This is a genomic window from Enterobacter cloacae complex sp. 2021EL-01169, from assembly GCF_020733125.1.
Classification (GTDB): Bacteria; Pseudomonadota; Gammaproteobacteria; order Enterobacterales; family Enterobacteriaceae; genus Enterobacter; species Enterobacter roggenkampii.
The window spans coordinates 1-57,671 of sequence record NZ_JAJFTC010000010.1; the positions used below are offsets into that span (position 1 = coordinate 1).

Sequence of the window (57,671 nt, forward strand, 5' to 3'; positions counted from 1 at the left end):
ATGCCGAACTCAGAAGTGAAACGCCGTAGCGCCGATGGTAGTGTGGGGTCTCCCCATGTGAGAGTAGGGAACTGCCAGGCATCAATTAGAAGAACCCCGTACCGAAAGGTGCGGGGTTTTTTGCTTTTGTATTTCTTCCTCTCCCTGAAACTTTCTCACCTTCGCCTTGCAGACTCGACATTCCGATCATTTCTGGGTATCGTTAGCTGTCTGGATGTCTAAACGTTTATACGTATGCTGTGAGGATATAAAGCTATGCCGATTCGGGTGCAGGACGAGCTACCAGCCGTCAATTTCTTGCGTGAAGAAAATGTCTTTGTGATGACGACTTCACGTGCGACAGGTCAGGAAATTCGCCCGCTGAAGGTGCTTATTCTCAATCTGATGCCAAAAAAGATCGAAACAGAAAACCAGTTCCTGCGTCTGCTGTCGAACTCCCCCCTGCAGGTTGATATTCAACTGCTTCGGATCGACGCTCGTGAGTCACGCAATACGCCTTCTGAGCACCTGAACAACTTCTACTGCAACTTTGATGACATTCAGGGTGAAAACTTCGACGGACTGATTGTGACCGGCGCGCCGCTGGGCCTGGTGGAATTTAACGATGTCGCTTACTGGCCGCAGATCAAACAGGTGCTGGAATGGGCAAAAGATCACGTCACGTCCACGCTGTTTGTCTGTTGGGCGGTACAAGCCGCACTGAATATTCTGTATGGCATCCCCAAGCAAACCCGCACTGAAAAGCTCTCCGGCGTATACGAACACCATATTCTCCATCCCCATGCGTTGCTGACGCGCGGGTTTGATGATTCTTTCCTGGCTCCGCATTCTCGCTACGCCGATTTCCCGGCCCAGCTGATTCGTGATTACACCGATCTGGAGATCCTGGCCGAAACGGAAGATGGGGACGCTTACCTGTTTGCCAGTAAAGATAAGCGCATTGCATTCGTAACCGGGCATCCTGAGTACGATCCGCACACCCTGGCGTCAGAATATTTCCGTGATGTTGAAGCGGGTCTTAACCCGGATGTCCCGTACAACTATTTCCCGAAAGACGATCCGCAAAACAAACCGAGAGCAACCTGGCGCAGCCACGGGAATTTGCTTTTTACTAACTGGCTCAACTATTACGTCTACCAGATAACACCATACGATCTGCGCCACATGAATCCAACGCTGGAGTAATCGTCTGCACTAAACGATCCTAAAGCGTTTCAGCTATTCAAATCAGGCACCTTCGGGTGCCTTTTTTATTTCCGAAATGTCACTCAACATTCTTTAAAACTTTAATTTTAATAAAATCAATCAATTAATAGCAATTTATAATTAAAATGGAAATTGTTTTTGATTTTAGAAAAAATAGAGATAGTCTTAATTCTGCTGAGCGAAAACTACCCAACGATCTTTCGTTCGCATCGGGGGCGTGATTTTGGATCTTTGATGAGGAGCAGAGTAATGACTCAACAGGCAACGACGGTCGATGAACTGGCCTTTACCCAGCCGTATGGCGAGCAAGAACAGCAAGTATTAACGGCAGAAGCGGTAGAATTTCTGACTGAACTGGTGACACGCTTTACGCCGCAGCGCAATAAGCTGCTCGCGGCACGCATTCATCAGCAGCAGGAAATTGATAACGGCAAGTTGCCTGGTTTTATTTCGGAAACTGCTTCCATTCGTCGTAGCGAGTGGAAAATCCGCGGCATCCCTGAAGATTTACAGGATCGTCGCGTTGAGATCACCGGTCCGGTAGAACGCAAAATGGTGATCAACGCCATGAACGCCAACGTTAAAGTCTTTATGGCCGATTTTGAAGACTCGCTGGCACCGGACTGGCGTAAGGTCATCGAGGGACAGATCAACCTGCGCGACGCCGTAAACGGCACCATCAGCTATACCAATGAAGCCGGCAAAATATACCAGCTCAAACCGAACCCGGCGGTGCTGATCTGTCGCGTGCGCGGCCTGCACCTGCCCGAAAAACATGTCACCTGGCGTGGAGAAGCCATTCCAGGAAGCCTGTTTGATTTTGCACTCTATTTCTTCCACAACTACAAAGCCCTGCTGGCGAAAGGCAGCGGCCCGTATTTCTACCTGCCTAAAACGCAGGCCTGGCAGGAAGCAGCCTGGTGGAGCGAGGTCTTCAGCTATGCGGAAGATCGTTTCAACCTGCCGCGCGGCACCATCAAAGCCACCCTGCTGATTGAAACGCTGCCCGCCGTGTTCCAGATGCATGAAATCCTGCACGCCCTGCGCGATCACATTGTGGGTCTGAACTGCGGACGCTGGGACTATATTTTCAGCTACATCAAAACCCTGAAAAATTATCCCGATCGCGTGCTCCCCGATCGTCAGGTTGTCACCATGGACAAACCGTTCCTGAGCGCCTATTCGCGTCTGCTGATCAAAACCTGCCACAAGCGCGGCGCCTTTGCGATGGGCGGCATGGCGGCTTTTATCCCAAGCAAAGACGCAGAGCGCAACAATCAGGTGCTCAACAAGGTGAAAGCCGATAAAGAGCTTGAAGCCCGTAACGGTCACGACGGGACATGGATCGCCCATCCGGGTTTGGCCGATACGGCGATGGAGGTCTTTAACCGCGTGCTCGGCGACAACAAAAACCAGCTGTTTGTCACCCGTGAAGACGATGCACCAATCGCAGAAGAACAGCTGCTGGCGCCGTGCGCGGGAGAACGTACGGAAGAGGGCATGCGTGCCAACATTCGCGTCGCGGTGCAGTACATCGAAGCGTGGATCTCCGGCAACGGCTGCGTGCCGATCTACGGCCTGATGGAAGATGCTGCGACGGCGGAGATCTCACGTACCTCTATCTGGCAGTGGATCCACCATCAAAAAACGCTTAGCAACGGCAAACCGGTGACCAAGACCCTGTTCCGCCAGATGCTGGCCGAAGAGATGCGGGTGATCCAGGACGAGCTGGGCGAACACCGCTTCAGCAGTGGGCGTTTTGACGACGCTGCGCGCCTGATGGAGCAAATCACCACATCAGATGACTTAATCGACTTCCTGACCCTGCCGGGCTACCGCTTCCTGGCGTAACTCACCACATAACAATATGGAGCATCTGCACATGAAAACCCGTACCCAACAAATCGAAGAATTAAAGAAAGAGTGGACACAACCTCGCTGGGAAGGCATCCGCCGTCCGTACAGCGCGGAAGACGTGGTGAAATTACGCGGCTTGGTCAATCCGGAATGTACGCTGGCGCAAAATGGCGCCGCGAAAATGTGGAAGCTGCTGCACGGTGGCTCTAAAAAGGGCTACATCAACAGCCTCGGTGCGCTGACCGGCGGTCAGGCGCTGCAGCAGGCGAAGGCCGGTATTGAGGCTATCTACCTCTCCGGCTGGCAGGTCGCGGCGGACGCCAACCTGGCCTCCAGCATGTACCCGGATCAGTCGCTCTATCCGGCTAACTCCGTGCCGTCGGTCGTGGATCGGATCAACAACACCTTCCGCCGTGCGGATCAGATCCAGTGGGCGGCGGGCATCGAACCCAACGATCCGCGCTTTATTGACTACTTCCTGCCGATCGTCGCGGATGCGGAAGCGGGCTTCGGCGGCGTGCTGAACGCCTTTGAGCTGATGAAATCGATGATTGAAGCCGGTGCAGCGGCCGTTCACTTCGAAGACCAGCTGGCGTCAGTGAAGAAGTGCGGACATATGGGCGGTAAGGTGCTGGTTCCTACACAGGAAGCGGTTCAGAAGCTGGTTGCCGCGCGTCTGGCTGCTGACGTGCTCGGCGTGCCGACGCTGGTCATTGCCCGTACCGATGCGGACGCGGCTGACCTGATCACCTCTGACTGCGATCCGTACGACAGCGAGTTCATCACCGGCGAGCGCACCAGCGAAGGGTTCTATCGCACCCATGCGGGCATTGAGCAGGCGATCAGCCGCGGTCTGGCGTACGCGCCGTACGCGGACCTGGTCTGGTGTGAAACCTCCACGCCGGATCTGGCGCTGGCAAAACGCTTTGCCGACGCCATTCATGCGAAGTACCCGGGCAAACTGCTGGCCTACAACTGCTCGCCGTCCTTTAACTGGCAGAAAAAGCTGGATGACAAAACCATCGCCAGCTTCCAGCAGCAGCTGTCCGACATGGGCTACAAATACCAGTTCATTACGCTGGCAGGCATCCACAGCATGTGGTTCAACATGTTCGACCTGGCGCACGCCTATGCGCAGGGTGAGGGCATGAAGCACTACGTTGAGAAGGTGCAGCAGCCGGAATTTGCGGCGGGCAAAGACGGTTACACCTTCGTGTCTCACCAGCAGGAGGTGGGCACCGGCTACTTTGATAATGTGACCACGATTATTCAGGGCGGCACCTCCTCCGTCACCGCCTTAACGGGTTCAACGGAAGAAGCACAGTTCTAATCTTTTCCCCCTCTCCCCCCTGGGGAGAGGGTTGGTGGTGAGGGGGAATATATGTCGCGTGGCCTGGAATTACTGATTGCCCAAACTATTTTGCAGGGCTTCGATGCCCAGTATGGTCGTTTTCTGGAAGTAACCTCCGGCGCCCAGCAGCGCTTCGAACACGCAGACTGGCATGCGGTTCAGCAGGCCATGAAGCAGCGTATCCATCTTTATGACCACCACGTGGGTCTGGTGGTGGAGCAGCTGCGCTGTATTACCGACGGTAAAAGTCCGGACGCGGAATTTTTACTGCGCGTAAAAGAGCATTACACCCATTTGTTACCCGACTACCCGCGCTTCGAGATTGCGGAGAGTTTTTTCAACTCCGTCTATTGCCGGTTATTTGACCACCGCTCATTATCTCCTGAGCGGTTATTTATCTTCAGCTCCCAGCCCGAGCGGCGCTTTCGTACCATTCCGCGTCCGCTGGCGAAAGATTTCTTTCCCGAGCACGGATGGGAAAAGCTCCTGCACCGCGTGCTGACGGATTTGCCGCTGCGTCTGCCCTGGGAGAATAAAGCCCGGGATATCGGGTATATCCACGCCCATCTCAAAGAAGCATTCGGCGCGGAGGTGCTCAGCCACAGCCATTTGCAGGTGGCCAACGAGCTTTTCTACCGCAATAAAGCCGCCTGGCTGGTGGGCAAACTGGTTACACCGACGGCCATTGTGCCGTTTCTGCTGCCCATTCATCGTACCGACGACGGGGAACTGTTTGTCGATACCTGCCTGACTACCAGCGCCGAGGCCAGCATCGTGTTTGGCTTCGCCCGTTCCTATTTTATGGTGTACGCTCCGCTGCCCGCCGCGCTGGTGGAGTGGCTGCGCGAGATCCTGCCGGGTAAAACCACCGCCGAGCTGTATATGGCCATTGGTTGCCAGAAGCACGCCAAAACGGAAAGCTACCGGGAGTACCTGCGCTATGTCACCACGGCCGATGAGCAGTTCATCGAAGCGCCTGGCATTCGTGGCATGGTGATGCTGGTGTTTACGCTGCCGGGCTTCGACCGGGTCTTTAAGGTGATTAAGGACAGATTCGCGCCGCAGAAAGAGATGACCGCCGCGCACGTCCGCGCCTGCTACCAGCTGGTTAAGGAGCACGACCGCGTCGGGCGCATGGCGGATACTCAGGAATTCGAAAACTTTGTGCTGGATAAGCAGCAGATCGATCCGGCACTCATGGCACTTTTACTGCAGGAAGCGCCCGCCAAAATCACCGATCTTGGTGACAAGATCGTCATTAGCCATCTCTACATTGAACGACGCATGGTGCCGCTGAATATCTGGCTGGAGCAGTCCGACGGTCAGGCTTTAAGAGATGCGATTGAAGAGTACGGCAACGCGATTCGCCAGCTTGCCGCCGCCAATATCTTCCCGGGCGATATGCTATTCAAAAACTTCGGCGTCACCCGTCACGGTCGGGTGGTGTTCTACGATTACGACGAAATTTGCTACATGACCGAGGTGAACTTCCGCGATATCCCACCGCCCCGCTACCCGGAAGATGAGCTTTCCAGCGAGCCGTGGTACAGCGTTTCGCCGGGCGATGTGTTTCCCGAAGAGTTTCGCCACTGGCTCTGCGCCGATCCGCGCATCGGGCCGCTATTCGAAGAGATGCATGCCGATCTGTTCCGCGCCAGCTACTGGCGGGGACTGCAAACGCGGATCAAAAACGGGCACGTGGAAGATGTGTACGCTTACCGCCGCAAGCAGCGGTTTTGCATCCGGTTTTCAGAGGGCATCATGTAGGCCGGGTAAGGCGAAGCCGCCACCCGGCAATGCATGCTTAACGAATCCCACCGTACGCCAGCGTGACCTCTTTCGCCGCCTTAATCACCAGCGCACCCAACTCAGTGACCCGATCGTCGGTCATACGTGAAATCGGCCCGGAGATAGAGATGGCGGCAAACGGCTCGCGGTGCTCGTCAAAAATGCAGGCTGCGATACAGCGCAGGCCGAGGGCGTGCTCCTCGTCGTCAAACGAATAGCCGCGCTTGCGGGTCAGGGCCAGGTCTTCTTTCAGATGCACCGGCGAAACCAGCGTGGCGTGGGTATAGGCATGCAGTCCTTTACGGTGCAGCAGCCCCGTCACCTGCTCCTCGGTCAGCTGCGAGAGGAACGCTTTACCCGCCCCTGAGGCATGCATCGGCAGCTTGCCGCCAATCGGCGCGGACATGCGCATCAGCTGCGTGCACTGTACCTGGTCGATGATAATCGCCTGATGGTCGCTCTGGTCGAGCACGGCCAGATTCACGGTCTCGCCCGACTCTTCCATCAATTTGCGCAGAATCGGGTGCACAATCGCCAGCAGGTTACGGCTCTGCAGGAAGCTGCTGCCCACGATAAACGCATGCGCGCCCACCGCCCAGTGCCCCAGCTCGCCTACCTGGCGGACAAAGCCCAGCTGCTGCATGGTGGTCAGCAGGCGGTGCGTCGTGGAGTTCGGCAGGCCAGCCTGCTGGGCCAGCTCCGTCAGGGCCACGCTGCTGTGCGACTCGGCTATCCACTCCAGCAGCTTCAGACCGCGCGTGAGCGATTGAACCTGTCCACCCTGTTGTGCGGCAGCGGTGGTGGCAGCAGGTTTTCTGCCGCGTTTAGCGGGAACGGTCGCGACCATGACGATCTCCTTTTTCTGTATCGTGGAAATCATTTTCGTTTTATTTGGTGAATTTGCAACCGTTATCCTGACTGATCGGAGGAGTGATAGTGAACATGTCTCATGTTACCGCTGAGCGACTTTTCCACCCTGCGAGATTGTGCCAGTATGGAACGCAGCCTTTTGGCCTTGTTGAGCGTTGTCGGGAGCAAGTGTGAGCAGCAAAGTAGAGCAACTGCGTGCGCAGTTAAATGAACGAATTCTGGTGCTGGACGGCGGCATGGGCACCATGATCCAGGGCTATCGTCTGAGTGAAGGCGATTTCCGCGGCGAACGCTTCGCCGACTGGCCCTGCGACCTGAAAGGGAACAACGACCTGCTGGTGCTCAGCAAGCCGTCCGTGATCAAGGATATCCACAACGCCTACTTCGAAGCGGGTGCGGATATCGTTGAAACCAACACCTTTAACTCGACAACCATCGCCATGGCGGATTACCAGATGGAATCCCTGTCGGCGGAGATCAACTTTGAAGCCGCAAAGCTTGCGCGCGCCTGCGCCGACGAGTGGACGGCCCGCACGCCGGACAAGCCGCGCTACGTTGCCGGGGTGCTTGGCCCAACCAACCGCACTGCGTCGATTTCACCGGACGTCAACGACCCGGCGTTTCGTAATATCACCTTTGACCAGCTGGTTGTTGCCTACCGTGAATCGACCAGAGCGCTGGTGGAAGGCGGTTCCGATCTGATCCTGATTGAAACGGTATTCGACACCCTCAACGCCAAGGCCGCGATTTACGCGGTGAAAGAGGAGTTCGAGGCGCTGGGCGTTGACCTGCCGATTATGATTTCCGGCACCATCACCGATGCCTCCGGCCGTACCCTGTCCGGCCAGACCACCGAAGCGTTTTATAACTCCCTGCGCCACGCCGACGCGCTCTCCTTCGGCCTGAACTGCGCGCTGGGTCCAGATGAACTGCGCCAGTACGTGCAGGAGCTGTCGCGCATTGCGGAATGCTACGTTACCGCGCACCCGAACGCCGGTCTGCCGAACGCCTTCGGTGAATACGATCTGGATGCCGACACCATGGCGGCACAAATCCGCGAGTGGGCCGAGTCTGGATTTCTGAACATCGTCGGCGGCTGCTGCGGCACCACGCCGGAGCACATCGCCGCCATGAGCAACGCCGTGGCCGGACTGCCGCCGCGCAAGCTGCCCGAACTGCCGGTTGCCTGTCGCCTCTCCGGCCTTGAGCCGTTAACCATCGGCGAAGACAGCCTGTTTGTGAACGTGGGTGAGCGTACAAACGTCACCGGCTCCGCGAAGTTCAAGCGTCTGATCAAAGAGGAGAAGTACAGCGAAGCGCTGGACGTTGCCCGCCAGCAGGTGGAAAGCGGCGCGCAGATTATCGATATCAACATGGATGAGGGGATGCTCGACGCCGAGGCGGCGATGGTGCGTTTCCTCAACCTGATCGCCGGTGAGCCGGACATCGCCCGCGTGCCGATCATGATCGACTCCTCCAAATGGGAGGTGATCGAGAAGGGGCTGAAATGCATTCAGGGTAAAGGCATCGTCAACTCCATCTCCATGAAAGAGGGCGTTGATACCTTTATTCATCACGCGAAGCAGGTCCGCCGCTACGGTGCTGCCGTGGTGGTCATGGCCTTTGACGAAGTGGGCCAGGCCGACACTCGCGCGCGTAAAATTGAGATTTGCCGCCGCGCGTACAAAATACTGACCGAAGAGGTAGGCTTCCCGCCGGAAGACATCATCTTTGACCCGAACATCTTCGCCGTGGCGACCGGCATCGAAGAGCACAACAACTACGCCCAGGACTTTATCGGCGCGTGCGAGGACATCAAGCGCGAGCTGCCGCATGCCCTCATCTCCGGCGGCGTATCGAACGTCTCGTTCTCGTTCCGCGGCAACGACCCGGTGCGTGAAGCGATTCACGCCGTGTTCCTCTACTACGCTATCCGCAACGGGATGGACATGGGGATCGTTAACGCCGGCCAGCTGGCGATTTACGACGACCTGCCCGCCGAGCTGCGCGACGCGGTGGAAGACGTGATCCTCAACCGCCGCGACGACGCCACGGAGCGGCTGCTTGACCTGGCAGAAAAATACCGCGGCAGCAAGTCGGATGACGCAGCCAACGTTCAGCAGGCCGAGTGGCGCGCCTGGGACGTGAAAAAACGTCTGGAATATTCGCTGGTAAAAGGCATCACCGAGTTTATCGAGCAGGACACCGAAGAGGCGCGTCAGCAGTCAGCCCGCCCGATTGAAGTGATCGAAGGGCCGCTGATGGACGGCATGAACGTGGTGGGCGATCTGTTCGGCGAGGGCAAAATGTTCCTGCCGCAGGTGGTGAAATCCGCGCGCGTGATGAAGCAGGCCGTGGCGTACCTGGAGCCGTTTATCGAAGCCAGCAAAGAGAAAGGCTCCAGCAACGGCAAAATGGTCATCGCCACCGTGAAGGGCGACGTGCACGACATCGGCAAGAACATCGTCGGCGTGGTGCTGCAGTGCAATAACTACGAGATTATCGACCTTGGCGTGATGGTCCCGGCGGATAAAATCCTCAAGACCGCGCGCGAAGTGAATGCCGACCTGATTGGCCTCTCCGGGCTGATCACCCCGTCGCTGGACGAGATGGTTAACGTGGCGAAGGAGATGGAGCGTCAGGGCTTCACCATTCCGCTGCTGATTGGCGGCGCGACCACCTCCAAGGCGCACACGGCGGTGAAAATCGAGCAGAACTACAGCGGGCCGACGGTCTACGTGCAGAACGCCTCGCGCACGGTGGGCGTGGTCTCCGCGCTGCTCTCTGACACCCAGCGCGACGAGTTTGTTGAGCGCACCCGCAAAGAGTACGAAACCGTTCGCATCCAGCACGGGCGCAAGAAACCGCGCACCCCGCCAGTTTCACTCCAGGCGGCGCGCGATAACGATCTGGCGTTTGACTGGTCGAGCTATACGCCGCCGGTCGCGCATCGCCTGGGCGTTCAGGAGGTCAGTGCCAGCATCGAAACGCTGCGTAACTACATCGACTGGACGCCGTTCTTTATGACCTGGTCGCTCGCGGGCAAATATCCGCGCATCCTGGAAGATGAGGTGGTGGGCGAGGAGGCGAAACGCCTGTTTAACGATGCCAACGACATGCTCGACAGGCTGAGCGCGGAGAAAACCCTCAACCCACGCGGCGTGGTGGGGCTGTTCCCGGCCAACCGCGTGGGTGACGACATCGAAATTTACCGCGATGAAACCCGCACTCACGTGCTGGCAGTCAGCCGCCATCTGCGCCAGCAAACCGAGAAAGTGGGCTTTGCCAACTACTGCCTGGCCGATTTTGTCGCGCCGAAGCTGAGCGGTAAAGCCGACTATATTGGCGCCTTTGCGGTAACCGGCGGTCTGGAAGAAGATGCGCTGGCGGACGCGTTCGAAGCGCAGCACGATGATTACAATAAAATCATGGTGAAAGCGATCGCCGACCGCCTGGCGGAAGCCTTCGCCGAGTACCTGCACGAGCGCGTGCGTAAGGTGCACTGGGGCTACGCGGCGAACGAAAACCTCAGCAACGAGGAGCTGATCCGCGAAAACTACCAGGGGATTCGTCCGGCGCCGGGCTACCCGGCCTGTCCGGAACACACCGAAAAGGGCACGATCTGGCAACTGCTGGACGTCGAAGCCCATACCGGGATGAAGCTCACCGAGTCGTACGCCATGTGGCCGGGCGCATCCGTCTCCGGCTGGTACTTCAGCCACCCGGACAGCAAGTACTTTGCCGTGGCACAGCTTCAGCGCGATCAGATTGAAGATTACGCCCTGCGCAAAGGCATGAGCGTGTCAGAAGTAGAGCGCTGGCTGGCACCGAACTTAGGCTACGACGCAGACTAACGTCACTTTTCCTTACAACAAACAGGGCACCTCATGGGTGCCTTGTCTCTTTCTTACGCTTAACCCCTTATACTGAAATAAGGTTCTATCCCTGGCACCCGGTGGCGGTGCGCTTACCGGGCCTGTGCGTAGGTCGGATAAGGCGTCGCCGTCATCCGACATGGCAACGCGCAGGGAACCTCAGGAAAACCGATAAAGATAAGGAGGAAAACCATCCGTGCTGACCCTGTTACATCTGCTCTCTGCAGTCGCACTGCTCGTATGGGGCACCCATATCGTCCGTACCGGCGTGATGCGCGTATTTGGTGCCCGTTTACGTACCGTTCTCAGCAGCAGCGTTGAGAAGAAGCCGCTCGCCTTCTGCGCGGGCATTGGCGTAACGGCACTCGTTCAGAGCAGCAACGCCACAACCCTGCTTGTCACCTCTTTTGTAGCGCAGGATCTGGTGGCGCTGGCCCCGGCGCTGGTGATTGTGCTGGGGGCTGATGTGGGTACCGCGCTGATGGCGCGTATCCTGACCTTCGATCTCTCCTGGCTGTCGCCGCTGCTGATTTTTGTCGGCGTTATCTTCTTCCTCGGCCGCAAACAGACGCGGGCCGGGCAGCTTGGTCGCGTGGGGATTGGCCTGGGGCTGATTCTGCTGGCGCTGGAGCTGATTGTGCAGGCGGTCACCCCGATTACCGAGGCCAACGGCGTGCAGGTCATCTTCGCCTCCCTGACCGGTGACATCATGCTGGACGCGCTGATTGGCGCGGTGTTTGCCATCGTCAGCTACTCCAGCCTGGCCGCCGTGCTGCTGACGGCCACGCTCACCGCCGCCGGGGCGATCTCCTTCCCGGTCGCGCTGTGCCTGGTGATCGGTGCCAACCTCGGCTCTGGCCTGCTGGCGATGCTCAATAACAGCGCCGCCAACGCCGCCGCCCGCCGCGTGGCGCTCGGCAGCCTGCTGTTTAAGCTGGTGGGCAGCCTGATTATTCTGCCCTTTATTCATCCGCTGGCGAACCTGATGGATAACCTCCCGCTGCCGAAGGCGGAGCTGGTGATCTACTTCCACGTGTTCTATAACCTGGTGCGCTGCCTGGCAATGGTCCCTTTTGCCGGGTCGATGGCTCGCTTCTGCGAGCGACTCATTCAGGACGAACCGGAGCTGGACGCCCGCCTGAAGCCAAAGCATCTGGATACCTCCGCGCTGGACACCCCGGCGCTGGCGCTGGCGAATGCCGCGCGCGAGACGCTGCGCATGGGCGACGCCATGGAAACCATGCTCGAAGGGCTGCAAAAGGTGATGCACGGCGAGCCGCGAGAGGAGAAAGAGCTGCGCAGACTGGCGGACGATATCAACGTGCTCTATACCGCCATTAAGCTTTACCTGGCCCGCATGCCGCAGGACGAGCTGGCGGAGGAGGAGTCCCGCCGCTGGGCGGAAATCATTGAGATGTCGCTCAATCTTGAGCAGGCCTCCGATATCGTTGAGCGCATGGGCAGCGAGATAGCCGATAAGTCGCTGGCCGCACGCCGGGCGTTCTCCGTTGAAGGCTTAAAAGAGCTTGAAGCGCTGCACGAACAGCTGGTCAGCAACCTCAAGCTGGCGATGCTGGTCTTCTTCTCCAGCGACGTACCGAGCGCTCGCCGCCTGCGCCGCAACAAGCATCGCTTCCGCATTCTTAACCGCCGCTACTCGCACGCCCACGTTGAGCGCCTGCATCAGCAGAACGTGCAGAGTATCGAGACCAGCTCACTCCACCTGGGGCTGCTGGGCGATATGAAGCGCCTCAACTCGTTATTCTGCGCGGTGGCCTACAGCGTGATGGAACAGCCGGATGAAGATGACCAGCGGGATGAGTATTAATCCCCGGCGTGTTTGAGTGTTAGCCCAAAACCCAATGCTTTCATGACCGCGAGCGTGGTTTTGAGCGTTGGGTTTCCTTTATCACTGAATGACCGATAAAGCTGCTCACGTGATAAACCGGTTTGCTGTGAAATGTTCGACATGCCTTTGGCTCGCGCGACAACACCAAGGGCTTTAGCGATATATGTCGAGTCGCCTGTTTCTAGTGCATCAGCGATAAACACGGCGATTTCCTCGTCATCCACCAACGCGTTGGCGGGATCGTAAGGTGTTAATTTATGCATGCTCATTCACTCCTGCCATTGGGATACATTGCTCAGCATTTTTGCCATCAGTATGTCTCTGGCCTGGCTGCTTTTGTCACCACCACATAACAGCACGATGATGTAATTGCCCTGGTCTTTAAAATAGATCCTGTAGCCCGGACCAAAGTGGATCCTTAGCTCACTTATACCTTCTCCCACGGGTTTAACGTCGCCCGCTAAGCCATTTGCCAACCGAAAGAGGCGGGAAGCGATAATGGTCTTCGCTCGTCGATCTTTTAAGTTTTGCTCCCAGCGTCGGAAGGATTCTGTCTGAACAATCTCCTTCATATTACTCCCTGTGATTTATAAACTACAAACACTTCTCCATGGAGAGTAAAACTAAAAGGCTTGAACACATGGGTAAATGACAGGATGCAAAATCCTGAAAGCGTCTCGCAAACTAAAAAACCCGTCTCAGTTACCGTCGGCTAATCTTTTTTTCCAGCCCATACCTAAGGTATATTTCGCCCTTCACAGGAGAAACTATGCTGCCAACTCAATCAACCCGATTAAACAAATACATTAGCGAGAGCGGGATCTGCTCACGTCGCGAGGCGGACCGTTACATTGAACAAGGTAATGTGTTCCTCAACGGCAAGCGCGCCACGATTGGTGACCAGGTCATGCCTGGCGACGTGGTTAAAGTGAATGGTCAGCTCATCGAACCGCGTGATGCCGAAGACCTGGTGTTTATCGCGTTGAACAAACCGGTTGGAATTGTCAGCACCACGGAAGACGGTGAGCGGGACAACATCGTTGATTTCGTGAACCACAGCAGCCGTATCTTTCCGATTGGCCGTCTGGATAAAGACTCTCAGGGGCTGATTTTCCTCACCAACCACGGCGATCTGGTCAACAAGATCCTGCGTGCCGGTAACGATCACGAGAAAGAGTACATTGTGACGGTGAATAAGCCGGTCACGGACGACTTTATTCGCGGTATGGGCGCCGGTGTGCCGATCCTCGGTACCGTTACGAAAAAGTGTAAGGTGAAGAAAGAAGCGCCGTTTGCGTTCCGTATTACCCTTGTGCAGGGCTTAAACCGCCAGATCCGCCGCATGTGCGAGTACTTCGGTTATGAAGTGACGAAGCTTGAGCGCACGCGCATCATGAACGTCAGCCTGACTGGCATTCCGCTGGGCGAATGGCGCGACTTAACGGACGACGAACTGATTGAGCTGTTCAAGCTTATCGAGAATTCCTCGTCCGAAGCGAAGCCGAAGGCCAAAGCAAAACCGAAAACCCAGGCGATTAAACGTCCGGTCGTGAAGGCGCCGCAGGCGGAAGAGAAAGGACGCGGCAAACCGGGTAACGGGAAGCGATTTACCCAGCCTGGCCGTAAAAAGAAAGGGCGCTAGCTAGCGCCTTCCACGGGTAGAGGTATTGGCCGACCAGGAAAAGGTCGTTTCAGTATCCGGCTTATAAGCCTGCTGCTTTTTCAGCTTGCGGGCTTTTTTCGCCTCGGCGTCACGCTGCGCCATCAGTTTATCGATGTACTCTTTTTTCACCTGATTGGTTTCGGCGTTGGTCAGCGTACGGCCATGCGCGATGCGGGCGCGGTCGAGAAGCGTTTTCAGTTCGCGCTGCTCGGCTTCCGTCATGTCTTTCTGGGTCAAACGTGGTGTCGCCATTGCTGAAGCCTCCTGAGAGAGAGGCTTCAGTGTAAAGCAAGCTGAGTCAATTAACCCTGTTTCACCGCATCTTTTTTCGTTTGTTCCTCAATCGGTTTGCCGGACCAGTAGCCCGCCAGCAGCGAGCCGGAGAGGTTGTGCCAGACGGAGAACAGCGCACCCGGCAGGGCCGCCAGCGGCGAGAAGTAGATTTTGCCGAGCGCCGCCGCCAGGCCGGAGTTCTGCATCCCTACCTCGATTGCCAGCGTGCGGCAGGTCGATTCGTCGAAGCCAAACAGTTTCCCGCCCCAGTAGCCGCCCAGCAGGCCAATGGTGTTATGCAGCACTACCGCAACGATCACCACAAAGCCCACGGAAGCTATGTGCGAGGCGGAACCCGCCACCACGGCGCTGATGATCGCCAGAATACAGACCATCGAAAACGCGGGCAGGTACGGCTCAACGGCCTTCACCACGCGCGGGAACAGGTGGTGAATGACCAGCCCCAGCGCAATCGGGATTACTACAATCTGCAGAATGCTCAGCAGCATCCCCATCACGTCCACCTGAATATGCGCATCCACGTACAGGCGGGTTAACAGTGGCGTGGCAATCACGCCAACCAGCGTGGAGACGGACGAGATAGTGACGGAGAGCGCCACGTCGCCTTTCGCCAGATAGATCATGACGTTGGATGCCGTGCCGCTGGCGACGCTGCCCACCAGCACCATCCCGGCGGAGAGGTCGGGCGGCATCTTAAAGACCATCGCCAGCAGCCACGCCGCGAGCGGCATCACCAGGTAGTGGAGGAATATTCCTGCCGCGACGGGCGCAGGGCGAGACAGCACGCGCTTAAAATCGTCTACTTTCAGATGCACACCCATACCGAACATGATCAGCATCAGCAGCGTGGCGACCCACGGACCAATACCGGTGAACGTGGTGGGCGTGTAATACGCGAGTACGGAGAGCAGCAGCGCCCATAACGGGAACAGCCGCGTAATAGCGGATAACATAATGATTTCCTTGCGATGAATGTTGCGTGTGTTTGTTATAAAAAGCCGGGATCGAGCCCGGCTATAGTTATTGTTTATCGCGTAAGGAAGTAATATTCAAATGAATTATGACCGGATGCTTTCCCAGCTCAGACTAAAGCGAGCCAGATATTTGCGCAGTCGGTCGGCGTCGTTAGGATTGGCTTTTTTGAGCCGTGAAACGGCAAACAGCTCACGTCCGGCTTCAGACAACGATGCGCTGCGGCGACAAACCTCCAGCACCGTTTCCAGTTGCCGCTGGTCAAAGAGGTCAATCTCCATGTCAGTTGCAGGCTGCGTCACGTCAGTTTGCCAGTCGGTCTGAAGACGTGAGATCTCCTCCAGCACCAGATCCTGAGTAATACGCCCTCGTTCCGCCAGCGTCGCCATGCGTGCGACGCTGGCGCTCAGTTCGCGAAAGTTGCCCCGCCACAGCGCTCTGCTGGAACAGGCAAAGGCCAGATAGCCTTCGCGTGCCTCTTTATCGAAGCGGATTTGCGTCTGGCTTTCGCGAGAGAAACGTTGAAGTTCGTAGTCGACATTCGGCGTAATGTCCTCTTTCCGTTGGGCAAGGCCGGGTAAGGCAAAGCTCCACATATTAATACGGGCATAGAGATCTTCACGAAATCGTCCTTCTGCCACCCACTGGCGCATATCACGGTGGGTTCCGGCGATAAGTTGAAAATCGCTGTGAACTTCTTTATCGGAGCCAAACGGGAAAAAAGTTTTCTCTTCAATGGCTTTGAGCAGCATCGCCTGTTCATCCAGGCCTAGTTCGGCAATCTCGTCGAGGAAAAGGACGCCGCCATCGGCTTCACGCAGCAGGCCGCTGCGCGCCGACAGTGCGCCGGTAAAGGCTCCTTTCACATGGCCGAACAGCGTGGACATGGCGTTATCACCGCGCAGGGTCGCGCAGTTGACGGAAACCAGTTTGCCGGAAACCTGATGGCGTGACTGCTTAAGCTGATAAATGCGGTTCGCGAGGAACGACTTGCCCGCGCCGGTGGGGCCGGTCAGCAGGATCGGGGCTGTTGAACGTAGCGCCACGCGTTCAATCTTGTCGATCAGACTGTTAAAGGTGGCATTTCGCGTCTCAATGCCCGCTTTCAGAAATGAGATTGACTGCTGCTGCTCGCGCTGAAAACGGTTGGTAAGGGTCGTGTAGCGGCTTAAATCCAGGTCGATAATTGAGTAAGTTCCGGCTGCAGTCTCCTCAGCAGAGGCTTCTTTTCTGGCAGGGCCAGTCTGCAAAAGACTGGCGGGAAGATAGCGGGCTTCCGTCAGCAGGAACCAGCAGATCTGCGCCACATGCGTGCCGGTGGTGATGTGGACGAAATACTCTTCGCGATCGGTATCAAAAGTGTACTGGGTGGCGAAATCGAGAAACGCGGCATAAACCTCTTCGAAATCCCATGGGTCTTCAATGATTACCGTGCTGGGACGCACCTCGGTGTGGGGGGAAACCAGCACAATATCTTCCGCCAGTTGCTGAGCCATGCCGAGATCTCGCGGTTGATGTAGCAGTTCCAGCCTGTCGACCGGGAAATCCGGCTGTTGGCACAGCCCGACGGTCGGTCGCCATTTGCGAAAGCGATTAGCCCGCTTTCCCCGTTTATCCATCACGGTGCCAAGCACCCCGATCACCACCTTCCGCTTCTTCATGTTTATCCATAAAGATAATTGTCGATATAGCAGGATAAGAAATGTTGAGCCGAACGGCAATGCATGAAAAGCGTGATAAATAAAAATCATTAATTATCAATAAAATAAAAAAATAAAACGGCGATTTTTTTTTTGGCACGCTTCTGGCAATACAGATAACGTCACGACGTTGAGCACACTGGGGGTTAAGGCCCCGTCGGCGCACCAGGAACGGCAAGGCTGTTTTCCGGGGGCGTTCCGTCAACCAATGACAGACAGAAGGGTTCGATTCCCGATTCATTCTCCCAATGAAAACTGGTTGTAAACATCAAAGTAAAAACGGGGATTGCGCAGTCAGCAATCCCAATGAAGGTCGCCGGTAATGGCGCCGGATCGCAGGCGAAAAGGCATTCCCCTGTGATTTCGTGCCTGCACCCGCGCCTGACTTTAAGGAATATAAAATGGCTAAAAAAATCACGATAAAAAAAGGTCAGTTAGGACTGGTAGCAAAAGCTGGCGATTATTACCGGGTACTGGAGGCGGGTGAACACCGTCTGGGTTGGTTCAATACTGACGACGTGCTGGTGGTGAGCCAGGATGGCAGCGAGGTGCCGGGTGCGCTGGCGGATTATCTGCGCCGCTTTCAGCCTGACTGGGTGGTACGTTACTGCCTGGCGGTTGACCTTACTGCGGATGAAATCGGGGTGTTATCGAACAACGGCGTATTGCAGGAAATTGTGCCGCCTTCGACTCGTCGTCTGTACTGGCAGCAGGATGCGGCGTTGACCCTGCAAAGAATCGATACCCGCGACGTGCGGGTGCCGGTGGACGTGATGAATGCTGCTCTGCAACCGCGTCGCAATGGCGCGCTAAAGGGGCGCGACGCGATGCTGGTCGTACAGGTACCTGCCTGGCACGTCGGGGTGGTGAAAATCGACGGAGAAATTCAGGCACTGTTACCGCCGGGACTGTCGGCTTACTGGAAAATTAACCATCTGGTTGAGGCAGAGATAGTGGATACGCGCCTTCAGGTGGTGGAAGTGAGCGGGCAGGAGATCCTGACGAAGGACAAAGTTAACCTGCGCCTGAACCTGGCGGCTAACTGGCGTTACAGCGACGTGCTGCAGGCCTGCGGACAGCTTACGAAACCGCTGGAACATTTGTACCGCGAACTCCAGTTCGCACTGCGTGAGGCGGTCGGCACCCGCACGCTCGATGAGTTACTGGAAGATAAGCAGATCATTGATGAGGTGGTCAGCAAACAGGTGCAAGGCCGCCTGTCATCCTTTGGAATGGAAATTGCGTCGCTTGGGGTAAAAGATATTGTTTTACCTGGTGATATGAAAACGATTTTATCCCGTCTGGTAGAGGCCGAAAAATCGGCCCAGGCGAATGTTATTCGCCGACGTGAAGAAACGGCGGCGACACGATCGCTGTTAAACACCGCAAAGGTGATGGAGAACAACCCGGTGGCGCTGCGTTTAAAAGAGCTGGAAACCCTGGAAAGGGTCGCGGAGCGTATCGACAAAATTTCAGTATTTGGTGGCCTGGACCAGGTATTACACGGCCTTGTTAACCTGAAAGGATAACGCAATGCAACAGAATGATTTTGAATTACTGACGGCGTCAAACGGCGCCCCGATCAAAATGTGGACTCACGGTGTGCCCGTGGAGCCAGAGGCACAGGCGCAGTTACTGAATACTGCAAAGATGCCGTTTATTTTCAAACACCTTGCGGTGATGCCCGACGTTCATCTCGGTAAAGGCTCAACCATCGGCAGCGTGATCCCGACCAAAGGGGCAATTATTCCTGCGGCGGTTGGCGTGGATATTGGCTGCGGGATGATTGCCGTTCGCACGTCGCTGGTGGCCGGTGATTTGCCGGATAATCTCAGCGGTTTACGTAGCGCCATTGAACAGGCAGTACCGCATGGGAGAACTAATACCCGTTCTCGACGGGATAAAGGCGCGTGGGAAACGCCACCGAAAGAAGTGGACGATCGCTGGTGGGTGCTGGCCCCACGTTTTAAACAACTCACGGATAAATACCCGCAGTTGCTGAAAACCAACAACTACCAGCATCTGGGCACGCTGGGTACCGGAAACCACTTTATTGAAATTTGCCTCGATGAGCAGCAGCGCGTCTGGGTGATGTTGCACAGCGGCTCGCGCGGCGTAGGAAACGCCATCGGTAATGTGTTTATCGCCCTGGCACAGCAGGATATGCAGCATCACCTGGGACATCTGCCGGATAAAAATCTGGCCTATTTTCAGGAGGGGAGTCGTCACTATGAGGACTACATCGAGGCGGTGGAGTGGGCGCAGGATTTTGCCCGCCACAATCGGGAAGTGATGATGTCGCGCGTGCTGGCGGCGCTCTCTCGCGAAGTGACAAAGCCCTTTATTACGCAGCAGGAGGCGGTTAACTGCCATCACAACTATGTGCAGAAAGAGCATCACTTTGGGGAAGAGGTACTGATCACGCGCAAAGGTGCGGTGTCGGCGCAGAAAGGGCAGATGGGGATTATTCCGGGCTCAATGGGCGCAAAGAGCTTCATCGTGCGTGGCCTCGGCAACGAGCAAAGCTTCTGTTCCTGCAGCCACGGCGCCGGGCGAGTGATGAGCCGAACGGCGGCAAAAAAACGCTATACCCTTAGCGACCATATTCAGGCGACCTCTCACGTAGAGTGTCGCAAAGACAATGAGGTGATCGATGAAACGCCGATGGCCTATAAAGACATTGATGCCGTGATGGCCGCGCAATCGTCGCTGGTGGAGATCGTTCACACCCTGCGTCAGGTAGTGTGTGTAAAAGGATAAAAAAATGAGCAACAACGATGTTGATAGCGCGATGCGCGCACGTGTCTGCGCGCAACTTCGCGATATAGAGCAGCGCTATAACGTGCGCGTGCTCTACGCCTGTGAATCGGGCAGCCGGGGATGGGGATTTGCCTCACCGGATAGCGATTATGATGTGCGGTTTTTGTACGTTCACCGCCCAGAATGGTATCTGCGCGTCGAAGCCCAGCGGGATGTGATCGAGCTGCCGATAGATGATGAACTGGACGTTTGTGGCTGGGAATGGCGCAAGGTACTGGGCCTGCTGAAGGGGGCAAACCCGACGCTTATCGAGTGGCTGGATTCCCCTGTTGTTTATCAGGAGGATGAGACGGTAGTGGCCGAGTTGCGCGCGCTAATACCTGCGTGGTTTTCGCCATTGCGTGCCCGCTGGCATTACTACTCGATGGCCCGAAAAAACTTCCGTGGATATTTACAGGGGGAAACGGTTCGGCTGAAAAAGTACTTTTATGTTCTGCGACCTTTGCTGGCGGCGCGGTGGGTAGAAGCGGGGAAAGGCGTTCCACCGATGCGTTTTGACGAACTGCTTGCCGGGAGCGAACTGTGTGCGCCGTTACGTGCGGAAATCGATGCATTGCTGGAAATAAAACAGCGCGCAGGTGAAGCGGAATATGGTCCTAAACGGCCCTTACTCCACGCTTTTTTGCAAAGTGAGCTGGTGAGAGGAGAAGTGCCGCCGGTACTACCCGACAGCAGAGAAGGAAATTTAAAAGATCTGGATTCGCTGCTGATGAGAACAGTAATGAAAAGCTAAAGAATGGCCCGGTAGTGAAAACGCCCGGGCCATTCTTGCGCTTATTCAAACAAATTCTGATGAAGTTTCTGCACCACCTGCTCGGCCTGATCGGCTGGCACCAGGAAGCAGAGGTTATAGCTGGACGCACCGTAGCAAATCATGCGGATGTTGAACGGGTCGAGCACGCCAAACACCTCTTTGCCCACGCCGCAGGCGCGTGACAGCTTGTTACCGATGATGGCAACCAGCGCCAGGTCTTCTTCCACTTCCACACGGCACAGCTCGGACAGCTCAATCAGCAGCGACTGCGTCAGCAGGGTATCGCCGGTTGATGTGGAACCGGTGGTGTCCAGCGTCAGCGCAATGCTCACTTCAGAGGTGGTGATCAGATCCACGGAGATGTTGTGGCGCGCCAGAATACCAAACACTTCCGCCAGGAAACCGCGGGAGTGCAGCATATTGTGGCTGTGGAGCGTCACCAGCGTCTGGCGACGGCGCAGGGCCAGGGCGCGGAACAGCGGCGGGTTTTCCGTTTTCTTGCAGACCAGCGTGCCGCCCGCTTTTGGATCTTTACTGGAGCCGACGAAGACCGGAATATCGCTGCGTACGGCAGGCAGCAGCGTGGCCGGGTGCAGCACTTTCGCGCCGAAGGTGGCCATTTCCGCCGCTTCTTCAAACGCGATCACATCAATACGTTTCGCCGCGGAAACAACGCGCGGGTCGGTGGTGTAAATGCCCGGAACGTCAGTCCAGATATCGACGCGCGTAGCATGCAGGGCCTCGCCCAGCAGCGCGGCGGTATAGTCGCTGCCGCCACGGCCAAGCGTGGTCGTGCGGCCTTTCGCTTCACTGCCGATAAAGCCCTGAGTGATCACGATGCCGTCTGCCAGGCGCGGGGCCAGCTGCTGATTGGTCAGCTCGGCCAGCGCTTCAACGTCCGGCTCGGCGCGGCCAAAGCGGTCGCTGGTACGCATGATTTTGCGTACGTCAAACCACTGCGCCTGAACGTTACGCTCGCGCATGATTTCCACAAACAGCAGGGTGGACATCAGCTCACCGTGGCTGACCAGCTCATCGGTCAGGGCGGTGGAGGTGGCCAGAGAGGCCGCTTCTGCCAGCGTGGTGATGTTTTCCAGCAGGCGTTCCACTTCCTCGCGGATGACGTTCGGGTTCTGCAGACGCTCAAGGATGTCGAACTGAATTTTGCGCAGTGCATCCAGCTTCACGAAACGTTCTGTCGCTTCCAGTCCTTCAGACAGAGAAACCAGCAGGTTCGTCACGCCGGCGGATGCAGACAGCACCACCAGGCGGGTATTCGGATCGGCCAGCACCACATCGGCGCTGCGGTTCATGGCATCGTAATCGGCCACACTGGTGCCGCCAAACTTGGCGACCACAAAACTCGTCATAACAACCTCGTGTCAGGGAATGAATAAGCGACCATGGCACAAGAATGAAACGAAAACAGGTGCAGGCGCAAAATACGGCCCTATAAATAAAATGTGGGGGAGGTCCTGTCAATGCTGGGATTATGCGGATTTTTTATGGGGGGGTACCCCTGAGAAACAGGACTTATAACAGGGCCAGATTTTATGCTTCGTTTTAGGGCATTTTGACCGACATTTCTCCGCTCCAGGAGGGCGCTTCAGCAGCTATACTTTTCGGGTCTTTTCACCTGTGTTTGATGCAGGCCAGGGCAATGGCATAAAAACCATCACAATTTTTATTTGCAGGCGCTACAATCGACCGCAGTCACAATTCTCAAATCAGAAGAGTATTGCTAATGAAAAACATCAACCCAACGCAGACCGCTGCCTGGCAGGCACTCCAGAAACATTTTGATGAAATGAAAGACGTCACCATCGCGGACCTGTTCGCGAAAGATGCCGATCGTTTCAGCAAGTTCTCCGCGACCTTCGACGACCTGATGCTGGTGGATTTCTCTAAAAACCGCATTACCGAAGAGACGCTGGCAAAACTGCAGGATCTGGCGAAAGAGACCGAACTGGCGGACGCCATCAAATCCATGTTCTCCGGTGAGAAGATCAACCGCACCGAAGACCGTGCCGTGCTGCACGTAGCCCTGCGTAACCGTAGCAATACCCCAATCATCGTTGACGGCAAAGACGTCATGCCGGAAGTGAACGCGGTGCTGGAAAAGATGAAAACCTTCTCCGAAGCGATCATCTCCGGAAGCTGGAAAGGCTACACCGGCAAAGCGATCACCGACGTGGTTAACATCGGTATCGGCGGTTCTGACCTCGGCCCGTTCATGGTGACCGAAGCGCTGCGCCCGTACAAAAACCACCTCAATATGCACTTTGTGTCTAACGTCGATGGTACCCACATCGCCGAAGTGCTGAAGAACGTGAACCCGGAAACCACCCTGTTCCTGGTTGCGTCTAAAACCTTTACCACCCAAGAAACCATGACCAACGCCCACAGCGCGCGCGACTGGTTCCTGAAAACCGCGGGCGACAACAAGCACGTGGCGAAACACTTCGCTGCGCTGTCCACCAACGGTAAAGCCGTCAGCGAGTTCGGTATCGACACCGCGAACATGTTCGAATTCTGGGACTGGGTCGGTGGCCGCTACTCTCTGTGGTCTGCAATCGGTCTGTCTATCATCCTGTCCGTGGGCTTCGACAACTTCGTTGAGCTGCTCTCCGGCGCGCACGCGATGGACAAACACTTCTCCACCACCGCACCAGAGAAAAACCTGCCGGTGCTGCTGGCGCTGATCGGTATCTGGTACAACAACTTCTTTGGCGCTGAAACCGAAGCGATCCTGCCGTATGACCAGTACATGCACCGCTTTGCGGCTTACTTCCAGCAGGGCAACATGGAATCCAACGGTAAATACGTGGACCGTAACGGCAACGCGGTGGATTACCAGACTGGCCCAATCATCTGGGGCGAGCCGGGCACTAACGGTCAGCACGCGTTCTATCAGCTGATTCACCAGGGCACCAAAATGGTACCGTGCGATTTCATCGCCCCGGCTATCACCCATAATCCGCTGTCCGACCACCATCCGAAGCTGCTGTCCAACTTCTTCGCCCAGACCGAAGCGCTGGCGTTCGGTAAATCCCGCGAGGTGGTTGAGCAGGAATACCGCGACCAGGGTAAAGATCCGGCAACGCTGGAGCACGTGGTGCCGTTCAAAGTGTTCGAAGGTAACCGTCCAACCAACTCCATCCTGCTGCGCGAAATCACGCCGTTCAGCCTTGGCGCGCTGATTGCCCTGTACGAGCACAAAATCTTCACGCAGGGCGCGATCCTGAACATCTTCACCTTTGACCAGTGGGGCGTTGAGCTGGGTAAACAGCTGGCAAACCGTATTCTGCCAGAGCTGGGTGACGATAACGCGATTACCAGCCATGACAGCTCGACCAATGGGTTGATCAACCGTTATAAAGCATGGCGTGCGTAATGAAAACGCCATGAAAACGTGCCGGCTTAATGCCGGCATTTTTTTATCAGATAATTCCTGATGTCTGTTAGTTAACGCAAATTCTGGTTCTGAGTTTAATCTGAAAAAGACGTTTAACCCGTTAATTGCTGCGGTTTATTTTAAGAAAATACGCAGAAGGAACTTAATATATAAATATTATAACTTATTGTTTTATAGTTATTTAATATTTTTTCTCTTTGTCTTTCATTTCGATTTTATCCATTAGTCTGAAAACCCACCCTCTATTTCCCCTTACGGCAAACCCACGGCATGAGTTGTGTATACTCGATTCCGCCTGAAATTCTTTTCGGGCAAATCTCCATTCATTCATTGAAGGGAAATTGTTATGAAGAAAGTACTGTATGGCATTTTTGCCATATCTGCGCTTGCGGCGGCATCTGTCTATGCAGCTCCGGTTCAGGTCGGGGAAGCGGCAGGTTCGGCTGCGACGTCTGCGTCTGCGGGGAGTTCTACCGCAGCCAGCGCCAGCACCGTAAGTTCAGCCGTGGGTGTCGCGCTGGCGGCAACCGGTGGCGGTGATGGCTCCAACACCGGAACCACGACCACCACGACAACCAGCACCCAGTAATAGCGGGTGTTTTAATCATAACCACACTTCGGTGTGGTTATTTCGCCCCTTCGGAGAAGAGTCGTGAAGCGACCAGCAATCATTCTGATTTGCCTGCTGCTGCAGGCATGCTCGGCCACCACTAAAGGGCTGGGAAACTCACTGTGGGAAAGCCTGTTCGGCACACCGGGCGTGCATCTGACCGATGACGAGCTTCAGAACATGCCTTATGCCAGTCAGTACATGCAGCTTAACGATGGCCCGCAACTGTTTGTGGTGCTCGCTTTCGATGAAAACGGGCAGCAGAAATGGGTGACGCAGGATCAGGCCACCATCGTGACGCAGCATGGTCGTATCGTGAAAACCCTCTTGGGCGGCGATAACCTGCTGGAGGTGAATAATCTCGCTGACGATCCGCTGATCAAGCCGAACCAGATCGCCGACGGCACAGGCTGGACGCGCACGATGGGCTGGACCGAACACAAGCAGGTGCGTTACGCCACGGCACGCTCGACCTTCCGCTGGGACGGCACCGACAGCGTGAAGGTCGGCAGCGACGAAACGCAGGTTCGCGTGCTGGATGAAGAGGTCACCACCGACCAGGCCACCTGGCATAACCGCTTCTGGATCGACGAGGAAGGGCAGATCCGCCAGTCCTTACAGTATCTCGGTGCCGGATTCTTCCCGGTCAAAACCACCCTGATCAAGGCGGCGAAATCATGAAAACGCTCATTCACGCTGCGCTTATCGCCAGTTTTGCCGCGCCGCTGGCATGGTCCGCGGGAACGGTAAAGGTCTACACGCCGGACAGTGAAAAACCTAAAACCTTAACCCACGCCGAACGTCTGCTCGATCTCGTCGGACAGCCAAGGCTTGCCAACAGCTGGTGGCCAGGCGCGGTCATCGCTGAACGGCAGAAGACCGTGGAAGCGGAACAGCAGCACAAGGTGCTTCTTGCCAGGCTAACGGGACTCGCGGAACAGGAAGACGGCGACGACGCGGCGGCCATTAACAGCGTCCGTCAGCAGCTGCAGGCGCTGAAGGTGACGGGCCGACAGAACGTCAATCTTGACCCGGATGAGGTGCGCGTCACGGAAAACGGCAACCCGACGCTGGAAGGGGACTATACGCTCTGGCTTCCGGCGAAGCCGACGACGGTGACCGTGATGGGGCTGATCGGCAGCCCGGGTAAGAAGCCCTTTACCCCCGGCCGCGACGTGGCGAGCTATCTCGACGAGCAGAGTCTGCTGAGCGGTGCGGATAACAGCTACGCCTGGGTGGTTTACCCTGACGGCCACACGCAAAAAGCCCCCGTCGCTTACTGGAATAAACGACATATCGAACCCATGCCGGGCAGCATTATTTTTGTCGGTTTTGCCGACCATTTCTGGACGAAGGCGTATGACGGGCTTAACGCCGATATCCTTCACTCCCTGATTCAGCGGATACCGGAATAATGAAAAGAACCTATCTCTACAGCATGCTGGCGCTCTGCGTGAGTGCCGCCTGCCATGCAGAAACGTATCCGGCACCCATTGGCCTGTCTCAGTCAGACTTCGGCGGCGTCGGTTTACTGCAAACGCCCACCGCGCGTATGGCGCGCGAAGGGGAAATTAGCCTTAACTACCGTGATAACGACCAGTATCGTTACTACTCGGCGTCGGTGCAGTTGTTCCCGTGGCTTGAAACCACGCTGCGCTATACCGACGTCCGTACGAAACAATACAGCAGCGTCGAGGCGTTCTCAGGCGATCAGACCTACAAAGATAAAGCCTTCGACGTCAAGCTGCGCCTGTGGGAAGAGAGCTACTGGATGCCGCAGGTTTCCGTGGGCGCCAAAGATATCGGCGGTACCGGCCTGTTTGATGCGGAATACATCGTGGCCAGCAAGGCCTGGGGGCCGTTCGACTTCTCGCTCGGTCTGGGATGGGGCTATCTCGGCACCAGCGGCAACGTGAAAAACCCGTTTTGCTCCTACAGCGATAAATACTGCTACCGCGATAACAGCTATCAGAAAGCGGGCTCCATCAACGGCGACCAGATGTTCCACGGCCCGGCCTCGCTGTTTGGCGGCGTGGAGTATCAGACGCCCTGGCAGCCATTGCGTCTGAAGCTGGAGTACGAGGGGAATGACTACTCGCAGGACTTCGCCGGGAAGATTGAGCAGAAGAGCAAGTTTAACGTCGGCGCCATTTATCGCGTCACCGATTGGGCCGACGTTAACCTCAGCTACGAGCGCGGCAATACGGTGATGTTTGGCTTTACGCTGCGCACCAACTTCAACGACATGCGGCCGCACTACAACGACAACGCGCGGCCTGCATACCAGCCGGAGCCGCAGGATGCGATTCTGCAGCACTCCGTGGTGGCAAACCAGCTGACGCTGCTGAAATATAATGCCGGTCTGGCGGATCCAAAAATTCAGGTGAAAGGCGATACGCTTTACGTCACCGGCGAGCAGGTGAAATACCGCGACTCGCGGGAAGGGATCGAGCGCGCCAACCGGATCATCATGAACGATCTCCCGGACGGGATCCGTACGATCCGCGTGACGGAGAACCGTCTCAACCTGCCGCAGGTGACGACGGAAACGGACGTTGCCAGCCTGAAGCGCCATCTGGAAGGCGAACCGCTCGGACATGAAACCGAGCTGGTGCAAAAACGCGTTGAGCCGATCGTGCCGGAGACCACCGAGCAGGGCTGGTATATCGACAAGTCGCGCTTCGATTTCCATATCGATCCGGTGCTAAACCAGTCCGTCGGCGGGCCGGAAAACTTCTACATGTATCAGCTGGGCGTCATGGCGACGGCGGATCTGTGGCTGACCGACCACCTGCTGACCACCGGCAGCCTGTTCGGCAACATCGCCAACAACTACGACAAGTTCAACTACACCAACCCGCCAAAAGACTCGACGCTGCCGCGCGTGCGTACCCGCGTGCGTGAGTACGTACAGAACGATGCCTATGTGAATAACCTGCAGGCCAATTACTTCCAGTACTTCGGTAACGGCTTCTACGGGCAGGTGTACGGCGGGTATCTGGAAACTATGTACGGCGGCGCCGGGGCAGAAGTGCTTTATCGTCCTGTCGACAGCAACTGGGCGTTCGGGATTGATGCCAACTACGTCAAACAGCGTGACTGGCGCAGCGCGCAGGACATGATGAAGTTCACCGACTACAACGTCAAAACCGGTCACCTGACCGCCTACTGGACGCCGTCATTCGCGCCTGACGTGCTGGTGAAAGCCAGCGTCGGCCAGTACCTGGCGGGCGATAAGGGCGGCACGCTGGATATCTCCAAACACTTCGACAGCGGCGTCGTGGTGGGCGGCTACGCCACCATTACCAACGTCTCGCCGGACGAATATGGGGAAGGGGACTTCACCAAAGGAGTTTACGTGTCGATTCCGCTGGATCTGTTCTCATCCGGTCCAACCCGTAGCCGCGCGGCCATCGGCTGGACGCCGCTGACGCGTGACGGCGGTCAGCAGCTTGGACGTAAGTTCCAGCTGTACGACATGACCAGCGATAAGAACATTAACTTCCGCTGATGCTTCACGCCGGGCGGCACTGCGTTTGCCCGGCCTACGGTTTTTGTAGACCCGGTAAGCGCAGCGCCACCGGGCGAATGCGCCAAACATAAACAAAAAATATAGATCCCCGTCACATTTTTGCGTTATACAGAAACCTCGCCCTGGAGAATGAGGTGCTGTATGACATCCCTGACTCGCCCGCGCGTTGAGTTTATCTCAACTGTCCTCCAGACCGTGCTGAACCTCGGTCTGCTGAGCCTTGGCCTGATCCTGGTCGTCTTTTTGGGTAAGGAGACGGTGCATCTGGCGGATGTGCTGTTCGCCCCTGAACAAACCAGCAAATATGCGCTGGTGGAAGGCCTGGTGGTCTACTTTCTCTACTTTGAATTTATCGCCCTGATTGTGAAGTATTTTCAGTCCGGCTTTCACTTCCCGCTGCGTTATTTTGTCTACATCGGGATCACCGCGATTGTGCGGCTGATCATCGTCGATCATAAATCCCCGCTCGATGTGCTGATCTACTCGGCGGCGATCCTGCTGCTGGTGATCACCCTCTGGCTGTGTAACTCGAAGCGGCTGAAGCGAGAATAAAAAAATGGCGCTCCGAAGAGCGCCTAACAACAGTCACAAGTTGGGTCAATACAATACGTCTAAAGTTGAGGGTTGCAGTGGCATAACAAAATGAAACTTAACCTTTCACACCGCCCGCCGTCAGGCCGTTCACCAGCCAGCGCTGTGCCAGCAGGAACACCACGGTAATCGGGATGGCAGAGAGTACGGCCGCCGCGGCAAAGTCGCCCCACAGGTAGTTTTGCGGGTTGAGGTATTGCTGCATCCCTACGGCCAGGGTGTAGCTGTTCACATCACGCAGTAACAGTGAGGCAACCGGTACTTCGGTGATCGCAGCGATAAACGACAGGATAAACACTACCGCCAGAATCGGCACCGACAGCGGCAACAGCACCAGGCGGAACGCCTGCCACGGGGTCGCGCCATCCAGCGCAGCCGCTTCTTCCAGCGAACCGTCGATGGTTTCGAAATAGCCTTTAATGGTCCACACATGCAGTGCGATACCGCCAAGGTAGGCGAAGATCACGCCGCCGTGGGTGTTCAGACCGATAAACGGAATGTACTGGCCCAGGCGGTCAAACAGGGCATATAACGCCACCAGCGACAGCACCGCCGGGAACATCTGGAAAATTAGCATCCCTTTCAGCAGCGTCGCTTTGCCCGGGAAACGCATGCGGGCAAAGGCGTAAGCGCAGGTGGTGGACAGCGCCACGATACCAATGGCGGTAATACCTGCGATTTTCACCGAGTTCCACAGCCACAGCAGCACCGGGAACGGCGGCGGCGTGACGCGGCCATCCGCGTGTTCCACGCTGAAGCCCAGCGCGAGCTTCCAGTGCTCCCAGGAGATTTCGTCCGGGATCAGGCTCCCGGTGGCGAAGTTACCCGAACGCAGGGAGATGGCGATAACCATCAGCAGCGGGAACATGATCGCCGCGATAAAAATCAGCAGGCCCAGGTGCGTCGCCAGGAGGCGCAGTTTCTGAGATTTGGGTTGTACCATAGCCATGTTCAGTGCCCTCCTTAGTCAAATTTCATACGTGTGGCTTTCAGGTTCACAATCGCCAGGGCGCCCACCAGCAGGAAGATCAGGGTGGCAATCGCTGCCGCCAGACCGAAGTCCTGACCGCCGCCGCCTTCGAAGGCGATACGGTAGGTGTAGCTCACGAGCAGATCGGTATAGCCTGCCGGCGTGGTGGTGCCAAGACGGTCCGGGCCGCCGTTGGTCAACAGCTGAATCAGCACGAAGTTGTTAAAGTTAAAGGCGAAGCTGGCAATCATCAGCGGGGTGAGCGGCTTGATGAGCAGCGGCAGCGTAATCTTAAAGAAGTTCTGGAACGGACCCGCGCCGTCCATCGCCGAAGCTTCGTACAGGTCATCCGGGATGGCCTTCAGCAGCCCCATGCACAGGATCATCATGTACGGATAGCCCAGCCAGGTGTTCACGATGATGATCATCGAGCGGGCGGTGGTCGGGTCGCTGAACCAGGCCGGTTTGATGCCAAACAGCGCGCTCAGCATCATGTTGATTTCACCGAAGCTCTGGTTAAACAGCCCTTTGAAAATCAGAATCGAGATAAACGACGGTACGGCATACGGCAGAATCAGCAGCACGCGGTAAATCGCTTTGCCCTTCAGGGATTCCCACTGGACCAGACAGGCCAGCACCATACCCACGGCCACGGTCAGGATCACGGTCAGTACGGAGAAGACCACCGTCCAGACGAAGATGGCGAAGAACGGTTTCTGAATGCCTTCATCGGTAAACACGCGGGTAAAGTTGTCCCAGCCGATGGTGACGGTGTAGCCCGGGCTGAGCTTGTCATCACCCCATTTGCCGTCGGCAGTAATGGACTGATAGAAACCAATGTCGTTATTCGGACGATATTTCACGCCGCTCTGGTTATTGGTCAGCGTGCCGTCATCCGCCAGGGTATAGAGCGGTTGGGTGCCGGAGAACTGGCGCAGCGAGCTCATGATCACTTTGCTGTCGTCTGGCAGCACGGCGGTGAGCTGGGTCAGCGCCTGACGGTTCTGGGTAATGACGCGCAGGTTGGCACGTTCACCTTCCGGCAGGGCCTGGGCCTCTTTTAAGGCCAGCTTCTGCTCGCCGCCAAATTTGAAGGCGTCAGAGACATAGTATTTCCCGCTTGCTTCGTCAGTAAGCGCTAACTTCCATTCGTTGCCTGCGGGATACAGGCCGAAGTTAAAGGTCTTGCCTGCCTGGTATGAGCGGTCCAGCAGGACCTGCTGCGCGCGTTCCTGCGCAAGCTGGTTGGTGCTGCTGTAGTTGGTAAACGCAATGGCGACGGTACAAATCAACGGGAACAGGACAAACAGCCCCATCCCGGCCACGCCCGGGTAGACATAGCGCCAGGCATAGGCTTTACGGTTGGCGAAAATATACAGGCCAGCAGAGCTTAAAATCAGCGTCATGATGGCGAACAGATATTCCCCTTGTAAGTACATTAAAACAACAAGGTAACCCACCAGCAGACACAGCAGACCGATCGCTGACCATTTCAGCGCGTCGCTTTGCCACCAGCGTTTCTTTTTAATGACATCCATGGGGTTCTTCCTCTACAACGGTGGAATCTTATCGTCAGGTGGCGCTGCGCTTACCTGACCTACGGATCGTGCCGTAGTCGTAGGGCGGGTAAGCGCACGCGCTACCCGCCGTTTTTCAGACTTACTTAGTAATACGACCCTGAGCATCTTTCAGTGCGGCATCGACAGTCTGACGACCGCTTGCAGCGTTGATAACCGCGGTACGGGTGGCGTACCAGAATGCGGCCATCTGTGGGATGTTCGGCATGATTTCGCCTTTCTGGGCGTTATCCATGGTGGCCGCGATACGTGGGTCTTTCGCCAGCTGATCCTGGAAGGATTTCAGCGCAACGGCACCCAGCGGTTTGTCCTTGTTCACTTCATCCAGACCCTGATCGGTCAGCAGGTAGTTTTCCAGGAACTCTTTCGCCAGCTCTTTGTTCGGGCTGGCGGCGTTGATGCCTGCGCTCAGCACGCCAACGAACGGTTTAGACGGCTTGCCTTTGAAGGTTGGCAGCAGCGTCACGCCGTAGTTGACTTTGCTCTTGTCGATGTTGGTCCAGGCCCACGGACCGTTGATGGTCATCGCGGTTTCGCCTTTGTTGAACGCCGCTTCCGCGATGGAGTAATCGGTATCCGCGTTCATGTGTTTGTTCTTGATCAGGTCGACCAGGAAGGTCAGGCCCGCTTTCGCGCCCGCGCTGTCGACGCCCACGTCTTTCACGTCGTATTTGCCGTTTTCAAACTTGAACGCGTAACCGCCGTCGGCAGCAATCAGCGGCCAGGTGAAGTACGGCTCTTGCAGGTTGAACATCAGGGCGGATTTACCTTTCGCCTTCAGCTCTTTATCCAGTTTCGGGATCTCTTCCCAGGTTTTCGGTGGGTTAGGGACCAGGTCTTTGTTGTAAATCAGAGACAGGGCTTCAACCGCGACAGGGTAAGCGATCAGCTTGCCGTTATAGCGAACGGCGTCCCAGGTGAACGGGAACAGTTTGTCCTGGAAAGCTTTGTCCGGGGTGACTTCAGCCAGCAGGCCAGACTGTGCGTAACCGCCAAAACGGTCATGCGCCCAGAAGATGATGTCCGGGCCGTCGCCGGTTGCCGCAACCTGCGGGAATTTCTCTTCCAGTTTGTCCGGATGCTCTACGGTCACTTTGATGCCGGTGTCTTTCTCGAATTTTTTGCCCACTTCGGCCAGGCCGTTATAGCCCTTGTCGCCGTTAATCCAGATAACCAGCTTGCCTTCTTCAATTTTGGCGAGCGCCGGTGCGGAAATCATCATTGCTGCAAGGGCGGACAATGCGAAAACGCGTGCGCCAGTCTTGATATTCATATCTGCCATCCTTTTTGGTGATGTCTCGTGGTATGACTTCAGTGGTTCAACGTGACTCAGTCTCCTTATTTGACATCCTCTTTCCATCCTCCCAACCCCTACGCCCCACCCCCCGTTTGTGTGATCTCCGTTGCATAAATTTAAGTTATGAGTGCTGGCGCACATAAAAACGCACTGAATTTTGCAGGCGGCTTCACGAATTTTGCCTCAGCCCGCCCACGCCGGTCGCAGAGCCTGCTCTCTCATCCTCCCGCCTCCTCCCCCATAAAAAAGCCGGGGGGTGGAGGATTCGTGAAAGTAATGGATCCCCCATAGTCACCTTATCTTGAATGTTTCTGTCGGTGACAGGTTGTAACGAAGGGAGAAGGGCATGGCGAGCGTACAGCTGCGTAATGTAACGAAAGCCTGGGGTGACGTTGTGGTGTCGAAAGACATCAATCTGGACATCCACGAAGGTGAATTCGTGGTATTTGTCGGCCCATCAGGCTGCGGTAAATCAACCCTGCTGCGTATGATTGCCGGTCTTGAAACCATCACCAGCGGCGACCTGCTGATCGGTGATACCCGAATGAATGACATCCCGCCTGCCGAACGTGGCGTAGGCATGGTGTTCCAGTCTTATGCACTCTATCCCCATCTTTCCGTCGCCGAGAACATGTCCTTTGGTCTGAAGCTGGCCGGCGCAAAGAAAGAGGTGATTAACCAGCGCGTGACGCAGGTGGCGGAAGTGTTACAGCTGGCGCACCTGCTGGAGCGTAAGCCGAAAGCGCTTTCCGGCGGTCAGCGTCAGCGTGTGGCGATTGGCCGTACCCTGGTCGCCGAGCCGCGCGTCTTCCTGCTCGACGAACCGCTTTCCAACCTGGATGCCGCCCTGCGCGTCCAGATGCGTATCGAAATCTCCCGTCTGCACAAGCGTCTTGGCCGCACGATGATTTACGTCACCCACGATCAGGTCGAAGCGATGACCCTCGCCGACAAAATCGTGGTGCTGGATGCCGGCCGCGTGGCGCAGGTGGGCAAACCGCTGGAGCTGTATCACTACCCGGCAGACCGCTTTGTTGCGGGCTTCATTGGCTCGCCAAAGATGAACTTCCTGCCCGTCAAAGTGACCGCGACAGCCATTGAACAGGTACAGGTGGAGCTGCCAAACCGCCAGCAGGTCTGGCTGCCGGTCGACAGCGCCAACGTACAGGTGGGGGCAAACATGTCCCTCGGTATTCGTCCTGAGCATTTACTGCCGAGCCACATTGCCGATGTGACGCTGGAAGGTGAGGTTCAGGTCGTCGAACAGCTTGGTCACGAAACACAGATTCATATCCAGATCCCCGCCATCCGTCAGAACCTGGTCTACCGCCAGAATGACGTGGTGTTGGTAGAAGAGGGTGCCACATTCGCTATCGGCTTGCCGCCAGAGCGCTGCCATCTGTTCCGTGAGGATGGCACCGCATGTCGTCGGTTGCATAAAGAGCCAGGCGTTTAAGCAATCCCAAAAGAAGACACGAAACCGACAGGTGAAGTGTTCAAAGAAAAGCAATGATCTCAGGAGATAGAATGATGATTACTCTGCGCAAACTTCCTCTGGCAGTTGCCGTCGCAGCGGGCGTAATGTCTGCTCAGGCACTGGCCGTGGATTTCCATGGTTATGCTCGTTCCGGTATCGGCTGGACGGGTAGTGGCGGCGAACAGCAGTGCTTCCAGGCAACCGGTGCCCAAAGTAAATACCGTCTGGGTAACGAATGTGAAACCTATGCGGAACTGAAGCTGGGCCAGGAAGTGTGGAAAGAAGGCGACAAGAGCTTCTACTTCGACACCAACGTAGCGTACTCCGTGGCGCAACAGAACGACTGGGAAGCTACCGACCCGGCGTTCCGTGAAGCCAACGTGCAGGGTAAAAACCTGATTGAGTGGCTGCCAGGTTCCACCATCTGGGCCGGTAAGCGCTTCTATCAGCGTCATGACGTTCACATGATCGACTTCTACTACTGGGATATTTCAGGTCCTGGTGCCGGTATCGAAAACGTCGATCTGGGCTTCGGTAAACTGTCTCTGGCAGCGACCCGTTCTCAGGAAGCGGGCGGCTCATACATCTTCACCAGCAACGATATCTATCATGACTTCAAAGACACCGCTAACGACGTCTTCGATGTGCGTTTAGCGCAGATGGAAATCAACCCGGGCGGCACGCTGGAGTTGGGTGTTGACTATGGCCGAGCTAACAAAACTGACGGTTACAGCTTCGCTGACGGCGCATCTAAAGATGGCTGGATGTTCACCGCTGAACATACCCAGAGCATGCTGAAAGGCTACAACAAGTTTGTTGTCCAGTACGCTACCGATGCAATGACCACTCAGGGCAAAGGTATTCCGCAGGGTTCCTTCACCGGCAACAACTATGACAAAGACGCTGAAATTGGTGTTGTAAATAACAAGATTAACAACAACGGTTCCCTGGTTCGTATTCTCGACCACGGTGCGATCTCTCTGGGTGACAGCTGGGATCTGATGTACGTCGGTATGTATCAGGATATCGATCGTGACGACAACAACGGTACAACCTGGTACACCGTGGGTGTGCGCCCAATGTATAAATGGACGCCAATCATGAGCACCTTGCTTGAAGTTGGCTACGACAACGTTAAGTCGCAGAAAACTGACGATACCAACAACCAGTACAAAATTACCCTTGCACAGCAATGGCAGGCCGGTAACAGCATCTGGTCCCGTCCAGCGATCCGTGTCTTCGCAACTTACGCGAAGTGGGATGAGAAATGGGGTTATGACAACGGCATTGCAAAAAGCGATACCAAAGCCACAACCTACAGCCGTGGTGACAACGACGAGTGGTCCTTCGGCGCCCAGATGGAAATCTGGTGGTAATCCCGTCTTAATCTGACGTAATGACCAAACTGAGGGGCGCAAGCCCCTCAATCCTTGGGACGGCGCGCTATTGCCTGGCTACCGCTGACCTGTGCATTTTGAGGTGATAACAATGAAAATGAACAAAACTCTCCTTGCCCTTTGTTTATCCGCAGGGTTGCTGGCGAGCGCGCCTGCTGTAACGCTCGCTAATGTGAATTTCGTTCCGCAAAACACAACATCCGCGCCGGCCATTCCGGCAGCTGCGTTGCAACAGCTGGTCTGGACGCCTGTCGATCAATCTAAAGCCCAAACGACCCAGCTCTCGACGGGTGGGCAACCGCTTAATGTTCCGGGTATTAGTGGTCCGGTGGTCGCGTACAGCGTGCCCGCTAACATTGGCGAACTGACGTTAACGCTCTCCAGTGAAGTCAATAAACAGACCAGCGTCTTTGCGCCGAACGTGCTGATTCTTGACCAGAACATGACGCCTTCTGCATTCTTCCCGAGCGAATATTTTACCTATCAGGAACCGGGTGTCATGAGCGCCGATCGCCTGGAAGGGGTAATGCGCCTGACGCCTGCGCTGGGTCAGCAGAAAATTTATGTACTCGTCTTCACCACGGAAAAAGATTTGCAGCAAACCACCACGCTGCTTGATCCTGCGAAGGCCTATGCCAAAGGCGTAGGTAACGCCGCACCGGATATCCCGGATCCGATCGCCCGCCACACCACTGACGGCCTTGTGAAGCTGAAAGTGTCGACCAGCAGTGCGTCCAGCGTCCTGGTCGGCCCGCTGTTTGGCTCCTCCGGTACCGGCCCTGTCACCGTGGGCAACACCGCTGCGCCTGCCTATACTGCGCCAGCTGCCACGGCAGCCGCACCGGTAGCGACCGCAGCGCCGGCCCCGGCGAAGAAAGCGGAGCCGGTACTGAACGACACCGAAGAATACTTCAACAATGCCATCAAGCAGGCGGTGAAGCGCGGCGATGTCGATAAAGCGCTGAAGCTGCTTGATGAAGCCGAACGTTTAGGTTCAACCACTGCCCGTTCCACCTTTATCAGCAGTGTAAAAGGCAAGGGGTAACCGTTTCCCCACAATGCTGATTTGTTAGTCGTTTGGTGCGCCTGAGTGGGCGCACTTTTTTTCGTCTCCGCCGGGCTGTTGCACTCTTGTTGCGATCGTGATCCTTAAATAACGTTTGGCCCCCCTCAATCCGCGTTTCTGCGATACAATGCCTGTACGTTATGTATCGGAGAGTCTGGCATGTCACACCCTGCGCTAACGCAACTGCGTGCGCTGCGCTATTTCGACCAAATACCTGCGCTTGATCCGCAGCAGCTGGACTGGCTGTTGCTGGAAGATTCCATGACAAAACGTTTTGAGCAGCAGGGAAAAACGGTCACGGTGACCCTGATTCAGGAAGGGTTTGTCTCCGGCGATGAGATCGCCAACGAGCTGCCGCTGCTGCCGCACGAGCCACGTTACTGGCTGCGTGAAATTTTACTCTGCGCTGACGGCGAGCCGTGGCTTGCCGGACGGACGGTGGTGCCCGAGTCCACCCTTTCCGGGCCCGAGCTGGCGCTGCAACGTCTGGGGAAAACGCCGCTGGGGCGTTACCTTTTCACCTCGTCTGAGCTTACCCGGGATTTTATTGAAATTGGTCGTGATGCTGAACTTTGGGGGCGTCGTTCCCGCCTTCGCCTGAGCGGTAAACCGTTAATTCTGACGGAGCTTTTTTTACCGGCATCACCGTTGTACTAAGAGGAAGAAAAAATGGAGTGGAGCCTGACGCAGAATAAGCTGTTGGCGTATCACCGCTTAATGCGTACCGATAAACCGATTGGCGCGTTACTGCTGCTGTGGCCGACCTTATGGGCGCTGTGGGTCGCCACGCCGGGCGTGCCGCCGCTGTGGATCCTGGGCGTGTTTGTTGCTGGCGTCTGGCTGATGCGCGCAGCGGGCTGCGTGGTCAATGATTATGCCGATCGTAAATTCGACGGCCATGTAAAGCGGACTGCCGGTCGTCCGTTACCCAGCGGACAGGTGACCGGGAAAGAAGCTCGCGTGCTGTTTGCTGTTCTGGTGCTGCTCTCTTTCCTGCTGGTGTTAACCCTGAACACCATGACCATACTGCTTTCCGTTGCGGCGCTGGCACTGGCCTGGGTTTATCCGTTTATGAAGCGCTATACCCACCTGCCTCAGGTGGTGCTGGGCGCAGCGTTTGGCTGGTCGATTCCAATGGCGTTTGCGGCAGTTAGTGAGTCCTTACCGCTCAGCTGCTGGCTGATGTTCCTGGCGAACATACTTTGGGCCGTGGCTTACGACACGCAATACGCGATGGTTGACCGCGACGATGACCTGAAAATTGGCATCAAATCCACCGCCATCCTCTTTGGCCGTCAGGACAAGCTGATTATCGGGATTCTGCAGGTCGCCGTGCTGGCGCTGATGGTGGCGATTGGCCGCCTGAACGGGCTGAACTGGGCGTTTTACTGGTCCGTGCTGGTGGCGGGGCTGCTGTTTGCTTACCAGCAAAAGCTGATTGCGAAGCGCGAACGCGACGCCTGCTTCAAGGCGTTTATGAACAATAACTACGTCGGTCTGGTGATCTTTTTAGGGCTGGCGATGAGCTACTTCTTATAAAAAAAGCCGGGTGGCGGCTTCGCCTCACCCAGCCTACGTTTTAGCAGGATATGTAGGCCCGGTAAGCGTCAGCGCCACCGGGCGTTTTTTTACCGGCGACGCAGCAGCCGCAGCGCGTTCGCCGTCACCAGCACCGTCGCGCCGGTATCCGCCAGCACCGCCAGCCACAGTCCGGTCATGCCGAGCAGGGTGGTCACCAGGAAAATCCCCTTCAGCCCCAGCGCGATGCCGATGTTTTGGCGGATGTTGGCACGCGTCGCCCGCGCAAGATCGATCATCTGCGCCAGTCCGGTCAGGCGGTTGTGGGTCAGCGCCGCGTCTGCCGTCTCTAGCGCCACGTCGGTGCCGCTGCCCATCGCAATGCCGATGGTGGACGCCTTCATCGCCGGGGCATCGTTAATCCCGTCTCCGACCATCGCCAGCGGGGCGTGCGCGTTCAGCTCCGTTACCGCGCTGACCTTATCCGCCGGCAGTAATCCGGCCTTAAACTCCAGCCCCAGCTCACCGGCAATCGCTGCCGCCGCGCGAGGGTTATCGCCGGTGAGAATCACGCCCTGCACGCCCAGCTGATGCAGCGCCGCCACGGCCTCTTTTGCGTCATCGCGCAGGGTGTCGCGCAGCGCCAGCATCCCTTTTGCGACGCCGTCCTGCATAACGGTCACGACAGTTTGTCCGGTCTGTTCTAACGCCTCCACCTCAGGATGAGAAGACTTGCCCGCCGCGACAATCAGTACCTTTTTACCGTCAACGGTGGCCTCAATCCCGGAGCCTACCAGCGCCCGCTGAGCGGTTGCCGGTGGGATATTCAGCCCGCGCGACTGCGCTTCTCGCACAATTGCCAGCGCCAGCGGGTGAGTGGAGCCCTGCTCAACGGCGGCGGCCAGGGTCAGCAGTTCATCTTCACTGATGCCCTGCGAATACACGCCGGTCACCTGCGGCTTGCCGATGGTTAACGTACCGGTTTTATCGAAGGCGATATGCTGCACCTGACTCAGCTGCTCCAGCGCCGCGCCGCCCTTAATCAGCGCCCCGCGACGTGCCGCAGCCGCCAGCCCGGAGGTAATGGCCGCCGGGGTGGAGATGACCAGCGCGCACGGACAGCCGATCAGCAATAGCGTCAGCCCTTTATAAATCCATCCCTCCCACGGCGCGCCAAAGAACAGCGGCGGGACGACGGTGACCAGCAGGGCAACCAGCATAATGGCGGGCGTGTAGATGCGGCTGAAGCGGTCGATAAAGCGTTCGACCGGCGCGCGGCGCTCTTCGGCCTCTTCAATCAGCTTCAGGATGCGGTCGATGGCGCTGTCACCCGGCTCGGAAAGCACGGTGAGCTGCACCAGACGGTCGACGCTGGTGGCGCCAGCAGGCACTTTTTCACCTGCGGCACGTTCAACCGGAATGGACTCACCGGTCAGGGCACTTTCATCAAAGCTCGCGGTGGCGGTAAGCAGCGCGCCGTCGGCAGGCAGGCGTCCGCCTGCCGCGACTTCTATCACGTCGCCCGGACGCAGGGTCGTGATGGCGACCGTTTCACGCGTGCCGTTTACTACGCGCGTGGCGGTTTCCGGCTTCAGCGCCATCAGCGCGCTGACCCCTTTACGCGCCCGGCTCGCCGCCCAGCCCTCAAGACGTTCACCGATTAAGAACAGCAGCAATACCATCGCCGCTTCTGCCGTCGCGCCAATAAACAGCGCGCCGATGGCCGCCACGCTCATCAGCGTTTCAATGGCGAACCAGCTGCCGCTTTTCATCAGACGCAGCGCCTGACGGGCAATCGGGAACAGCCCGACCAGCGTGGTGGCGATAAACGCCAGGTTGCCGAACGGATGGTTGATCTGTTCCAGCCCCCAGCTCAGGGCCATCATGATGATCAGGGTAATGAGCGGCAGGTTTTCTTTCAGTGAAGAGGTTTTTTCCGCGGGCGCGGCTTCACTACGCAGGCTGTAACCCGCCTTGCTTACCGCGTCTTCAACCTGTTTGCTGACGTCGTTATCGGCGCTAACCAGCAGCTTTTCGGTGGCGAACAGCACCTGAACGTGGCTGACGCCCGGCACCTGTTTCACCGCATTTTCCACTTTGCGGGCGCAGGCGGCGCAGTCCATGCCGTTAACGACCCAGCTGTAGCGGTTGCCGCTTTCAGGAAGCGTTTGAGTTTGCGTTTCGCACGCGCCTTCGCAGCAGCAGCCATCTTTCGACGGAACGGGACTGAGCTTAAGCGCCGAGAATTGAGGGACTTTTTTGGGTGTTTCTGGAGTCGACATGGCAGTCTCCGGCAATGATAATTTTCTCATTAACCGCAGCATACACTCTGGAGTCGACTCCAGAGTCAAGCGTTATTTAGATATAGAGCGAACGCACAATCAGGAAGTGCCCGGCAAAGTAACAGGCGGCGGCAATCGCGTTATCCGCCCGGAAACGGCGGCGATAGTGGCTGCCCAGCCACACGATATTCCCAATCAGCAGCAGCGCGGCCCCGAAGAACGCGGACATCGCCGGAGCGGTCGGACGGAAGAACCACAGTTCACCTGCCAGCCATACCATCACCAGCGTCATGGCGATAAACGTGCAGATCGGCAACCGCATCTCTTCCAGACGCGACCAGATCACTGCGATCAGCAGGGCACCAATCACCAGCAGGACCAGCGGTAGCGGCCAGAAGAAAGAGAGCGTCATCTGGCTGGCGAAGTAGATGGTATACAGCAGATGCGACAGGAAAAATGCCCCTACGGCATACAGCAGGCGCTGGCGCGGCAGCAGGGTTAAGGCATCGCCAATCAGAGAGGCGCACAGCCCGGCGAGGACCAGATAGCTGACGGCATTAAACATCGGTGCTTGCCAGGCCAGCAGCAGGAGCAGCAACAGCGTGACGGGTTTAAACAGCCAGCGCTGCCAGGTGGGACCACGGTACGACGCATCGACATAAAGCCATGCGGAAAAACAGACAGCGATAAATGACCAAAGCATATTAACTCCCTGTATCTGTTAAGTCTGAATAATCAGTTTCTGATCCAGTGTAGTGACGCGGGCGGGCGTTTGGCAATGCCGGGGAAGGCAGGGTATCCTGAATTCCGCATAATCTGATGGGATTGTAGAATGAGCAAGATGCCGCTGTTTTTCATTATCGTGGTGGCGATTATCGTCATTGCCACCTCGTTCCGCTTCGTGCAGCAGCGCCGCGAGAAGGCGGATAACGATGCCGCACCGCTGATGCAAAAGCGCGTGGTGGTGACGAACAAACGCGAAAAACCGCTCAATGACCGCCGCTCGCGCCAGCAGCAGGTGACGCCTGCGGGCACAACAATGCGTTATGAAGCGAGCTTTAAGCCGGAAACGGGCGGCCTGGAGATGACCTTCCGCCTGGAGGCGCAGCAGTACCACCAGCTGACGGTGGGGGAAAAAGGAACGCTGAGTTACAAAGGATCGCGGTTTGAGGGGTTTGTTCCGGAGTTGTAACGCCGGGCGGCACTGCGTTTTCCCGGCCTACGTGGTTTCGTAGGCCCGGTAAGCGAAGCGCCACCGGGCGACTAAACGCACCTTACTTCTTCACCTGCGCCTTAAACTTCTTCATCCACACCAGCAGCTCAAACACGCCGAAAATAAACACGCGCAGCTGCTGCCAGCCCGTCATCTGCGGGCCATCTTTCGGCAGACCGTTTTTCAGCATCACCATCTGCAGGGCGTGCATGAACGAGGTGAAAATCAGCGCCACGTTAACGAAAATATTCATCGGGCGCGGGAACGGGTGCACCAGGTTGAGCAGCAAAAACGCCCAGACGCCCAGCATCAGCAGACGTCCCAGATTAATCAGTACCGGCATCGGATCCTCCTTGTGCCTGACGGTGATACAGACGATAAGCAACCTGACCTGCCACTTTTTCACGGTGCAGATCCCAGTGAGCGGGAACCGGCGGCAAACCGTTCTCCACTTCGCTTTCCACGTAAATCAATGCGTCATCCGCCAGCCAGCCGTTTTGCTCCAGCAGGGATAACGTCTCTTCCAGCAGCCCCTTGCGGAACGGCGGGTCGACAAACACCACGGTGTGCGGCGTGCCCTTTTGCGCGAGGAAGCTCAGCGTGTTGGTGTTAACCACTTTCGCGTTGCTCGCTTTCAGCGTCGCCAGATTTTGCTGCAGCGTCTGCGCCACGCCGCGCTCCATCTCCAACAGCGTGGCGCTGGCAGCATAGCGCGACAGCGCTTCCAGCCCGAGCGCGCCGCTACCGGCGAAGCAGTCCAGGCAGCGGGCGTCTACCATTGACGGGGCCAGCCAGTTAAACAGCGTCTCGCGCACGCGGTCGGTAGTGGGGCGTAAACCGGGGCTGTCCGGCACCGGTAATTTCCGGCCTCGCCACTGACCGCCGATAATACGAATTTGACCGGCCGGGGCGCGGTTGGGTTTCTTCATCTCAGGAAAGCTCTGTTAACAATTGGCCTGCGATTGCGGGCGGTGATGTCAATTAAGTAAAGTGTTAGACTATTTCATCATTTTTTTAGCTTCCATGTATATAGCGCCGCGAGGAGTGTAGTCGCAGATGGCAAAACAAAAAAAACGTGGCTTCTTTTCCTGGCTGGGCTTCGGTGAAAAAGAGCAAGAAACAGAACAGAAAACCGAAGAGCAACAAGCCGTTGAAGAGCCATCGCAGCCTGAAACGCCAGTAGAAACCGCCGCGGTTGTCGATGCGGAAGAAACGGCGCACAGCAAAGAAGAGGTTGAAACCTTTGCTGAAGAGGTGGTTGAGGTCACTGAACAGGTTCAGGAGAGCGAGAAGCCAGAACCGGTTGTCGTAGAAGCCGCTATCGAAGCGCCACAGGCCGCTATCGAACACGAAGAGCTTCCGCTGCCGGAAGAGGTCAAAGACGAAGCGGTGTCTGCCGAAGAGTGGCAGGCCGAAGCGGAAACCGTTGAAATCGTTGAGGCGGTGGAAGAAGAAGCGGCGCTCGAGCCGGAGCTGACCGACGAAGAGCTGGAAGCCCAGGCGCTGGCGGCGGAAGCGGCTGAAGAAGCGGTCATCGTTGTGCCGGTAGAAGAGCAGGCCGAAGAAGAGACCGTTCAGGAGCAGGAAAAACCGACCAAAGAAGGTTTCTTCGCGCGCCTGAAGCGCAGCCTGCTTAAAACCAAAGAAAACTTAGGTTCCGGATTTATCAGTCTGTTCCGCGGCAAGAAGATCGACGACGATCTGTTTGAAGAGTTGGAAGAGCAGCTGCTGATTGCGGACGTTGGGGTGGAAACCACCCGTAAGATCATCACTAATCTGACCGAAGGGGCGAGCCGCAAGCAATTGCGTGACGCCGAAGCGCTGTACGGCCTGCTGAAAGACGAGATGGGTGAAATTCTCGCAAAAGTTGACGAACCGCTTAATATTGAAGGCAAAACGCCATTTGTTATTCTGATGGTTGGCGTGAACGGCGTGGGTAAAACCACCACCATCGGCAAGCTGGCGCGTCAGTTCGAGCAGCAGGGCAAATCGGTGATGCTGGCGGCGGGCGATACCTTCCGTGCTGCGGCGGTTGAGCAGCTGCAGGTCTGGGGCCAGCGCAACAACATCCCGGTGATTGCTCAGCATACCGGCGCGGATTCCGCATCCGTGATCTTTGACGCCATCCAGGCGGCGAAGGCGCGTAACGTGGACGTGCTGATAGCCGATACCGCAGGGCGTTTGCAGAATAAATCGCACCTGATGGAAGAGCTGAAGAAGATCGTTCGCGTCATGAAGAAGCTGGACGAAGACGCACCGCATGAAATTATGCTGACCATTGATGCCAGCACCGGACAGAACGCCATCAGCCAGGCAAAACTGTTCCATGAAGCGGTAGGACTAACGGGGATCACGCTGACCAAACTGGACGGCACCGCGAAAGGCGGGGTGATCTTCTCCGTGGCCGACCAGTTCGGCATTCCTATCCGTTACATCGGTGTGGGCGAGCGTATTGAGGATTTACGTCCGTTTAAGGCGGACGACTTTATTGAGGCATTATTTGCCCGAGAGGACTAACAATGATTCGCTTTGAACACGTCAGCAAGGCCTATCTCGGTGGGAGACAAGCGCTGCAGGGGGTGACCTTCCACCTGCAGCCGGGCGAGATGGCATTCCTGACCGGCCATTCCGGCGCGGGGAAAAGTACCCTGCTCAAGCTTATCTGTGGGATCGAGCGGCCAAGCGCCGGAAAAATCTTTTTCAGCGGCCATGAGATCAGCCGTCTGAAAAACCGTGAGGTGCCGTTCCTGCGTCGTCAGATCGGCATGATTTTCCAGGATCACCACCTGCTGATGGATCGCACCGTTTTCGATAACGTGGCCATTCCGCTGATTATTGCCGGCGCCAGCTATGACGATATCCGCCGCCGCGTCTCTGCGGCGCTGGATAAGGTCGGGCTACTGGACAAAGCGAAGAACTTCCCGATCCAGCTCTCCGGCGGTGAACAGCAGCGCGTGGGTATCGCCCGCGCGGTGGTGAACAAGCCTGCCGTGCTGCTGGCGGATGAACCGACCGGTAACCTGGACGATGCCCTGTCAGAAGGGATTTTGCGTCTGTTTGAGGAGTTTAACCGCGTAGGGGTTACCGTATTGATGGCAACGCACGACATCGGGCTGATTTCCCGTCGTTCGTACCGCATGCTGACCCTGAGCGACGGGCATTTGCACGGAGGCCACGGTGAACAAGCGTGATGCAATAAACCAGATTCGGCAGTTCGGGAACCGGTTTGACCGTTTCCGTAAGCCGCAGGGCGGGGGTGACGGCAATCGTAATGCGCCGAAGCGCCAGAAGGCCGCGCCAAAACCGGCCTCCCGCAAAACCAACGTCTTTAACGAGCAGGTGCGCTACGCGTTCCACGGCGCGCTGCAGGACCTGAAAAGCAAACCGCTGGCGACGTTCCTGACGGTGATGGTAATCGCCATCTCCCTGACGCTGCCAAGCGTCTGCTACATGGTTTACAAGAACGTCAACCAGGCGGCGTCGCAGTATTATCCGTCTCCGCAGATCACGGTCTATCTGGATAAAGCGCTCGACGATAACGCGGCCGCGCAGGTGGTTGGGCAAATTCAGGCCGAGCAGGGCGTGGAGAAGGTCAACTATCTCTCACGTGAAGACGCGCTGGGCGAGTTCCGCAACTGGTCAGGCTTTGGCGGTGCGCTGGATATGCTTGAAGAGAACCCGCTGCCCGCCGTGGCGGTGGTGATCCCTAAGCTGGATTTCCAGGGGACCGATTCGCTTAACACCCTGCGCGATCGCATCACGCGCATTAAGGGCATTGATGAAGTGCGCATGGATGACAGCTGGTTTGCGCGTCTCGCTGCTTTGACCGGGCTGGTAGGCCGCGTCGCGGCGATGATTGGCGTGCTGATGGTGGCGGCGGTCTTCCTCGTCATTGGCAACAGCGTACGCCTGAGCATCTTCGCTCGTCGCGATACCATCAACGTGCAGAAACTGATTGGTGCGACGGATGGCTTCATCCTCCGACCGTTCCTTTACGGTGGCGCACTGCTCGGTTTTTCCGGCGCATTTCTTTCACTGATATTGTCAGAAATTTTGGTGATGCGGCTTTCCTCTGCCGTGACTGAAGTGGCGCAGGTTTTCGGAACGAAGTTTGATATCAGTGGCTTAGGGTTCGATGAGTGCCTGTTACTGCTGCTGGTGTGTTCGATGATTGGGTGGGTGGCAGCGTGGCTGGCAACCGTTCAACATTTACGTCACTTTACTCCCGACTAATAAAAGCGTGATATAATCTTTCCCTGCACCGAGATGTTCGCTCTGCAGGGAAAGCGTCCCTGTTGTCTCTTCCCCTGTTATCATCTCCATGTCACATTTTGTGCGTAATTTATTCACCGTTGCACCTGGAACTTGTGGATAAAATCACTGTCTGATAAAAGAGTGAATGCTAATCTCGTTGCTCAAACGCTTTGGCATGGTTGTTGCCTGACGGGGACAGCCTGGACCAGAAGAAACACTGAGAGGAATGAATGACCAAAGAAATGCAAACTTTAGCTTTAGCCCCTGTTGGTAACCTGGAATCCTATATCCGGGCTGCGAACACCTGGCCGATGTTAACGGCCGAGGAAGAAAAGGAGCTTGCTGAAAAGCTGCATTACCAGGGCGATCTGGAAGCAGCGAAAAAGCTGATCCTGTCTCACCTGCGCTTTGTTGTTCACATTGCTCGTAATTATGCGGGCTATGGCCTGCCGCAGGCGGACTTGATTCAGGAAGGTAACATCGGCCTGATGAAGGCTGTGCGTCGCTTTAACCCGGAAGTGGGTGTGCGACTGGTCTCCTTCGCCGTCCACTGGATCAAAGCAGAAATTCATGAATACGTGCTGCGCAACTGGCGTATCGTGAAAGTCGCCACGACAAAAGCGCAACGCAAACTGTTCTTCAACCTGCGTAAAACCAAGCAGCGTCTGGGCTGGTTCAATCAGGATGAAGTGGAAATGGTGGCGCGCGAGCTGGGTGTTTCCAGCAAAGACGTGCGTGAGATGGAATCCCGTATGGCCGCGCAGGACATGACTTTTGACATGTCCTCCGACGACGACGCATCTGACAGCCAGCCGATGGCACCGGTTCTGTATCTGCAGGATAAAACCTCTAACTTTGCCGACGGCATCGAAGAGGACAACTGGGAAGATCAGGCCGCGAACAAGCTGAGCTATGCGATGGAAGGCCTCGACGAACGTAGCCAGGATATTATCCGCGCCCGCTGGCTGGACGAAGACAACAAGTCCACGCTGCAGGAGCTGGCCGACCGCTACGGCGTCTCTGCGGAACGTGTCCGTCAGCTTGAAAAGAACGCCATGAAGAAACTTCGCGCCGCTATCGAAGCGTAATTTCCGCGAAGTACACCGAGAACCCCTGGATGAGAGTCTGGGGGTTTTGTTTTTTTAGCGCCCGCTCTGGCGAATTTCTCCCCCCTGGCAAACACTTACTGATGCGCTAAGCAGGCGACTTTCTCAGGGGGACAGGGTGAAAAACAACGAACTGAACGACCGGCGGTTACAGGCGACGCCGCGCGGCATCGGCGTGATGTGTAACTTCTATGCCGATAAAGCCGAAAACGCCACGGTGTGGGACGTGGAAGGCAATGAGTACATCGACTTCGCCGCCGGGATCGCGGTGCTGAATACCGGCCATCGCCATCCCAAAGTCATGTCCGCCATCGAAAAACAACTCCACGCGTTTACCCACACGGCCTACCAGATTGTGCCGTACGAAGGCTACGTGGCGCTTGCCGAGCGCATCAACCAGCGCGTGCCGATTGACGGCCCGGCCAAAACCGCGTTCTTCTCGACGGGGGCTGAGGCGGTCGAAAACGCGGTGAAAATTGCCCGCGCCTTTACCAAACGCCCCGGCCTTATCACCTTCGGCGGCGCGTTCCACGGCCGCACCTTTATGACCATGGCGCTGACCGGCAAAGTTGCGCCGTACAAGCTCGGATTCGGACCCTTCCCCGGCTCGGTGTATCACGCCCAGTATCCGAATGAACTGCACGGCGTCAGCACGGCGGAAGCGTTGAAAAGCCTGGAACGCATCTTTAAAGCGGATATTGCCCCTGACCAGGTCGCGGCGATTATTCTCGAACCGGTTCAGGGAGAGGGCGGTTTCAACATCGCCCCGGCTGATTTTATGCAGGCGCTGCGCGCCCTGTGCGATACCCACGGCATTTTGCTGATTGCCGACGAGGTGCAAAGCGGTTTCGCCCGCACCGGCAAGCTGTTCTCGATGGAACATCACTGCGTGAAGCCCGATCTGATCACTATGGCGAAAAGCCTGGCGGGCGGGATGCCGCTCTCGGCGGTGTCGGGCCGTGCTGAAGTGATGGATGCCCCCGCGCCGGGTGGGCTGGGCGGTACCTACGCGGGTAACCCGCTGGCGATTGCGGCGGCGCACGCCGTGCTGGACGTGATTGACGAAGAGGATCTCTGCACGCGATCGGCGCATCTTGGCCATCACCTGGTGGAAGTGTTGAACAAGGCGAAGGAACATTGCCCGTATATCGCGGATATTCGCGCGCAGGGCTCGATGGTGGCGGTGGAGTTTAACGATCCGCAAACGGGTCAGCCTTCGCCGGAATTTACCCGCCAGGTGCAGGAGCGTGCATTGCAGGAAGGTCTGCTGCTTCTGAGCTGCGGCGTCTACGGCAACGTCATTCGTTTCCTCTATCCTCTGACGATTCCCGAAGTGCAGTTCCGTAAAGCGCTGGACATTATCTCCGCGTCGCTGACACGTTAAAGCCACATGCCCGGCGGAACTCTCTGCCGGGCTTACCATATATTCATTTCAAATTTGCTATTCCAAAATCATAAAAATGGGGTATGTTTTAGCAGAGTATGCTGAAAAAGCGCGAACAGCACACCTATAACTGAAATAAAGCGCTGCACAACAACATCACAACAATCGTAATAACCATAATAATGGGGAATCTCAGGATGAACATGAAGGGTAAAGCGTTACTGGCAGGATGTATCGCGTTGGCATTCAGCACCATGGCGCAGGCAGACATCAAAGTGGCTGTGGTTGGCGCCATGTCCGGTCCGGTAGCGCAGTACGGCGACCAGGAGTTTACTGGCGCAGAACAGGCGGTTGCAGACATTAACGCTAAGGGCGGTATCAAGGGCGAAAAACTGCAGATCGTAAAATATGATGATGCCTGTGACCCGAAACAGGCGGTCGCGGTCGCGAACAAAGTGGTGAACGACGGGATCAAATACGTTATCGGTCACCTGTGCTCTTCCTCTACCCAGCCGGCGTCTGACATCTACGAAGACGAAGGTATTCTGATGATCACCCCGGCGGCGACCGCACCAGAGCTGACCGCACGCGGTTACAAGCTGACCCTGCGCACCACCGGTCTGGACTCTGACCAGGGCCCAACCGCGGCGAAATACATCGTTGAAAAAGTGAAGCCGAAACGCATTGCCATTGTTCATGACAAGCAGCAGTACGGTGAAGGTCTGGCGCGTTCAGTGCAGGACAACCTCAAGAAAGCCAATGCCGACGTGGTGTTCTTCGACGGGATCACCGCCGGTGAGAAAGACTTCTCCACGCTGGTTGCGCGTCTGAAGAAAGAGAATATCGACTTTGTTTACTACGGCGGCTACCACCCGGAAATGGGCCAGATCCTGCGCCAGGCGCGCGCGGCCGGCCTCAAAACCCAGTTCATGGGCCCGGAAGGGGTGGCGAACGTTTCTCTGTCTAACATCGCGGGTGAATCCGCCGAAGGCCTGCTGGTGACCAAACCGAAGAACTACGACCAGGTCCCTGCGAACAAACCTATCGTAGATGCCATCAAGGCGAAGAAACAGGATCCAAGCGGCGCGTTCGTCTGGACCACCTACGCGGCGCTGCAGTCGCTGCAGGCGGGCCTGAACCAGTCAGCCGATCCGGCTGAGATTGCCACCTGGCTGAAAGCAAACACCGTTGAAACCGTTATGGGGCCTCTCTCCTGGGACACGAAGGGCGACCTGAAGGGCTTCGAGTTCGGCGTGTTTGACTGGCATGCTAACGGCACGGCGACAGACGCCAAATAATTTTCCCGTCGCCTTTCGCGCCGCAGGTGCGTTGGCTGCGTTATTCAACCCCGGGCACTTACTTATGTAAGCTCCCGGGGATTTCATAACTTGCCGCCTTCCTGCAACACGAAATGCTTGCGAAAATGCGGTAGAAATTGTAGGCCGGGCAAGGCGTAGCCGCCACCCGGCTTTCTTTTAGCGCTTCTCCCACCCGCTCTCCTGCGCCGTAAACCCTAACGCCTGCATAAACGCCGCCATCACGCCGCGGTCTTCCACGCCCACGTCGGCCATCCACCATGAGGTCACGCCCGGGTTTTCGCGGAGCACTTCTTCAATTAAATACTGCCCCACGCCGCGACGGCGGGTCACGTCACGCACGCGCAGCGAGTCCAGCGCCCCTTCCGTGCCGCTCAGCGTTACGCGAACGGCGGCCAGAAGACGCTCGTTAAAGCGCGCGGCATAGATACGGTGATTTTCGTCGACGGCCAGCGACGAAGGGGAATATTCCGGCCAGATCTTGCCCAGGTCGATATGATCCTGGTCGCTAAAGGTCACCAGACGCACGATAGTCAGTTTCATTAGCTGCTTGTCCAAATCAAATTGAGTAGAGGCAGTGTACTCAATTTATTCGCTCAGCGGCTTCCTCTTTTTATCGCCGTTTGCCAGGTGATTAGTTTTTTGGCAGCGCATTGGGCAGTTTGAAAACACATGGATCGAAAAATAAGCAGGATTTTAACCTGAATGGCAGTGATTTATTCGGCGCTTTGTACCGTTATTTTATGCTGCAAACTGCACTTTTATTTGTTTATCTCTGCCTGATTTCAGAATATTATCTTTGCTTAATCGCCTGAAAAATAGAGATTTTAGTCTGGTTTTTGACAAAAACCTGCGCCAAACCATTAAAGGCACTGGTAAAAATAGCGTTGTTCATTAAAAGTACAGAATGCTTTTTAACCATAATAAAACAAAATATAAACACGACATCACGAATGGGGATTCAGAGATGAAAAGGAACGCGAAGACGTTAATCGCGGGGATGGTCGCACTGTCGATCTCGCATGCCGCCATGGCGGAAGACATAAAAGTTGCGGTAGTGGGTGCGATGTCCGGCCCTGTTGCCCAGTGGGGTGACATGGAGTTCAACGGTGCGCGCCAGGCCATCAAAGACATCAACGCTAAGGGCGGCATCAAAGGCGACAAGCTGGTGGGCGTGGAATATGACGACGCCTGCGATCCGAAACAGGCCGTCGCGGTCGCCAACAAAATCGTCAACGATGGCATCCAGTATGTGATCGGCCACCTGTGCTCATCGTCCACCCAGCCCGCGTCTGACATCTACGAAGACGAAGGCATTCTGATGATCACCCCTGGCGCCACTAACCCTGAGCTGACCCAGCGCGGCTACCAGCACATCATGCGCACCGCCGGTCTGGACTCCTCTCAGGGGCCTACCGCCGCCAAATACATCCTTGAAACCGTCAAGCCGCAGCGTATCGCCATTATTCATGACAAGCAGCAGTACGGCGAAGGCCTGGCGCGCTCCGTTCAGGACGGCCTGAAAAAAGGCGGCGCGAACATCGTCTTCTTCGACGGCATTACCGCCGGTGAGAAAGACTTCTCCGCGCTGATCGCCCGTCTGCAAAAAGAGAATATCGACTTTGTTTACTACGGCGGCTACTACCCGGAGATGGGGCAGATGCTGCGTCAGGCGCGCGCCACCGGTCTGAAAACTCAGTTTATGGGGCCAGAGGGCGTGGGCAATGCCTCCCTGTCCAACATCGCCGGGGATTCAGCCGAAGGCATGCTGGTGACGATGCCAAAACGCTATGACCAGGATCCGGCCAACAAGGCTATCGTGGATGCGCTCAAGGCGCAGAAGAAAGATCCGAGTGGTCCGTACGTCTGGATCACCTATGCCGCCGTACAGTCTCTGGCCACCGCGCTGGATCGTACCGGCAGCAAAGAACCGCTGGATCTGGTGAAAGATTTAAAAGCACACGGGGCGAACACCGTGATTGGGCCGCTGAACTGGGATGAGAAAGGCGATCTGAAGGGATTTGAGTTTGGTGTCTTTAAGTGGCACGCCGACGGTTCGTCTTCGGCCGCCAAATAATTATCCCACCGCCCGGCATGACGGGCGGGTATAAAAAGGTTTGCATATGTCCGAGCAGTTTCTCTATTTCCTGCAGCAGATGTTTAACGGCGTCACGCTGGGAAGCACCTACGCGCTGATCGCCATCGGCTATACGATGGTTTACGGCATTATCGGCATGATCAACTTCGCCCACGGCGAGGTCTACATGATCGGTAGCTATGTCTCCTTTATGATTATCGCCGCCCTGATGATGATGGGCATCGACAGCAGCTGGCTGTTGGTCGCCGCCGGGTTTGTCGGCGCGATTGTGATTGCCAGCGCCTACGGCTGGAGCATCGAGCGCGTGGCCTACCGGCCGGTGCGCAGCTCCAAGCGTCTGATTGCGCTGATTTCCGCCATCGGGATGTCGATCTTCCTGCAAAACTACGTCAGCCTGACCGAAGGCTCGCGCGACGTGGCGCTGCCAAGCCTGTTTAACGGCCAGTGGATTGTGGGAGCCAGCGAAAACTTCACGGCCTCTATCACTACCATGCAGCTGGTTATCTGGGTCGTGACCTTTATTGCGATGCTGGCCCTGACGCTGTTCATCCGCTACTCGCGGATGGGACGCGCCTGCCGCGCCTGCGCAGAAGACCTGAAGATGGCGAGCCTGCTCGGCATCAACACCGACCGCGTGATTGCCCTGACCTTCGTGATTGGCGCCGCGATGGCTGCCGTCGCAGGCGTGCTGCTCGGCCAGTTCTACGGCGTGATCAACCCGTACATCGGCTTTATGGCCGGGATGAAAGCTTTTACCGCGGCGGTGCTGGGCGGTATCGGCAGTATTCCGGGCGCGATGATTGGCGGCCTGATCCTGGGCGTGGCGGAAGCGCTCTCTTCGGCGTATCTGAGCACGGAATATAAAGACGTGGTGTCGTTTGCCCTGCTGATTCTGGTTCTGCTGGTCATGCCTACCGGTATTCTGGGCCGTCCGGAGGTAGAGAAAGTATGAAACCGATGCATTTTGCAATGGCGCTGCTCTCTGCCGCCATGTTCTTCGTGCTGGCGGGCGTCTTTATGGGCGTCCAGCTTGAGCTGAATGGCACCAAACTGGTGGTGGATACCGCCCCCGACATCCGCTGGCAGTGGGTGTTTATCGGTACCGCCGTGGTGTTCCTGTTCCAGCTGCTGCGTCCGCTGTTCCAGAAGTCGCTGAAAAACGTCTCCGGGCCGAAATTCGTCCTGCCGGCCATCGACGGGTCTACCGTTAAGCAGAAGCTGTTCCTCGTGGCGCTGCTGGTGGCTGCCGTGGCGTGGCCGTTCGTGGTGTCTCGTGGAACCGTGGATATCGCTACCCTGACCATGATCTACGTGATCCTCGGTCTCGGTCTGAACGTGGTGGTGGGGCTCTCAGGCCTGCTGGTGCTGGGCTACGGCGGCTTCTACGCCATCGGCGCCTACACCTTCGCGCTGCTGAACCACTATTACGGGCTCGGCTTCTGGACCTGCCTGCCGCTGGCAGGGCTGGTCTCTGCCGCCGCAGGCTTCCTGCTCGGTTTCCCGGTGCTGCGCCTGCGCGGTGACTACCTGGCGATTGTGACCTTAGGCTTCGGTGAAATCGTCCGTATCCTGCTGCTGAACAACACCGAAGTGACCGGCGGCCCGAACGGCATCAGCCAGATCCCGAAACCAACCTTCTTCGGCCTGGAGTTCAGCCGCACCGCCCGCGAAGGCGGCTGGGACACCTTCAGTAACTTCTTCGGCGTGAAGTATGACCCGTCCGACCGCGTCATCTGGCTCTATCTGGTGGCGCTGCTGCTGGTGGTCATCACCCTGTTCGTGATTAACCGCCTGCTGCGCATGCCGCTGGGCCGCGCGTGGGAAGCGCTGCGCGAAGATGAGATCGCCTGCCGCTCCCTGGGCCTGAACCCGACCCGCATCAAGCTGACCGCGTTCACCATCAGCGCCGCGTTTGCCGGTTTCGCCGGAACGCTGTTTGCCGCGCGTCAGGGCTTCGTCAGCCCGGAATCGTTCACCTTTGCCGAATCCGCCTTTGTGCTGGCGATTGTGGTGCTGGGCGGGATGGGCTCGCAGTTCGCCGTTATCCTGGCGGCCATCCTGCTGGTGGTCTCGCGCGAGCTGATGCGCGACTTTAACGAATACAGCATGTTAATGCTGGGTGGTTTGATGGTGCTGATGATGATCTGGCGTCCGCAGGGCTTGCTGCCGATGACCCGTCCACAGCTGAAGCTGAAGAACGGGCAAGCGAAAGGAGAGCAGGCATGAGTCAGCCATTATTATCCGTTAACGGTCTGATGATGCGTTTTGGCGGCCTGCTGGCGGTCAACAACGTGAATCTGGATCTGCACAAGAAAGAGATTGTCTCCCTGATTGGCCCGAACGGCGCGGGGAAAACCACGGTCTTTAACTGCCTGACCGGCTTCTACAAGCCGACGGGCGGCACCATCATGCTGCGCGATCAGCATCTTGAAGGGCTGCCGGGCCAGCAGATTGCCCGCATGGGCGTAGTGCGTACCTTCCAGCACGTGCGTCTGTTCCGCGAGATGACGGTGATTGAGAACCTGCTGGTGGCGCAGCATCAGCAGCTGAAAACCGGGCTGTTCTCCGGCCTGCTGAAAACCCCGGCCTTCCGCCGCGCCCAGGATGAAGCGCTCGATCGCGCCGCCACCTGGCTCGACCGCATTGGCCTGCTGCAGCACGCCAACCGTCAGGCGAGCAACCTGGCCTACGGCGACCAGCGTCGCCTGGAAATTGTGCGCTGCATGGTGACGCAGCCGGAAATCCTCATGCTCGACGAACCGGCGGCGGGCCTCAACCCGAAAGAGACCAAAGAGCTGGACGAGCTGATTGCCGAACTGCGCGATCACCACGACACCACCATTCTGCTGATTGAGCACGACATGAAGCTGGTGATGGGCATTTCCGACCGTATCTACGTGGTTAACCAGGGTACGCCGCTGGCAAACGGCACGCCGGAAGAGATCCGCAACAACCCGGACGTGATCCGCGCATACCTGGGTGAGGCATAAGATGGAAAAAGCGATGTTAACGTTCGACAAGGTCAATGCGCACTACGGCAAGATCCAGGCGCTGCACGACGTCAGCCTGCATATCAACCAGGGTGAAATCGTCACCCTGATTGGCGCCAATGGCGCGGGTAAGACCACGCTGCTCGGCACCCTGTGCGGTGACCCGCGCGCCACCAGCGGGCGGATTGTGTTTGACGGCAAAGACATTACCGACTGGCAGACCGCCAGAATCATGCGCGAGGCGGTGGCGATTGTTCCGGAAGGGCGTCGCGTGTTCTCGCGTATGACGGTGGAAGAGAACCTGGCGATGGGCGGCTTCTTCGCCCACCGCGATGAATACCAGACCCGCATCAAGTGGGTGTACGAACTCTTCCCGCGCCTGTGGGAGCGTCGCATCCAGCGTGCAGGCACCATGTCAGGCGGTGAACAGCAGATGCTGGCGATCGGCCGCGCGCTGATGAGCCAGCCGCGCCTGCTGCTGCTGGATGAGCCGTCGCTCGGCCTGGCGCCGATCATCATCCAGCAGATTTTCGACACCATTGAGCAGCTGCGTAAAGAGGGGATGACCATCTTCCTCGTTGAGCAGAACGCCAACCAGGCGCTGAAGCTGGCTGACCGTGGCTACGTGCTGGAGAACGGCCGCGTGGTGCTGGAAGACACCGGCGACGCGCTGCTGGCGAACGAAGCGGTGCGGAGCGCTTACCTGGGCGGCTGAGCCGTCTGTATCGCCCGGTGGCGCTGCGCTTACCGGGCCTACAGGGATCGACCAGGCCGGGTAAGGCGTGGCCGCCACCCGGCTTTTTTAACCACTACACCCCTTCACACAACCATCATCCCCCTGACCCTTTGCTGTCACTTATCTGTAAACAAACAGTTATTTTTCTGTCATTCGAGCATGTCATGTTACCTCGCGAGCATAAAACGCGTGATATCGCGCATCCGGCACAATAAGAGAGATGACAATGACATCGTTACGACACACAGCTTTGGGTCTGGCACTGGGTCTGGCTTTTGCGACGAATGCAATGGCTGTGACGACCATTCCGTTCTGGCATTCCATGGAAGGGGAGTTGGGTAAAGAAGTTGACTCCCTGGCGCAGCGTTTCAACGACACCCATCCGGATTACAAAATTGTGCCGGTGTACAAAGGCAACTACGAGCAGAGCCTGAGCGCGGGCATCGCCGCCTTCCGTACCGGCAACGCGCCTGCACTGTTACAGGTTTATGAAGTGGGCACCGCCACCATGATGGCCTCCAAAGCCATCAAGCCGGTCTATGAAGTGTTCAAAGAAGCGGGTATTAACTTCGATGAATCCCAGTTCGTGCCAACCGTAGCGGGTTACTACACCGATTCCAAAACCGGACATCTGCTGTCTCAGCCGTTTAACAGCTCCACGCCGGTGCTGTACTACAACAAAGACGCCTTCAAGAAAGCCGGTTTAGACCCGGAGCAGCCGCCAAAAACCTGGCAGGACCTGGCCGAATACACCGCGAAGCTGAAAGCGGCGGGAATGAAGTGCGGCTACGCCAGCGGCTGGCAGGGCTGGATCCAGATCGAAAACTTCAGCGCCTGGCACGGCCTGCCGGTGGCGACCAAAAACAACGGCTTCGACGGCACCGACGCGGTACTGGAGTTCAACAAGCCGGAGCAGGTGAAGCACATCGCGCTGCTGGAAGAACTCAACAAGAAGGGTGACTTCAGCTACTTCGGGCGTAAAGACGAATCCACCGAGAAGTTCTACAACGGCGACTGCGCCATTACCACCGCCTCGTCCGGCTCGCTGGCGGATATTCGTCACTACGCCAAATTCAACTACGGCGTGGGCATGATGCCGTACGATGCCGACGTGAAGGGCGCGCCGCAGAACGCCATCATCGGCGGGGCGAGCCTGTGGGTGATGCAGGGTAAAGACAAGGGCACCTACAAAGGCGTGGCCGAGTTCCTTGACTTCCTGGCGAAGCCGGAAAACGCCGCCGAATGGCACCAGAAGACCGGCTACCTGCCGATCACCAAAGCCGCGTATGACCTGACCCGCGAGCAGGGCTTCTACAGCAAGAACCCGGGCGCGGATATCGCGACGCGTCAGATGCTGAACAAGCCGCCGTTGCCGTTCACCAAAGGCCTGCGTCTGGGCAACATGCCGCAGATCCGCACCATCGTGGATGAAGAGCTGGAAAGCGTCTGGACCGGGAAGAAAACGCCACAGCAGGCGCTGGATTCCGCGGTAGAGCGCGGGAATCAGCTGCTGCGCCGCTTTGAGCAGTCGACGAAATCGTAATCCGTGATTCGCCCGGTGGCGCTGCGCTTACCGGGCCTACGATGTGCCCCATGTAGGCCGGGTAAGGCGTAGCCGCCACCCGGCATTGCTCAGGAACCCAATCTCAATGTCATCATCCCGTCCGGTGTTCCGTTCCCGCTGGCTGCCGTACCTGCTGGTCGCGCCTCAGCTGGTCATCACCGTTATCTTCTTTATCTGGCCTGCGGGCGAAGCGCTGTGGTACTCGGTACAAAGCGTCGATCCGTTTGGGCTCTCCAGCCAGTTTGTCGGGCTGGACAATTTTACCGCGCTGTTCCATGA

Annotated in this window: 50 protein-coding genes (1 of these 50 running past the window's edge); 35 read left to right on the forward strand and 15 right to left on the reverse strand. The window is 56.9% G+C overall.

Features of this window, described 5'->3' with window-relative positions; genetic code table 11:
* The first annotated feature begins 255 nt into the window (after window positions 1-255).
* The 4 genes from metA (at window position 256) to aceK (ending at window position 6,181) form a co-directional block, all read left to right on the forward strand.
* Window positions 256-1,185 (forward strand): homoserine O-succinyltransferase, encoded by a 930-nt coding sequence (metA, locus tag LLF79_RS19800; protein WP_008503405.1) that lies wholly within the window; start codon window positions 256-258, stop codon window positions 1,183-1,185.
* 270 nt (window positions 1,186-1,455) lie between these two features.
* On the forward strand, window positions 1,456-3,057 hold the full coding sequence (gene aceB, locus LLF79_RS19805; protein WP_008503406.1) for a malate synthase A: 1,602 nt from the start codon (window positions 1,456-1,458) through the stop codon (window positions 3,055-3,057).
* 31 nt (window positions 3,058-3,088) lie between these two features.
* Window positions 3,089-4,393: an isocitrate lyase gene (aceA, locus tag LLF79_RS19810; protein ID WP_227880245.1), complete on the forward strand. Its 1,305-nt coding sequence runs from the start codon at window positions 3,089-3,091 to the stop codon at window positions 4,391-4,393.
* Between the two features lie 51 nt (window positions 4,394-4,444).
* Window positions 4,445-6,181: a bifunctional isocitrate dehydrogenase kinase/phosphatase gene (aceK, locus tag LLF79_RS19815; protein ID WP_227880247.1), complete on the forward strand. Its 1,737-nt coding sequence runs from the start codon at window positions 4,445-4,447 to the stop codon at window positions 6,179-6,181.
* Between the two features lie 37 nt (window positions 6,182-6,218).
* On the opposite strand, the gene iclR is transcribed toward aceK, so the two are convergent.
* The gene (gene iclR, locus LLF79_RS19820) at window positions 6,219-7,049 is read right to left on the reverse strand and encodes a glyoxylate bypass operon transcriptional repressor IclR (protein ID WP_023293555.1); all 831 of its coding nucleotides are present in this window, start codon (window positions 7,047-7,049) and stop codon (window positions 6,219-6,221) included.
* A 193-nt stretch (window positions 7,050-7,242) separates the two neighbouring features.
* On the opposite strand from iclR, the gene metH reads away from it, so the two are divergent.
* On the forward strand, window positions 7,243-10,926 hold the full coding sequence (gene metH / locus LLF79_RS19825) for a methionine synthase (protein ID WP_227880248.1): 3,684 nt from the start codon (window positions 7,243-7,245) through the stop codon (window positions 10,924-10,926).
* A 217-nt stretch (window positions 10,927-11,143) separates the two neighbouring features.
* On the forward strand, window positions 11,144-12,775 hold the full coding sequence (locus LLF79_RS19830) for a Na/Pi cotransporter family protein (RefSeq protein ID WP_008503411.1): 1,632 nt from the start codon (window positions 11,144-11,146) through the stop codon (window positions 12,773-12,775).
* Here the strand turns inward: LLF79_RS19830 and LLF79_RS19835 are convergent.
* Window positions 12,772-13,059: an addiction module antidote protein gene (locus LLF79_RS19835; RefSeq protein WP_021242718.1), complete on the reverse strand. Its 288-nt coding sequence runs from the start codon at window positions 13,057-13,059 to the stop codon at window positions 12,772-12,774. The genes LLF79_RS19830 and LLF79_RS19835 overlap by 4 nt on opposite strands.
* Window positions 13,060-13,065: 6 nt before the next feature.
* Window positions 13,066-13,368 carry a type II toxin-antitoxin system RelE/ParE family toxin gene (locus LLF79_RS19840; RefSeq protein ID WP_023293553.1) on the reverse strand — a complete coding sequence of 101 codons (303 nt, stop codon included), beginning with the start codon at window positions 13,366-13,368 and terminating at the stop codon, window positions 13,066-13,068.
* Between the two features lie 197 nt (window positions 13,369-13,565).
* Here LLF79_RS19840 and rluF point away from each other — a divergent pair, with 197 nt between their 5' ends.
* Complete coding sequence (rluF, locus tag LLF79_RS19845) at window positions 13,566-14,438, forward strand: 23S rRNA pseudouridine(2604) synthase RluF (RefSeq protein WP_023293552.1); 873 nt, start codon at window positions 13,566-13,568, stop codon at window positions 14,436-14,438.
* Here rluF and LLF79_RS19850 read toward each other — a convergent pair whose 3' ends face one another.
* From LLF79_RS19850 to rtcR, 3 genes are all read right to left on the reverse strand, one after another.
* Window positions 14,439-14,711, reverse strand: a complete 273-nt coding sequence (locus LLF79_RS19850) for a DUF3811 domain-containing protein (RefSeq protein ID WP_014830263.1) — start codon at window positions 14,709-14,711, stop codon at window positions 14,439-14,441.
* 50 nt (window positions 14,712-14,761) lie between these two features.
* Window positions 14,762-15,706 carry a ketopantoate/pantoate/pantothenate transporter PanS gene (gene panS / locus LLF79_RS19855; protein ID WP_023293551.1) on the reverse strand — a complete coding sequence of 315 codons (945 nt, stop codon included), beginning with the start codon at window positions 15,704-15,706 and terminating at the stop codon, window positions 14,762-14,764.
* A 105-nt stretch (window positions 15,707-15,811) separates the two neighbouring features.
* A complete protein-coding gene (rtcR, locus tag LLF79_RS19860) occupies window positions 15,812-17,386 on the reverse strand; it encodes an RNA repair transcriptional activator RtcR (RefSeq protein ID WP_039024657.1) in 1,575 nt (524 codons plus the stop codon).
* A gap of 440 nt (window positions 17,387-17,826) precedes the next feature.
* Between rtcR and LLF79_RS19865 the strand changes: the two genes are divergently transcribed.
* The 3 genes from LLF79_RS19865 to LLF79_RS19875 are packed head-to-tail and all read left to right on the forward strand — an operon-like array spanning window position 17,827 to window position 20,978.
* Window positions 17,827-18,954: a slipin family protein gene (locus LLF79_RS19865; RefSeq protein WP_165557204.1), complete on the forward strand. Its 1,128-nt coding sequence runs from the start codon at window positions 17,827-17,829 to the stop codon at window positions 18,952-18,954.
* Window positions 18,955-18,958: 4 nt separating this feature from the next.
* Window positions 18,959-20,185, forward strand: a complete 1,227-nt coding sequence (locus tag LLF79_RS19870; protein WP_021242724.1) for an RtcB family protein — start codon at window positions 18,959-18,961, stop codon at window positions 20,183-20,185.
* 4 nt (window positions 20,186-20,189) lie between these two features.
* Complete coding sequence (locus LLF79_RS19875) at window positions 20,190-20,978, forward strand: nucleotidyltransferase domain-containing protein (RefSeq protein WP_219290331.1); 789 nt, start codon at window positions 20,190-20,192, stop codon at window positions 20,976-20,978.
* A 41-nt stretch (window positions 20,979-21,019) separates the two neighbouring features.
* On the opposite strand, the gene lysC is transcribed toward LLF79_RS19875, so the two are convergent.
* Window positions 21,020-22,369 (reverse strand): lysine-sensitive aspartokinase 3, encoded by a 1,350-nt coding sequence (lysC, locus tag LLF79_RS19880; protein ID WP_008503421.1) that lies wholly within the window; start codon window positions 22,367-22,369, stop codon window positions 21,020-21,022.
* 374 nt (window positions 22,370-22,743) lie between these two features.
* Here lysC and pgi point away from each other — a divergent pair, with 374 nt between their 5' ends.
* The 6 genes from pgi (at window position 22,744) to psiE (ending at window position 29,108) form a co-directional block, all read left to right on the forward strand.
* A complete protein-coding gene (gene pgi, locus LLF79_RS19885) occupies window positions 22,744-24,393 on the forward strand; it encodes a glucose-6-phosphate isomerase (protein WP_008503422.1) in 1,650 nt (549 codons plus the stop codon).
* A gap of 367 nt (window positions 24,394-24,760) precedes the next feature.
* A complete protein-coding gene (gene yjbE, locus LLF79_RS19890; protein WP_227880249.1) occupies window positions 24,761-25,003 on the forward strand; it encodes an exopolysaccharide production protein YjbE in 243 nt (80 codons plus the stop codon).
* A 63-nt stretch (window positions 25,004-25,066) separates the two neighbouring features.
* Window positions 25,067-25,705 carry a YjbF family lipoprotein gene (locus LLF79_RS19895; RefSeq protein ID WP_032654633.1) on the forward strand — a complete coding sequence of 213 codons (639 nt, stop codon included), beginning with the start codon at window positions 25,067-25,069 and terminating at the stop codon, window positions 25,703-25,705.
* Complete coding sequence (locus LLF79_RS19900; protein WP_227880250.1) at window positions 25,702-26,439, forward strand: capsule biosynthesis GfcC D2 domain-containing protein; 738 nt, start codon at window positions 25,702-25,704, stop codon at window positions 26,437-26,439. The genes LLF79_RS19895 and LLF79_RS19900 overlap by 4 nt, the downstream gene beginning before the upstream one ends.
* Entirely contained in the window at window positions 26,439-28,535 is a 2,097-nt protein-coding gene (locus LLF79_RS19905) for a YjbH domain-containing protein (RefSeq protein WP_227880251.1), read from the forward strand. Before LLF79_RS19900 ends, LLF79_RS19905 begins: the two co-directional genes overlap by 1 nt.
* Window positions 28,536-28,697: 162 nt before the next feature.
* Window positions 28,698-29,108: a phosphate-starvation-inducible protein PsiE gene (gene psiE / locus LLF79_RS19910; RefSeq protein ID WP_021242727.1), complete on the forward strand. Its 411-nt coding sequence runs from the start codon at window positions 28,698-28,700 to the stop codon at window positions 29,106-29,108.
* A gap of 97 nt (window positions 29,109-29,205) precedes the next feature.
* Here psiE and malG read toward each other — a convergent pair whose 3' ends face one another.
* The 3 genes from malG to malE all read right to left on the reverse strand — a co-directional run bounded on the left by malG (window position 29,206) and on the right by malE (window position 32,967).
* Window positions 29,206-30,096 (reverse strand): maltose ABC transporter permease MalG, encoded by an 891-nt coding sequence (gene malG, locus LLF79_RS19915; RefSeq protein ID WP_008500077.1) that lies wholly within the window; start codon window positions 30,094-30,096, stop codon window positions 29,206-29,208.
* 14 nt (window positions 30,097-30,110) lie between these two features.
* Window positions 30,111-31,655 (reverse strand): maltose ABC transporter permease MalF, encoded by a 1,545-nt coding sequence (malF, locus tag LLF79_RS19920; protein ID WP_227880254.1) that lies wholly within the window; start codon window positions 31,653-31,655, stop codon window positions 30,111-30,113.
* 121 nt (window positions 31,656-31,776) lie between these two features.
* The gene (gene malE / locus LLF79_RS19925; RefSeq protein ID WP_008500079.1) at window positions 31,777-32,967 is read right to left on the reverse strand and encodes a maltose/maltodextrin ABC transporter substrate-binding protein MalE; all 1,191 of its coding nucleotides are present in this window, start codon (window positions 32,965-32,967) and stop codon (window positions 31,777-31,779) included.
* 370 nt (window positions 32,968-33,337) lie between these two features.
* Between malE and malK the strand changes: the two genes are divergently transcribed.
* From malK to ubiA, 5 genes are all read left to right on the forward strand, one after another.
* Complete coding sequence (malK, locus tag LLF79_RS19930) at window positions 33,338-34,447, forward strand: maltose/maltodextrin ABC transporter ATP-binding protein MalK (RefSeq protein ID WP_008500080.1); 1,110 nt, start codon at window positions 33,338-33,340, stop codon at window positions 34,445-34,447.
* A gap of 71 nt (window positions 34,448-34,518) precedes the next feature.
* Window positions 34,519-35,844, forward strand: a complete 1,326-nt coding sequence (locus LLF79_RS19935; RefSeq protein ID WP_008500081.1) for a maltoporin — start codon at window positions 34,519-34,521, stop codon at window positions 35,842-35,844.
* A 112-nt stretch (window positions 35,845-35,956) separates the two neighbouring features.
* Window positions 35,957-36,910 carry a maltose operon protein MalM gene (gene malM / locus LLF79_RS19940; RefSeq protein ID WP_008500082.1) on the forward strand — a complete coding sequence of 318 codons (954 nt, stop codon included), beginning with the start codon at window positions 35,957-35,959 and terminating at the stop codon, window positions 36,908-36,910.
* Window positions 36,911-37,090: 180 nt separating this feature from the next.
* Window positions 37,091-37,588: a chorismate lyase gene (ubiC, locus tag LLF79_RS19945; protein ID WP_021242729.1), complete on the forward strand. Its 498-nt coding sequence runs from the start codon at window positions 37,091-37,093 to the stop codon at window positions 37,586-37,588.
* 12 nt (window positions 37,589-37,600) lie between these two features.
* Window positions 37,601-38,470: a 4-hydroxybenzoate octaprenyltransferase gene (gene ubiA / locus LLF79_RS19950; RefSeq protein ID WP_227880255.1), complete on the forward strand. Its 870-nt coding sequence runs from the start codon at window positions 37,601-37,603 to the stop codon at window positions 38,468-38,470.
* An 89-nt stretch (window positions 38,471-38,559) separates the two neighbouring features.
* Here ubiA and zntA read toward each other — a convergent pair whose 3' ends face one another.
* On the reverse strand, window positions 38,560-40,731 hold the full coding sequence (zntA, locus tag LLF79_RS19955; RefSeq protein WP_227880256.1) for a Zn(II)/Cd(II)/Pb(II) translocating P-type ATPase ZntA: 2,172 nt from the start codon (window positions 40,729-40,731) through the stop codon (window positions 38,560-38,562).
* 76 nt (window positions 40,732-40,807) lie between these two features.
* A complete protein-coding gene (locus LLF79_RS19960) occupies window positions 40,808-41,434 on the reverse strand; it encodes a lysoplasmalogenase (RefSeq protein ID WP_008500086.1) in 627 nt (208 codons plus the stop codon).
* A gap of 129 nt (window positions 41,435-41,563) precedes the next feature.
* On the opposite strand from LLF79_RS19960, the gene LLF79_RS19965 reads away from it, so the two are divergent.
* Complete coding sequence (locus LLF79_RS19965; RefSeq protein WP_227880257.1) at window positions 41,564-41,923, forward strand: DUF2500 domain-containing protein; 360 nt, start codon at window positions 41,564-41,566, stop codon at window positions 41,921-41,923.
* Between the two features lie 82 nt (window positions 41,924-42,005).
* On the opposite strand, the gene LLF79_RS19970 is transcribed toward LLF79_RS19965, so the two are convergent.
* Both LLF79_RS19970 and rsmD read right to left on the reverse strand, forming a co-directional pair.
* A complete protein-coding gene (locus LLF79_RS19970) occupies window positions 42,006-42,287 on the reverse strand; it encodes a DUF1145 family protein (RefSeq protein WP_008500088.1) in 282 nt (93 codons plus the stop codon).
* A complete protein-coding gene (gene rsmD, locus LLF79_RS19975; RefSeq protein ID WP_008500089.1) occupies window positions 42,271-42,873 on the reverse strand; it encodes a 16S rRNA (guanine(966)-N(2))-methyltransferase in 603 nt (200 codons plus the stop codon). The genes LLF79_RS19970 and rsmD overlap by 17 nt, the downstream gene beginning before the upstream one ends.
* A 127-nt stretch (window positions 42,874-43,000) precedes the next feature.
* Here rsmD and ftsY point away from each other — a divergent pair, with 127 nt between their 5' ends.
* The 6 genes from ftsY to livJ all read left to right on the forward strand — a co-directional run bounded on the left by ftsY (window position 43,001) and on the right by livJ (window position 49,986).
* Complete coding sequence (gene ftsY / locus LLF79_RS19980) at window positions 43,001-44,461, forward strand: signal recognition particle-docking protein FtsY (RefSeq protein WP_008500090.1); 1,461 nt, start codon at window positions 43,001-43,003, stop codon at window positions 44,459-44,461.
* A 2-nt stretch (window positions 44,462-44,463) separates the two neighbouring features.
* Complete coding sequence (gene ftsE / locus LLF79_RS19985; protein ID WP_008500091.1) at window positions 44,464-45,135, forward strand: cell division ATP-binding protein FtsE; 672 nt, start codon at window positions 44,464-44,466, stop codon at window positions 45,133-45,135.
* A complete protein-coding gene (ftsX, locus tag LLF79_RS19990; RefSeq protein ID WP_023326488.1) occupies window positions 45,122-46,177 on the forward strand; it encodes a permease-like cell division protein FtsX in 1,056 nt (351 codons plus the stop codon). The genes ftsE and ftsX overlap by 14 nt, the downstream gene beginning before the upstream one ends.
* Before the next feature lie 251 nt (window positions 46,178-46,428).
* A complete protein-coding gene (gene rpoH / locus LLF79_RS19995; RefSeq protein ID WP_008500093.1) occupies window positions 46,429-47,286 on the forward strand; it encodes an RNA polymerase sigma factor RpoH in 858 nt (285 codons plus the stop codon).
* Between the two features lie 136 nt (window positions 47,287-47,422).
* On the forward strand, window positions 47,423-48,688 hold the full coding sequence (locus LLF79_RS20000) for a 4-aminobutyrate--2-oxoglutarate transaminase (protein ID WP_069597757.1): 1,266 nt from the start codon (window positions 47,423-47,425) through the stop codon (window positions 48,686-48,688).
* A 197-nt stretch (window positions 48,689-48,885) separates the two neighbouring features.
* On the forward strand, window positions 48,886-49,986 hold the full coding sequence (gene livJ, locus LLF79_RS20005) for a branched chain amino acid ABC transporter substrate-binding protein LivJ (RefSeq protein ID WP_021242735.1): 1,101 nt from the start codon (window positions 48,886-48,888) through the stop codon (window positions 49,984-49,986).
* Between the two features lie 177 nt (window positions 49,987-50,163).
* Here livJ and panM read toward each other — a convergent pair whose 3' ends face one another.
* Window positions 50,164-50,547 carry an aspartate 1-decarboxylase autocleavage activator PanM gene (panM, locus tag LLF79_RS20010; protein ID WP_008500097.1) on the reverse strand — a complete coding sequence of 128 codons (384 nt, stop codon included), beginning with the start codon at window positions 50,545-50,547 and terminating at the stop codon, window positions 50,164-50,166.
* Window positions 50,548-50,971: 424 nt separating this feature from the next.
* On the opposite strand from panM, the gene livK reads away from it, so the two are divergent.
* From livK to ugpA, 7 genes are all read left to right on the forward strand, one after another.
* On the forward strand, window positions 50,972-52,081 hold the full coding sequence (gene livK, locus LLF79_RS20015; RefSeq protein ID WP_008500098.1) for a high-affinity branched-chain amino acid ABC transporter substrate-binding protein LivK: 1,110 nt from the start codon (window positions 50,972-50,974) through the stop codon (window positions 52,079-52,081).
* 46 nt (window positions 52,082-52,127) lie between these two features.
* On the forward strand, window positions 52,128-53,054 hold the full coding sequence (gene livH / locus LLF79_RS20020; RefSeq protein WP_095443184.1) for a high-affinity branched-chain amino acid ABC transporter permease LivH: 927 nt from the start codon (window positions 52,128-52,130) through the stop codon (window positions 53,052-53,054).
* Complete coding sequence (livM, locus tag LLF79_RS20025; RefSeq protein ID WP_008500100.1) at window positions 53,051-54,328, forward strand: branched chain amino acid ABC transporter permease LivM; 1,278 nt, start codon at window positions 53,051-53,053, stop codon at window positions 54,326-54,328. Before livH ends, livM begins: the two co-directional genes overlap by 4 nt.
* Window positions 54,325-55,092 carry a high-affinity branched-chain amino acid ABC transporter ATP-binding protein LivG gene (livG, locus tag LLF79_RS20030; RefSeq protein ID WP_008500101.1) on the forward strand — a complete coding sequence of 256 codons (768 nt, stop codon included), beginning with the start codon at window positions 54,325-54,327 and terminating at the stop codon, window positions 55,090-55,092. The genes livM and livG overlap by 4 nt, the downstream gene beginning before the upstream one ends.
* Before the next feature lies 1 nt (window position 55,093).
* Window positions 55,094-55,807: a high-affinity branched-chain amino acid ABC transporter ATP-binding protein LivF gene (gene livF / locus LLF79_RS20035; RefSeq protein WP_008500102.1), complete on the forward strand. Its 714-nt coding sequence runs from the start codon at window positions 55,094-55,096 to the stop codon at window positions 55,805-55,807.
* A gap of 247 nt (window positions 55,808-56,054) precedes the next feature.
* Entirely contained in the window at window positions 56,055-57,371 is a 1,317-nt protein-coding gene (gene ugpB / locus LLF79_RS20040; protein ID WP_021242738.1) for a sn-glycerol-3-phosphate ABC transporter substrate-binding protein UgpB, read from the forward strand.
* 106 nt (window positions 57,372-57,477) lie between these two features.
* Window positions 57,478-57,671, forward strand: the beginning of a protein-coding gene (ugpA, locus tag LLF79_RS20045) for a sn-glycerol-3-phosphate ABC transporter permease UgpA (protein ID WP_008503352.1). It continues 694 nt past the right edge of the window; 194 of the gene's 888 nt are visible here — the first part of the coding sequence; its start codon is at window positions 57,478-57,480; its stop codon lies off the right edge, out of view.

Coding starts and splice junctions, on each gene's coding strand:
- metA (WP_008503405.1), top strand. CDS start 256: ATGCCGATTCGGGTGCAGGACGAGCTACCAGCCGTCAATTTCTTGCGT.
- aceB (WP_008503406.1), top strand. CDS start 1,456: ATGACTCAACAGGCAACGACGGTCGATGAACTGGCCTTTACCCAGCCG.
- aceA (WP_227880245.1), top strand. CDS start 3,089: ATGAAAACCCGTACCCAACAAATCGAAGAATTAAAGAAAGAGTGGACA.
- aceK (WP_227880247.1), top strand. CDS start 4,445: ATGTCGCGTGGCCTGGAATTACTGATTGCCCAAACTATTTTGCAGGGC.
- iclR (WP_023293555.1), bottom strand. CDS start 7,049: ATGGTCGCGACCGTTCCCGCTAAACGCGGCAGAAAACCTGCTGCCACC.
- LLF79_RS19835 (WP_021242718.1), bottom strand. CDS start 13,059: ATGCATAAATTAACACCTTACGATCCCGCCAACGCGTTGGTGGATGAC.
- LLF79_RS19840 (WP_023293553.1), bottom strand. CDS start 13,368: ATGAAGGAGATTGTTCAGACAGAATCCTTCCGACGCTGGGAGCAAAAC.
- rluF (WP_023293552.1), top strand. CDS start 13,566: ATGCTGCCAACTCAATCAACCCGATTAAACAAATACATTAGCGAGAGC.
- LLF79_RS19850 (WP_014830263.1), bottom strand. CDS start 14,711: ATGGCGACACCACGTTTGACCCAGAAAGACATGACGGAAGCCGAGCAG.
- panS (WP_023293551.1), bottom strand. CDS start 15,706: ATGTTATCCGCTATTACGCGGCTGTTCCCGTTATGGGCGCTGCTGCTC.
- rtcR (WP_039024657.1), bottom strand. CDS start 17,386: ATGAAGAAGCGGAAGGTGGTGATCGGGGTGCTTGGCACCGTGATGGAT.
- LLF79_RS19865 (WP_165557204.1), top strand. CDS start 17,827: ATGGCTAAAAAAATCACGATAAAAAAAGGTCAGTTAGGACTGGTAGCA.
- LLF79_RS19870 (WP_021242724.1), top strand. CDS start 18,959: ATGCAACAGAATGATTTTGAATTACTGACGGCGTCAAACGGCGCCCCG.
- LLF79_RS19875 (WP_219290331.1), top strand. CDS start 20,190: ATGAGCAACAACGATGTTGATAGCGCGATGCGCGCACGTGTCTGCGCG.
- lysC (WP_008503421.1), bottom strand. CDS start 22,369: ATGACGAGTTTTGTGGTCGCCAAGTTTGGCGGCACCAGTGTGGCCGAT.
- pgi (WP_008503422.1), top strand. CDS start 22,744: ATGAAAAACATCAACCCAACGCAGACCGCTGCCTGGCAGGCACTCCAG.
- yjbE (WP_227880249.1), top strand. CDS start 24,761: ATGAAGAAAGTACTGTATGGCATTTTTGCCATATCTGCGCTTGCGGCG.
- LLF79_RS19900 (WP_227880250.1), top strand. CDS start 25,702: ATGAAAACGCTCATTCACGCTGCGCTTATCGCCAGTTTTGCCGCGCCG.
- LLF79_RS19905 (WP_227880251.1), top strand. CDS start 26,439: ATGAAAAGAACCTATCTCTACAGCATGCTGGCGCTCTGCGTGAGTGCC.
- psiE (WP_021242727.1), top strand. CDS start 28,698: ATGACATCCCTGACTCGCCCGCGCGTTGAGTTTATCTCAACTGTCCTC.
- malG (WP_008500077.1), bottom strand. CDS start 30,096: ATGGCTATGGTACAACCCAAATCTCAGAAACTGCGCCTCCTGGCGACG.
- malF (WP_227880254.1), bottom strand. CDS start 31,655: ATGGATGTCATTAAAAAGAAACGCTGGTGGCAAAGCGACGCGCTGAAA.
- malE (WP_008500079.1), bottom strand. CDS start 32,967: ATGAATATCAAGACTGGCGCACGCGTTTTCGCATTGTCCGCCCTTGCA.
- malK (WP_008500080.1), top strand. CDS start 33,338: ATGGCGAGCGTACAGCTGCGTAATGTAACGAAAGCCTGGGGTGACGTT.
- LLF79_RS19935 (WP_008500081.1), top strand. CDS start 34,519: ATGATGATTACTCTGCGCAAACTTCCTCTGGCAGTTGCCGTCGCAGCG.
- malM (WP_008500082.1), top strand. CDS start 35,957: ATGAAAATGAACAAAACTCTCCTTGCCCTTTGTTTATCCGCAGGGTTG.
- ubiC (WP_021242729.1), top strand. CDS start 37,091: ATGTCACACCCTGCGCTAACGCAACTGCGTGCGCTGCGCTATTTCGAC.
- ubiA (WP_227880255.1), top strand. CDS start 37,601: ATGGAGTGGAGCCTGACGCAGAATAAGCTGTTGGCGTATCACCGCTTA.
- zntA (WP_227880256.1), bottom strand. CDS start 40,731: ATGTCGACTCCAGAAACACCCAAAAAAGTCCCTCAATTCTCGGCGCTT.
- LLF79_RS19960 (WP_008500086.1), bottom strand. CDS start 41,434: ATGCTTTGGTCATTTATCGCTGTCTGTTTTTCCGCATGGCTTTATGTC.
- LLF79_RS19965 (WP_227880257.1), top strand. CDS start 41,564: ATGAGCAAGATGCCGCTGTTTTTCATTATCGTGGTGGCGATTATCGTC.
- LLF79_RS19970 (WP_008500088.1), bottom strand. CDS start 42,287: ATGCCGGTACTGATTAATCTGGGACGTCTGCTGATGCTGGGCGTCTGG.
- rsmD (WP_008500089.1), bottom strand. CDS start 42,873: ATGAAGAAACCCAACCGCGCCCCGGCCGGTCAAATTCGTATTATCGGC.
- ftsY (WP_008500090.1), top strand. CDS start 43,001: ATGGCAAAACAAAAAAAACGTGGCTTCTTTTCCTGGCTGGGCTTCGGT.
- ftsE (WP_008500091.1), top strand. CDS start 44,464: ATGATTCGCTTTGAACACGTCAGCAAGGCCTATCTCGGTGGGAGACAA.
- rpoH (WP_008500093.1), top strand. CDS start 46,429: ATGACCAAAGAAATGCAAACTTTAGCTTTAGCCCCTGTTGGTAACCTG.
- livJ (WP_021242735.1), top strand. CDS start 48,886: ATGAACATGAAGGGTAAAGCGTTACTGGCAGGATGTATCGCGTTGGCA.
- panM (WP_008500097.1), bottom strand. CDS start 50,547: ATGAAACTGACTATCGTGCGTCTGGTGACCTTTAGCGACCAGGATCAT.
- livK (WP_008500098.1), top strand. CDS start 50,972: ATGAAAAGGAACGCGAAGACGTTAATCGCGGGGATGGTCGCACTGTCG.
- livH (WP_095443184.1), top strand. CDS start 52,128: ATGTCCGAGCAGTTTCTCTATTTCCTGCAGCAGATGTTTAACGGCGTC.
- livM (WP_008500100.1), top strand. CDS start 53,051: ATGAAACCGATGCATTTTGCAATGGCGCTGCTCTCTGCCGCCATGTTC.
- livG (WP_008500101.1), top strand. CDS start 54,325: ATGAGTCAGCCATTATTATCCGTTAACGGTCTGATGATGCGTTTTGGC.
- livF (WP_008500102.1), top strand. CDS start 55,094: ATGGAAAAAGCGATGTTAACGTTCGACAAGGTCAATGCGCACTACGGC.
- ugpB (WP_021242738.1), top strand. CDS start 56,055: ATGACATCGTTACGACACACAGCTTTGGGTCTGGCACTGGGTCTGGCT.